The following is a 56,495-nucleotide window of genomic DNA, read 5'->3' on the forward strand; positions in this document are numbered from 1 at the left end:
AGGCGGACCGGCTGGACACGCTGATGGCGATGGTGGAAGGCAGCGAGAGCGAGGCGGCCTGAGGGGCCCGGCAACTCGGACGAGCGACAGCGTGCCTGCTCACGTTTCGGAATAAGCAACGACCTGGGCTAAGAGGAAACGGCTGTCAAATCAGCACGATTCGGGAACTTTCGCCTTGCGCCACGCGGCCCCACGTCACGCCTTCAGGTTCGTCTTTCCTTTGATCGCCGTCTTCGGCCTGGCTGCTTGCGCATCGCGTGTGCCGGTGGCCACGGTCGCCACCAAAGAAGTCGTCGCGACCGAAGGGCAGGCCGCCAACGTCACCCAGGCCGCGATGCTCGTGTTGCGCGATGCCTGCTTGGCTAACACGCTCAACAAGGAGGCCATGGATGCCTGGCTGGCGCTGCACCTGTTCCGGCCGGCGTCGCCTCTGGCCGCGGCACAGCTGACCATGGGTCGCCCAGGCTCGGTGTGGCTGAGCGGCGAGCCTGCCCTGCCCTTCGCGGTGATTACCCGCCCCAGTGGCATCAGCTGCCAGATCATGGCGCCGACCGCCGATCCGGAGCAGGCGGCCCGGTTGTTCCGCGAAACGGTGATGTCGCTAGCGCGGCCGAACGGCCTGCAGGTGCGCCAGGATGCCGACGGAACGGTTGATCTCGGCGATCAGCCAGGGCGACGCGTTGCCTTCCGCGTCGGTGCCAGGCCGATCGAGCGGGGCGGCTTCAACCTTGTGCTCTCGGCCACGAAGCCACGTCCGGGTGGCGTCGCCCTGTTGATCACCGCATCCGCGGCGCCGCCCGAAACGCCCTGAGCGCGACGCCTCAGCGCCGCCGCTCATCCTCCTCGTCGGTGACCAGCGGCACGCGGGTGCCGGTGATCGGATCGAGCGCCGCGGTGCCGTCCGCGTCGGGGTAGCCCAGCGGCGCGCCCGTGACGGCGATCGGATCGGGCGAGCCGGCGCTGGCGGCGGCGAGCGCCTGCATCTGCGCCGAGGCGAACGGGTCGCCGCCGGCCGGTTCCTCCCAGCCGGAGGAGCGCCATTCTTCCCGCCGGCTGTCGAGGTCCACCGCATTGTGCTCGCGGAACACGGTTTCGGCGTGATCGGCCTCGTGCTCCTCGAGCTCGGCGGTCAGCACGATGCCGCCGCGGCGGATGCCCTCGGAGTAGTGGTGCCGCTCCGTGTCGGAGGAGAAGAGCGCCTTCAGCGAAGCCCAGATGCCGGTGTGTTCCGCCGTCTGCCCGGTGGTGGTGGTGTCGTCGGCGGCGTGGACCTCGATGTTGCGGCGGTCCACGCCGTCCTGCTGCACGAGGTGCTCGATCACCAGGTCGACATCCTCGCGGCGGTCGAACAGGGCGCTCACGGTGCGGGTCATCTCGGGTGCTTCCTCCGGCGGTGTGGTCCGGGCGCCTGCGCACCCGCTGGACGGGAAACGGGCTGCCGGCCGGGGGAGTTGCCCCAGGGGTTTGTCCGGGGATTGCCCAAGGGTCGTCCAGGGAGTTGCCCCCGAGGCGAACCGCGCGATAACCGGCGACCCCTGCCCGGCTGGCGTGGCAGGGGTGGCGCGGATGGCGCCCTCTTCCGGCTGCCGCGGCACTTGCCGCCCAAGGGTGCGGGTGCGAATGTCCGGCCCGCTCCGCCGCCGGCCACCTCGAACCCCTGGGACTGGCGGCCCCGCAGATTTCCGCCGGAGAGGTTCCAGCATGGCCAAGATCAAGGTGAAGACCCCCGTCGTCGAGCTCGACGGCGACGAGATGACGCGGATCATCTGGGGGTTCATCAAGGACCGCCTGATCCTTCCCTACCTCGACGTGGACCTGAAGTACTACGACCTGGGCATCGAGTACCGTGACCAGACCGATGACCAGGTGACGGTGGATGCCGCCAACGCCATCAAGCAGTACGGCGTGGGCGTGAAGTGCGCGACCATCACCCCGGACGAGGCGCGGGTGAAGGAGTTCAACCTGAAGAAGATGTGGCGTTCGCCCAACGGGACGATCCGCAACATCCTCGACGGCACGATCTTCCGCGAACCGATCATCTGCCAGAACGTGCCCCGCCTGGTGCCGCATTGGAGCAAGCCGATCGTGGTCGGCCGCCATGCCTACGGCGACATCTACCGCGCGGTGGAGATGAAGGTCCCGGGTGCGGGCAAGGTCACCATGACCTACACGCCCGAGGGCGGCCAGCCGCAGGAGATCGGCGACTTCCCGTTCAAGGCCGGCGGCGTCGCGATGATGCAGCACAACCTGAACAGCTCGATCGAGGGCTTCGCCCGGGCCTCGTTCAACTACGGCCTGGCGCGTAACTTCCCGGTCTACCTGTCGACCAAGAACACGATCCTGAAGGCCTATGACGGCACCTTCAAGGACACGTTCCAGTCGATCTTCGACAACGAGTTCAAGGCCGAGTACGACAAGCGCGGCCTGACCTACGAGCACCGCCTGATCGACGACATGGTGGCGGCGGCGCTGAAGTGGGAAGGCGGCTACGTCTGGGCCTGCAAGAACTACGACGGCGACGTGCAGTCCGACATCGTGGCGCAGGGCTTCGGCTCGCTCGGCCTGATGACCTCGGTGCTGCTGGCGCCCGACGGCAACACCGTCGAGTCCGAAGCCGCCCACGGCACGGTGACGCGCCACTACCGCGAGCACCAGAAGGGCCGCGAGACCTCGACCAACCCGATCGCCTCGATCTTCGCCTGGACGCGCGGCATCGCCTATCGCGGCCGCTTCGACGGCACGCAGGACGTGGTGGACTTCGCCAACGCGCTGGAGCAGGTCTGCGTCGAGACGGTCGAGGCCGGCCACATGACCAAGGACCTCGCGATCCTGATCGGCCGCGACCAGCCCTGGCTGACCACCCAGAACTTCCTCGCCAAGCTGGACGAGAACCTAAAGAAGAAGATGGGCTGAAGAACCGCCGTCCGCCCCTTTTTCGGGACGGGCCGCACAAGGGAAAGGGCGCGAACCGCGAGGTCCGCGCCCTTTCTTTGTCAGGAACCGGGTGCTGCGCTCAGAACGGGGTGGAGCCGCCGGTGGCGCCGATCACCTCGCCGGTCATGAAGCTCGCCTCCTGCGAGGCCAGGAACACGTAGGCGCCCGCCAGTTCCGCCGGCTGGCCGGGACGGCCGAACACGGTCTGGCCGCCGAACTCCTCGATCTTTTCCTGCGGCTGGCCGCCGGAGGGCTGCAGCGGCGTCCAGAAGGGACCCGGTGCCACGGCGTTCACGCGGATGCCCTTCTCCGCCACCTGCTTCGCCAGCGCCTTGGTGAAGTTCATGATCGCGGCCTTGGTGGGCGCGTAGTCCAGCAGCGTCGGCGAAGGCTGCATCGCCTGGATCGAGGTGGTGTTGATAATGGCGGCGCCCGCCGGCATGTGCGGCAGCGCGGCCTTGGTGATCCAGAACATCGCGTAAACGTTGGTCCGGAAGGTCGCGTCGAACTGTTCCGTGGTCAGCTCCGTGATCGACTTTACCGCGGTCTGCTTGCCGGCATTGTTGACCAGGATGTCGAGGCCGCCGAGCTGCCGCACCGCATCGGCCACGAGCGTCTTGCAGAACGCCTCGTCCGACACGTCGCCCGGCAGCAGCACCGCCTTGCGCCCGGCCGCCTCGATCTGCCTGGCGACCTCGCGCGCGTCGGCTTCCTCATCGGGCAGAAAGCCGATCGCCACGTCGGCGCCCTCACGCGCGAAGGCGATGGCGGCGGCGCGGCCGATGCCACTATCCGCGCCCGTCACCAGCGCCTTGCGGTTGGGCAGCTTGCCGGCGCCGCGATAGCTGGTTTCGCCATGGTCGGGCATGGGGTCCATGCGGCGGACCTCGCCCGGCGCGTTCTGCGGCTGCCGGGGAAAGGGCGGCTGCGGGTACTGCGTGCGGGGGTCGCGCATGCGGTAGGGATCGTTGCCGTCGTGGCTGCTCATGAGAGATGCTTTCCTGCCTGGGATCGGCGCCCGGAACGGGGCGCGGCGGCGTCATGGGCCGGTGACCGCGCCGACGGGGGCGCGCCCGGATGAGACCGGCCCCGCCGTCAGGCCCGGCGCGGGGCACGGCGGCGGGGCTGCCTCATGCTGAACGGTTGAGCCGGCGCAGTGTTGCCGGGGCCGACGGCGACAGCTTCGTGACAGGCGGCCCAGCCTTCGTTTTCCGGGCCGCAGCGGCTGGGTTCGGCAGCCGACGGTCCCGCCGGGCAACCCCACCGCCCGGCGCCGCGTTTTCCCCTCCTCAGACCAGGACGGGACGTGCTCCGATGATCGACGAGACCTTTGCCAACCGAGAGGACCGCAACTTCCCCACCAAGGACCCGATCCAGCAGGACCCGACGGTTCGCCGCCAGGCGCATGGCCGCAAGGCCGAGGAGCGCGGCGACGACCCCGCGGCGGGCACGGCGGGCGAACCCGTTTCCCCCGGCGAGTTCCAGGCGGGCGACAGCAGCGAGCTGGCGCAGGCGCTGGGCGGGCCGGTGGACATCTCGCCGATCCGCGGCCGCCGCATGATCGAGCGTACCGAGGAGTAAGCGCCGGAACTGGCCCCAGACCGAGCGCCGGGCTGGGCTCCGGTCCGGCCGCCTCAGTTCGTCCGGGCGGCGTGCCAGACCAGCCAGGGCGTGAGGTCCGGCACCACGCGCGGCGCGGACCATGGTCCCGAAAGGCCCACGGCCAGGGCCGGGCCACCGGGTACGGGCAGCGTCAGCCGCAGGTCGTCGGCCCCGCGCGGCAGGTCCACGGTGCCGCCGAGCACCGCCCTCTGCCCGCCCGCTTCCAGCCAGCCGTCGTCCAGGCGCAGCTGCCCCGCCTCGACCGAGGCATCCAGGTGCATCCGGCCGAACGCCGTGCTGCCGCCGCCGAGCGCGGCGCGGAGCCGCTTCTCGGCCTCGTTGTCGGTGGCGGTGGCGGCGGCCACGGCCTGCGTGAGGTCGAGCCCCGACAGCGTGCCGTCGCGCAGGTCCGCCGACACGTCGCCGTCCAGGGTGGCCAGCATCGCGGCGGGGCTGCTGCCCTCGGCCGAGAGCGCCAGGTTGCCTTCGAGCCTGCTGGCGGCAACGTCGACGGGCGGGCCCGGCAGCGGCTCCGTCAGTGCCACGTCGCCGAGCGCGGCCTGAACCTGCAGCCGCGGCACGAGGCCGGAAGCATCCGCCACCAGCGAACCCCAGAGATTGCCGGTGCCGAGCTTGGCATGGCCGAGGTCGAGGCGTAGCACGCCGGCCTCCAGCCGGACGCGACCGTCGGCATCCGTGAGCACCGGCTGCGCGGCGGGCCAGAGCAGACGGTCGGCGGTGAAGCTCACATCGGCGTCGAAGCCCCGCAGCGGCTGCAGGGGCAGCGGCTCGGTGCTGCGGGCGCGCAGCGGCGGCAACGGCAGGTCCTCGGCATCGAGGCGGCCGGTCAGGCTTGGCCGCGCGCCGCCCAGCGCCAGCGAAAGCTGGCCGGAGGTCCGCAGCTGCCCGGCCACCAGGTCGAAGCGTTCGGCCGAGATGCCCTGCGGTCCGGCGCTGACGGTGCCCACGAGGGAAAGCGAGCCCTGACCCAGCCAGGGCGACAGGTCCTGCTCCAGCAGTTCCTGCGCCAGGCGCGGGGCGCCGGGGTGGCGCAGCGTGAGGTTGCCCGCGAGTTTGCGGGCCAGCGGATTGGCGGTGACGGTGGATTCCAGCCGCAGGTCGCCCCAGTCGCCTTCCAGCCGCAGCGCCAGCGCGTCGAGCGGCCCGCTGCCGCCCAGGCGCAGCGTCAGCGGCTGCTGCGCCATGCGCGTGGCATCGGGCCAGCCGCCGGGGATCGAGGCGAAGAGCGCCCGCGGGTCCGGCGCGGCCAAATCGAGGCGCAGCTCGCCCAGGCGCGGCTGGGCGGTGAGCTGCGCGGTGCCGGAGGCCGTGAGGTCGGCCCCCAGGACGCGGGCGGTGAGCTGTCGCAGCGTCAGCCGCCCGTTCTCCAGCGCCCCGTCGAGGCCGGCGCGTTCCGCCACCAGCCCGCCCAGCGTGGCGCGCGCCACCGACAGGCGCAGGTCGGCGTCGAAGCCGCCGAGCTCGCGCGACAGCGTCTGCCAGGAGCGGCCGGGCGCCAGCAGCCCGTCCAGCGCCAGCCGGTCCAGCGTCAGTCCCAGGCCGAAGGAGGGCCGCGCCCCGCCGGTGCGGAACACGCCGGCGCCGCTCACCTGCGCGCCGCCCACCGTGGCGGAAAGTTCGGGCAAGGAAAGCTGCCCGTCCTCGAACACCAGCCGCGCCCTGCCCTGCCCGCTGCGGAAGCGGTCGGGCGCGATGCTGGGCAGCGGCCAGCCCAGCGCCGCCAGCGTGGCGCGCAGGTCGCCGCCCGTGAAGCGCAGCAGCGCTTCCAGCCTTGCGCTGGCGGGCGGGCCGGCGGTGGCGCCGCTGACCTCCACCGTGGTTTCGCCCGGCAGGATGGCGGAAGCATCGTTGATCGCCAGCCGGTCGCCTTCGCGGAACACCGAGGCGCGGAGGCGCCGCAGCGAGGCGCCGCGGAAGGTGGCGGCCTCGGCCGACAGGTCGAGGCCGAAGGGCAGGCCGGTGCCGCCGCGCAGGCTGCCGGCCCAGCTGTCGAGGTCGAGCCGGCCCGCCGCCAGCGCCAGGTCCAGCCGCGGCTCGGGCCGCAGCCGCAGGGTCAACGCGCCGTGCGCCGGGCTGCCGTTGAAGTCGATCGCGAGGTCGTCGGCCACCACGGTTTCCGCCGATGCGGACAAGCGGCCCTGCGCCCGGAAGGGGCCGGGCGGGCCCGGCAGCAGCAGCGACAGGTCGGGGCCGTAGGCTTCGGCGCGGCCCTCCATCCCGCCCTCGGGCAGCAGCGTGCCGCGCGCCGACACCGTAGTGCCGCCGGAGCTCAGCGTCAGGTCGAGCGGCAGGGCGCCGTCGTAGCCGCCCCGCCCCAGCGTGGCCGCGAAGCGGACCTCGCGTCCCGCCCAGCCGCCCGCCCGGGGTGCGCTGGGCAGCGGGGCCGGCACGAAGCTGCCGCTCACCTCGAAGGCCTGGGACTCCGTTCCGGCCGAGAGCCGGGCGCGCACCTGCTGCAGCACCACGTTGCCGAGGTCCGGGCTGGCCAGCGTCAGGGTGCTGTCCTCGATCTCCGCCCGGAAGGAACTCAGCCCCGCCGAGAAGCGCAGCGAGGGCGCGGGCGGCCAGGGCAGGCGGATCGCGGCGCCCACCAGCGTCAGCTCGCGCGGGGCGAGCCGGCCCAGCAGCAGCCGCCAGCCGTCGAGCCGCAGGTGCAGCGCCCGCGCGCCGAAGCCCAGGGCCGCGTCCTCGCTGCCGACGGACACGCCCTCGGCCTCCAGCATCGGGCTGGGCAGCAGCGTCAGGTGGACGGGGCCCGATAGCGTCACCGGCACGCCGAGCTGTTCCGCCGCCAGCGCCGCCAGCTGGTCGCGCCGGGCGGTCCAGTCGGTGAGCCGCGGCGCCAGCCAAAGGCCGAGCACCGCCAGCAGCACCAGCGCCGCCAGCGCGAAGCCCAGGCGTCGCACCCAGCTCATGGGTCACCCTTCATGGGCTGTGCTTCACGGTGCCGGTCTCACCGGACGGGATTCATGCGGCGAATCTCATGCGCCCTCAATGACGTGCCGCCCCGGCCGGGTCCAGGGGGAATGGGCCCGGGCGGATGGACCGATGCGGCGCGGACCCGGCCGGGCAGGCGCGGGTTGGACGGTAGAAACAGGGCAGCCCGCCCCGCAGTCCGCTCAGGCCACGCCCCAGCCGCCGCCGCCCGGCGTTTCCAGCGCCAGGATATCGCCGGGCTGCAGCGCCACGCGGTCGCAGCCGCCCAGCGTTTCGCGCGTACCATCGGCGCGTTCGACCCATTGCCGGCCGGGCGCACCGGGGGCGCCGCCTTCCATCCCGTGCGGCGCGACCTCTCGCCGGGACGCGACGATCACCGCTTCCATCGGCTCCAGGAAGCGGATGCGGCGGCGCGCGCCGTCGCCGCCGTGCCAGCGCCCCGCCCCGCCCGAGCCGCGGCGGATCGAGAACTCCTCCAGCCGCACGGGGTAGCGCATCTCCAGGATCTCGGGATCGGTCATGCGGGTGTTGGTCATGTGCGTCTGCACCGCGGACTGCCCGTGGAAGCCCGGCCCCGCGCCGGTGCCACCGCAGACCGTCTCGTAATACTGCCGCGTGGCATCCCCGAAGAGCAGGTTGTTCATGGTCCCCTGCGCGCAGGCACAGGCGTGCAGCGCGCCCAGCAGCGCGTTGGCCACGGCCTGGCTGACCTCGGTGTTGCCGGCCACCACCGCCGCACCGGGCTGCGGCGACAGGAAGGTGCCGTCGGGGATCACGATGTGCAGCGGCACGAGGCAGCCGTCGTTGAGCGGGATGTCCTCGCCCACCAGGCAGCGGAAGGCATAAAGCACCGAGGCGCGGGTGACGGCGCGCGGGGCGTTGAAGTTGTCGGCGCGCTGCGGCCCGGTGCCGGAAAAGTCGATCGTGGCCGAGCGCCCTGCCCGGTCCACCCGCACCGCGACCCGCAGCGGCGATCCGTCGTCCATGGTGTAGTGGAATTCGCCGTCGGCCAGCCGGTCGAGGACGCGGCGCACGCTCTCCTCGGCATTGTTCATCACGTGGCGCATATAGGCGCGCACGGTGTCGAGCCCGTGCTCGCGCACCGCGCGGCGCAGCTCCTGCACCCCGGTCTCGTTGGCCGCGACCTGCGCCTTGATGTCGGCGACATTCACGTCGGGCGAGCGCGCAGGGTGCTTCGCACCGGCGAGGATGGCGCGGAAGCCGTCCTCCTGAAACGCGCCGCCATCCACCAGCAGGAAGTCGTCGATCACCACGCCCTCGTCTTCCAGCGTGCGGGAGTTCGGCGGCGTGGAGCCCGGCGTCAGGCCGCCGATATCGGCGTGGTGCCCGCGCGAGCCGACGAAGAACAGGATCTCACCCCCTTCCCCATTTGGGCCCGCCTCCTCGAAGACCGGCGTGATCACGGTCACGTCCGGCAGGTGCGTGCCGCCATTATAAGGATTGTTCAGCGCCACCACGTCGCCCGGCCGCAGCGGCCGCGCCGTGCCGGGGCCGCGGGATCGGATCACGGTGCGAACGCTCTCGCCCATGGCGCCCAGGTGCACCGGGACGTGCGGCGCGTTGGCGACCAGGCGGCCTTCGCTGTCGAAGATGGCGCAGGAGAAGTCGAGCCGCTCCTTGATGTTCACGCTCAGCGAGGTGTTCTGCAGCACCGTGCCGGTCTGCTCGGCGATGCTCATGAACAGCGCGCCGAACAGCTCCAGCATCACCGGATCGGGGCGCGAGGCGTCGGCCAGCACGGCATTCGCGCGGGGCTCGGTGCGGCGGATGATCATGTGGTTGAGCGCCGTGACCTCGGCGGTCCAGCCCGGCTCGATCACCGTGGTGGCGGTGGCCTCGCGCACCAGGGCGGGGCCTGCGATGCGGTCGCCGGCAAGCAGGGCGTCGCGGTCCAGCACCGGCGCCTCGTGCGCCTGCCCGCCGGTCCAGAGGGAAACGGTGTCCACCGGCTCCGGCGCCTCGCCCGCCAGGCGCGCGGGCAGTTCGGGCTCGCGCACCGCCTCGCCCGCGGCGATGGCCTCGGCGACGCAGGCCTCCACGGTCACGGCACGACCGGGCGAGGTGAAGCCGAAGCGGCGACGGTGCGCCGCCTCGAACGCCGCCAGCACCTCCGCGTGGGTGCCGAAGGGGATCGGCAGGAAGCTGTCGGTGCCGGCGTAGCGCAGGTGCAGGCGGCGCTGCACGTCCAGGCGCGCGGGGTCGTTGCCTTGCCGCAGCAGCTCCGCCGTACCGGCCTCGGCCAATGTTTCGAGCCGCGCCCGCAGCGCCGCCATGCCGTCGGCCGCCAGCGGCTGCTCCACCGGTGCCTCGCGGATCACGCTGGCATCGGCCAGGCCCATGCCGTAGGCCGAGAGCACGCCGGCGAAGGGATGCACGAACACGGTTTCCATGCCCAGCTCGTCGGCCACGAGGCAGGCGTGCTGCCCGCCGGCGCCGCCGAAGCACTGAAGGGCATAGCGCGCGGCGTCGTGGCCCTTCTGGATGCTCACCTGGCGGATGGCGTGCGCCATGTTGCTGACGGCGACCCGGAGAAAGCCTTCCGCCACGGCGCGCGGGTCCTGCGGCGGCTGCCCGGTGGCGGCGGCGATCTCGGCGGCCAGGGCGGCGAAGTTTTCCCGCACCACCGCGTCGTCGAGTGGTTGGTCGCCGTGGGGCCCGAAGATCGCCGGGAAGTGGCGCGGCTGCACCTTGCCCACCATGACGTTGGCATCCGTGACCGTCAGCGGTCCGCCGCGGCGATAGCAGGCCGGGCCCGGTACGGCGCCGGCGCTCTCCGGCCCGACCCGGAAGCGGGCGCCGTCGAAGGCGAGGCGCGAGCCGCCGCCGGCCGCCACGGTGTTGATCGCCATCATCGGCGCGCGCATCCGAACGCCCGCGACCTCGGTTTCGAAGGCGCGCTCGAACTGGCCGGAATACAGCGCCACGTCGGTGGAGGTGCCGCCCATGTCGAAGCCGATGATACGGTCGAACCCGGCCATGGCGGCGGTGCGCGCGGCGCCGACGATGCCGCCGGCGGGGCCGGAAAGGATCGCGTCCTTGCCCTCGAAGGCGGCCGCGTCGGCGAGGCCGCCGCTCGACTGCATGAAGCTCAGCCGCGTGCCGCCCTGCCCCGTCGGGTCAAGCTCGGCCGCCACCTGGGCCACGTAGCGGCGCAGGATCGGCGACAGGTAGGCATCCACCACCGCGGTGTCGGAGCGCGGCACCAGCCGCGGCAGCGGCGAGGCGCGGTGCGACAAGGAAACCTGCGTGAAGCCTTCTTCCCGCGCGAGGGCGCCGACCCGGTCCTCCTGCGCCGGGTTGGCCCAGCTGTGCAGCAGCGCCACGGCGACGGCGGCGATGCCCTCGGCGCGCGCGGCGCGCAGGGCGTCACGGATCTCGCGCTCGTCCAGCGGCGCGATCTCAGCCCCCGTGGCGTCGAGGCGGCCGCTGATCTCGGCCACGCGCTCGTGCAGCAGCGAGGGAAGCCGGATGTCGAGGTCGAAGAGGCGTGGCCTGGCCTGATTGCCGATGCGCGGCGCGTCCGCGAAGCCGCGGTTGAGCACCAGCAGCACGCGCTCACCCTTGCGTTCCAGCAGCGCGTTGGTGGCGACGGTGGTGCCCATCTTCACCGCCTCGACCGTGCCCGGCGGGATGGGCGCCCCGGGGGCCAGGCTTAGCGCGGCGCGGATCCCGGCCACCGCGGCGTCGCGATAGGCTTCCGGGTTCTCGCTCAACAGCTTGCGCGTGGTCAGCCGCCCTTCGGGGTCGCGCGCCACGATGTCGGTGAAGGTGCCGCCGCGATCCACCCAGAACTGCCAAGCCGCCATGCGCGTACACCCCGAAAGCACCGAATCCGGGGGCACGATGCGCAAGCGACCGGGATGCGGCAAGCAGCGCGGGCCGGTGCCTGGCATGCCGCGCGCCGCCCGGAGGCTGCGGGCGCAGGCGATCCGGCGCGTCGCGCGTCACCCGGGTGCCCAGGCACGCGGCAGAACCGCTGCGCAGCGGTGCCCGTCGCCGCGCCAGGGTACCGCGCCTGAGGATCGTCGTTGGTAAGGCGGTGCCGCTGCCGCGGTGCGGTGGTGCCTGCACCAGCGGTTGCCACCGCCTTTACGGGCCCCACCAACTCTGCACGCACAGGTTGTATGTTTCGTAATCCGCCCTGGATCATGTTATCCTTCGTGTCTCAGGTTGCAGATTTTTGGATGGAGGTTCCGATAAAACCCTCGGTGTTGAGCCTTCCCATGCCCCCGCCACCCGGTGACCATGCGCCGCGTTGCAGCCAACCGTGAGCAGATGACGTTGGACCGTTTTCCGTGCGCTTTCCGTCCTTGAGCAGCCGGCTTTGAGGACCTCTCGGTGAGCGTCTGGGGCAAGATCATCGGCAGCGCCCTCGGCTTCGCCGTGGGCGGGCCGTTCGGCGCCATGCTGGGGGCTTCGCTGGGCCATGCCGCGGACGAGGGCGCGCTGGGCGGCGCCGTGCGTGGTGCCCTGCCGGGCGGCGCCACGCTGGCCGGGATGCTGGGTTCGCGCGAAACGGTGTTCGCGGTGGCGGCGGTGGTGCTGTCGGCCAAGCTCGCGAAGTGCGACGGGCCGGTGCGGCGCGCCGAGATCGATGCTTTCAAGACGCAGTTCCGCATTCCGCCCGAGAACATGCGCGAGGTGGGGGAGCTGTTCGACCGCGCGCGCGACACGCCGGGTGGCTACCTGCCCTATGCTGCGAAGCTGGGGGAAGCCTTCGGCGACGATGCGGGCGTGCTGGAGGATGTTCTGGGGGCGCTGTTCCGCATCGCCGGCGCGGACGGGCCGGTGAACCGGGCCGAGCTCGCCTTTCTGCAGTCGGTGCACGGCGCTTTCGCGCTCGACACCGCGGCCTGGGAACGCGCGAGCCGCGGCCGGCCGCGCATGGGCCACCCGGCGGCGGTGCCGGAAGGGCCCGATCCCTACGCCACGCTGGGCCTGGCGCCGGGGGCCAGCGACGAGGCGGTGCGCGCCGCGTGGCGCAACCTGGTGCGCGAACACCACCCCGACAGCCTGACGGCCCGGGGCGTGTCGGCGGATCTGGTGCGCCGCGCCACGGGCAAGGTGGCCGAGATCAACGCCGCCTGGGACAGGATCAAGCGGGAGCGCGGGCTATGAGTGACCACCTGTTTATCCGGGACCTCCTCAGCCCGAATCAGGACGACCGTCCCGCCGATACGCCGGTGGACACGCTCATCCTTCATTATACTGACATGGAAAGCGGCGCCGCGGCGATCGAGCGGCTGCGCGACCCGGTGGCGCGCGTGTCCTCGCACTACGTGGTGGAGGAGGACGGCGCGATCTTCCGGCTGGTGCCCGAGCATCGCCGCGCCTTTCATGCCGGCGTCTCTCACTGGCGGGGTCACGAGACGCTGAACGGCCGCTCGATCGGGATCGAGGTGGTCAACCCGGGCCATTCCTGCGGCTATCGCCCCTTCCCCGCGCTGCAGATGGCGGCGCTGTGCGAGTTGTGCCTCGACATTCTCGGCCGCTGGCCGATTCCGGCGCGCAACGTGGTGGCCCATTCCGACGTGGCGCCGGACCGCAAGCGCGACCCGGGCGAGTTGTTCGACTGGGAAGGGCTGGCCGCGAACGGCGTCGGGCTGTGGCCCTTCGGCATCTCGGGCAACAGCCTGGCCGCCGTTCCCGGCGGGGCCGAGCAGGCGGTGCCGCTGCTGCGCGCCATCGGCTACCCGGTGGACGAGGCCCGTCCGGAGATCGCGGTGACGGCTTTTCAGCGCCACTGGCGGCAGGAAGCGGTGTCGGGCGAATCCGACGCGGGAACCCTGGCCCGGCTGCGCGCGGTGGCGACGCTGTGCCGGGAACTGACCAGCGACGCGCCGAACGGGCTGCCCGGCAGCGGTCCCGGCGGGGATCCCGACAGCAGTCAGGTGGCCTGACCGCCGCCACGGCGACCCGCCCGACGACGTGGGGTGCGGTCGCTGAACACGGCTTCCGCCGGGGGTGGTTACCGGGAGCGTCGCTTCCGCGGAGCGTGACATCCTCAAGGCGTAGCTTTCTCGGGGCGAAGCTTTCTCGGGGCGAAGCTTCCTCCGGGGTGTGGCTTCCTCAGGGCGCGGCCCCCTGGGGCGAAGCGTCTGCCAAGCACGCTCCCCGGCGGGAACTCGGCCCGCTCCGCTCCGCGCGACCGGCACTGCACAACGACTCGGGTCGCCGCTTCCCGCTTGCCCCCGGACGCCGCCGGCCCCATACCGCCCCCGCCAGACGGCTGGACGGCCGCGGGGCGGGGTGGCGACACCTCGACTCGAGGAAAGTCCGGGCTCCACGGGAAAACGGTGCCGGCTAACGGCCGGCGGGGGTCAAACCCCAGGGACAGTGCCACAGAGAACAGACCGCCCACCCAGGTTCCAGCAACCTCGGCGGGTAAGGGTGAAACGGTGCGGTAAGAGCGCACCGCGCCTCCGGCAACGGCGGCGGCACGGTAAACCCCACCGGGAGCAAGACCGAATAGGGGCAACCGGCGAGCCTTGATGCAACAGCATCTTGGCCGACGCGGAGGCTTTCCCGCCTCGTTGCCCGGGTTGGTCGCGTGAGGCGCGCCGCGAGGTGCGTCCCAGAGGAATGGTCGTCCGTTTCTATCAGGAAACGACAGAACCCGGCTTACAGGCCGTCTGGCACTTTATTCCACCGCAAGTTGTTGTTTCGTTGGCGATCGCTCTTAAGCTCGCCTTTTAACCCCCTGATTTTACAATGTGACAGCGAAGCAACACCAAAGCGCAACAAACCGCCTTTCTGCGCATCGCCCGTCTTCGTCCTTGGCGTGGGTCTCCGGCCCATGATATCCCACGTCATCCCGTGAGGCCCGAATCCTGAGGGGGGCGAGGGGCCCATGGGGTGGTCGGGCGAGCCGGTGGGATCGGGGGGTCCCGCCGGCCGCTGTCCCGACCGAACGGTGGAGTTTGCGGAGGGGGTCCGCAGGCTCCCGAGCCTTTGGGGAGGGCGTGCTGCATCATGACCCTCTTCCTGGGCACTTTCACCAACAAGCTCGACAAGAAGGGGCGCGTTTCCATCCCTGCCCCGTTCCGCGGCGTTCTGACCCGCCTGGGCGTCGAGGACATCGTCTTGCGTCCCTACGAGCTCGACCCCTGCGTTGAAGGCTGGCCGCAAAGCGCCTTCGAGCACCATTCCGCCGCGGCCGAGCCGGTTGATCCCTTCGAGGACCCGCAGGACGACCTGCTGCTCACGCTCTTCTCGCAGGCCGAGGGCATCCGCCCCGACGGCGAGGGCCGCGTGACCCTGCGCGAGGACCTGATCGCCCACGCCAACATCACCGACAGCGTCTGCTTCGCCGGCATGGGCAAGAAGTTCCAGATCTGGGAGCCCACGGCGCTGCGCCACCGCCTGGCCGAGGCCGCCAAGGCCCGCCAGGAAGCGCAGCGAATCCAGCGCGCCATGAAGCTGGCCAACGGCCCGCTGGGCACCGGCGCCGTGCGGGGCGAGGCATGAGCGCGGCCCTCGACTTCGCCTCCAAGCCCGGCCACGCCCCGGTGATGCTGCGCGAGGTGCTGCGCGCGCTCTCGCCGCGCGACGGCGGCCACTACGTGGACGGCACCTTCGGCGGCGGCGGCTACACCGGCGCGATCCTGAACGCCGCTGCCTGCGACGTCTGGGCCGTGGACCGCGACCCGGACGCGATCCGCCGCGGCGCCCCGCTGGCGGAGGCCTCGAACGGCCGGCTGCACCTGATCGAGGGGCGCTTCGGTGACCTCGGGACCCTGGCCGCCGAGCACGGCGTGCCGGCGGCGGATGGGGTGGTGTTCGACCTCGGCGTGTCGTCCTTTCAGCTCGACGAGGGCGAGCGCGGTTTCTCGTTCCGCACCGACGGGCCGCTCGACATGCGCATGGAGCGCGCGGGCGAGAGCGCGGCCGACCTGGTGAACAGGCTGGGCGAGCGCGAGCTAGCCGACATCATCTTCCAACTCGGCGAGGAACGCTTCGCCCGCCGCGTGGCGCGCGCGATCCTGGCCGCCCGTGCCGAAGCGCCAATCACCACCACCGCGCGGCTGGCCGAGATCGTGCGCGGCGCCGTGCCGCGCGACCCGTCGGGGATCGACGGCGCCACCCGCACCTTCCAGGCGCTGCGCCTGCACGTGAACGACGAGCTGGGCGAGGTCGAGCGCGGCCTCGAAGCCGCGGCCGCGCTGCTGGCGCCGGGCGGGCGGCTGGTGGTGGTGGCCTTCCACTCGCTGGAAGACCGCATCGTGAAGCGCTTCCTGCGCGACGCCACAGGCCGCACCCCGGCCGCGTCGCGCCACGACCCGGCGGCGCTGCGCCCGCGCGACGCCGCCGGCTTCCGCCTGTTAACCACCTCCGCCCAGCGCCCCGAGGCGGACGAGACCCGAGCGAATCCGCGTGCCCGCTCCGCGAGGCTGCGCGCCATGGAGAGACTTGCCGCATGATCCGGCCCCTGACGCTGCTCACCCTGATCGCGGCCTGCGGGGCGGGGCTGCACCTGTACCAGGTGAAGCACGAGGTTTCGCTGCTCGATAAGCAGCTGGCCGGCATCCAGGCGCAGACCGAGGCGGCGCGGGCGCGCACCGGCATCCTGCGGGCCGAGTGGCAGCTGCTGAACGAGCCGGAGCGCCTGCGCCGCAACGTCCAGCAGTACCTGCCGCTCGACACCATGCAGCCGTCGCAGTTCATCCGCGCGGCCGACCTCGACCGCCGCCTGCCGCAGGCGGTGGCCTTCAACGGCGCGCCCAACATCTTCGCCAACCTGCCCGGCACCGCGGTCGCGGAGAACAAGCCCGCGGAAGCGCCGGCCGAGGCCGTGGCAGCCGCGGCCCCCGCGCAGCCCGCGGCCGACGCGCCGTCGCTGGCCATCGCCTCGGCCGCGGTGGCGGCCCCGGCGCCGCGCCGCGCCGAGCCGGCGCACGCGGAACCCGCCCGGGCGGAGCCGGCGCGCACCGAGCCGAGCCGGACCGAGATCGCCCGGTCTGAAAATGCACGGGCCGAAAGCGCAAGGGCCGAGGCGGCGCGGGCCGAAGCGGCCGAGGCCGCCGAGCAGGCGGAGCGCCGCCGCGTCGAGCTCGCCGCCGCCCAGCGCCGCCGCGCCGACAACGAGCGCCGCCTGGCCGAGCGCGCCGAGCGCCGCCGGCAGGAGCTGGCGGCCGCCGATGCGGCGGAGCGCGCGGTTGAGCCGCCCCGCGCCACGCTGGCCTCCGCCCGTCCGCTTCCCGCCCCCCGCCCCTACACCGCCCCGGTGGCAGTGCCTCGCTCCGTGCCGCTGGCGCCGCCCGCCGCCGCGCAGGTGGCGCAGGCCGCGCCGCAGCCGCTCTACCGCCCGGCCATGTCGCCGCCCCAGGCCCCGGCCTCCGCGCTCGGCTCCTCGCTGGGCGCGGCCCGCGGCTTCCTGGCGCCGCCGGTGCCGGTGGCCTCGGCCGGCGGGTATAACGGCGGCTACGGTTACGGCGCGCGATGAGCGGCCCCCGCGCCCCGCAGCCGGACGCGCAGCCCGGCCGTCCCGCCGCCGCCCCGCCCCTGCCCCGCGCCCAGGCGCGGGTGGACGACAACGGCAGCCGCGCGCGGCAGTCGCAGCCCGACCTCGCCCGGCGCGCCGCGCTGGAACGTTCGCGCGGCCGGCTGGTGCTGACCGCGATGGGCTTCGGCGTGCTGTTCGCCGCGGTGGGCACTAAGCTCGCCATCGCCACGATGCTCGACCCGCGTGAGCCGCGGCGCATCGCGATGCAGGCCGCCACCGGCGCCCCGGTGGCCACGGCCGCCAGCCGCGCCCCGATCACCGACCGCAACGGCGAGATCCTGGCCGTGTCGCTGCCGGTGACGGAGCTGGTGGCCAACCCGCGCCAGATCGAGAACCCAGCACAGGTGGCCGACCAGCTCGCGCGCATCCTGCCGCAGATGGACCGCGCCAAGCTGGCCGCGCGGCTGTCGGGCGACAAGCAGTTCGCTTATATCGCGCGCGCCCTGACGCCGCGTCAGACGCAGGCGGTGAACGACCTCGGCGTGGCGGGGCTGGAGTTCCACACCTCCGAGCGGCGCTACTACCCGCAGGGGCGCGCGGCGGTGCACGTCTTGGGCAACGTCGACGTGGACAACGAGGGCGTGTCGGGCGTCGAGCGCTACTTCAACGAGCGCCTGCGGCAGGCGCCCGACCAGGAGCTGCGCCTGTCGATCGACGTGCGCGTGAACGTGGCGCTGCGCGACACGCTGACGCAGGCGATCAGCGACTTCAACGGCATCGGCGGCGCCGGCATGCTCGAGGACGTGCGCACCGGCGAGATCATCGGCATGGTGTCGCTGCCCGACTACGACGCGGGCGACATCGGTGGCGCCACGCCCGAGCAGCGCTTCAACCGCGCCACGGTCGGCACCTACGAGCCCGGCTCGACCTTCAAGTTGCTGACCACCTCGATGGCGCTCGATTACGGCACGGCCAATCTTTACAGCACCTTCGACGCCGGGCACCCGATCCGCATCGGCCGCTTCACCATCCGCGACTTCCAGGGCAAGAACCGCGTGCTGTCGCTGCCCGAGGTGATTCAGTTCTCCTCCAACATCGGCGCCGCGCGCATCGCCATCCAGGTCGGCGCGCAGCGGCAGCGCGAGTTCCTCGGGCGCATGAACATGCTGTCGCGCCTGCATCTCGAGCTGCCGGAGCTGGCGACGCCGCTGGCGCCCCCGGCCTCGCTGTGGCGGGATGCCAGCACCTACACCATCGGCTTCGGCCAGGGCATCAGCGTCACGCCGCTGCACGTCATCAACGCGGTGTCCACCATCGCCAACGGCGGCACGCTGCGCCAGCCGACGCTGCTGATGCAGCCGCCGGGCACGCAGCGCGACGGCGTGCGCGTCATCACCGAGAAGACCACGGAGCTGGTGCGCAAGCTGATGCGCGTGGTGGTGACCGACGGTTCGGGCAAGACCGCGGAGGTTCCGGGCTACTTCCTCGGCGGCAAGACCGGCACGGCGCAGAAGGCCGGGCCGAACGGCGGCTACGTGCAGGGCAAGCGCATTACCGCCTTTGCCGGCGCCTTCCCGATGCAGGCGCCGCGCTACGCCATCTACCTCATGATCGACGAGCCCAAGCCCAACGCGCACAGCTACGGCTACGCCACCGCGGGCTGGGTGGCGGCGCCCGCCGCCGCGCGCGCCGTGGCCCGCATCGCGCCGATCCTGGGCATGGTGCCCGACGACCCGAAGGACCCGGCGATCCTCCAGTCGCTCTACGTGCCGCTGCAGCCCGGCCGCGGGCCCGCCCCGCGCAACCCCGCCCCCACCGGCGCCGCCCAGGCGGCGGCCCAGCCTGCGAGCCAGCCCGGCGCCGCCGCCGCGCCCGCCACCACGCGCCCGGCCTCGACCCGCAACCTCGCCACGCCGCCCCGCCCGCTCGCGCCGCCGGCCACCACCACGCCGCCGGGTACGGCCGAGAACCCGACGCGCGGCCCGCTGCGCACCACCGAGGCCCTGCCCGCCGCCAGCGGCACGGGCGGGGGACGATGGGACAACACCTATGCCGCGGCTCGATGAGCTGCGGAGCGCCCTGACGGAAGCCTCGCTGCTGCCGGACGGGGCGGCTCCGCCCGCCGGTGCCGGTGAAGCAGGGACCGGCGACGTGGCCATCCTCGGCCTGACGGCCGACAGCCGCGCGGTGGAACCCGGCTGGCTGTTTGCCGCCCTGCCCGGCACCCGCCACGACGGGCGCGACCATATCGCGGGCGCGGTGGCGCGCGGCGCGGCGGCGGTGCTGGCGCCCGCGGGCACCACCTGGCCGGTGGGCGTGCCGGCGCGGCCGCTGATCCTGGCCACCGATGCGCGGGCGGCGCTGGCGCGCATGGCCGCGCGCTTCCACGCCGCGCAGCCCGAGGTGCTGGTGGCGGTCACCGGCACCAACGGCAAGACCAGCACGGCGGATTTCCTGCGCCAGATCTGGGGGTTGGCCGGTTTCCGCGCGGCCTCGCTCGGCACGCTGGGCCTCGTGGCGGAAGGGTTTCCGCCCGGCCCCTCGCTGACCACGCCCGAACCCGTGGCGTTGCACCGGGACCTCGCGGCGCTGGCGCGGGCGGGTGTGGCGCACGCGGTGATCGAGGCTTCCTCGCACGGGCTGGAACAGCGCCGCCTGGACGGCACGCGGCTGGCGGCGGCGGGGTTTTCCAACCTGACGCGCGACCACCTCGATTACCACGGCGGCATGGAGGGCTACCGCGCCGCCAAGCTGCGGCTGTTCGACGCGCTGCTGCCGGCGGGCGCCCCGGCCGTGGCGAACGCGGACATGGAGGCCGCGACGCTGGTGGCGCTGCGCGACGTCGCGGTGGCGCGGGGCCTGCGCCTGCTGACCGTGGGCGAGCGCGGCGAAACGATCCGCCTGCTGCGTCACGAGCCCTTGCCCGAAGGACAGGTGCTGGAGGTTGAGGCTTTCGGGCAGCGGGCCACGCTGCCGCTCACCCTGCCCGGCCGGTACCAGGCCGACAACGTGTTGATGGCGCTGGCGCTGGCCGTGGCGACGGGGCTGGAGCTCGATCGTGTGCTGCCGCTGCTGCCGTCGCTGCGCACCGTGCGCGGCCGGATGGAGCTGGCGGCGCGGCTCGACAACGGTGCCGCGGTCTACGTGGATTACGCGCATACGCCCGACGCGCTGGAACGGCTGTTGGCGGCGCTGCGTCCGCACGTCGCGCCGGGCGGGCGGCTGCACGTCGTGTTCGGCGCCGGCGGCGACCGCGACCCCGGCAAGCGCCCGCTGATGGGTGCGGCCGCGGCGGCGGGCGCCGACCGCTGCTGGGTCACCGACGACAACCCGCGCTCCGAAGACCCGGCCACCATCCGCCGCGCGGTGCTGGCGGGCTGCCCCGGCGGCATCGACGCCGGCGACCGCGAGGGCGCCATCGCCGCCGCGCTGGATGACCTCCGCCCGGGCGACGTGCTGGCGGTCGCCGGCAAGGGCCACGAGAGCGGCCAGACCGTGGGCGGCGTGACCACGCCCTTCGACGACGTGGCGGTGGTGCGGCGCCTCCTCGGGCTGGGGGTGGCGGCATGACGCTGTGGACGGCGGAGGCGCTGCGCGCGGCCACGGGCGGCACGCTGCCCGGCGAGGTGGCGGTGGACGGCCTGTCGATCGACACCCGCACGCTGCAGCCGGGCGACCTCTTCGTGGCGCTGCGCGACCAGCGCGACGGGCACGAGTTCGTGGCGCAGGCCCTGGCGGCCGGCGCGGCGGCGGTGCTGGTGGACCATGACCCGCCGGGCGTCGGGCCCGACGCGCCGCTGCTGCGCGTGGCGGATACGCTGGCGGGGCTCACGGCGCTGGGGGCGGCGGCGCGGGCGCGGTCGAGCGCGCGCTTCGTGGCGGTGACGGGAAGCGTCGGCAAGACCACCACCAAGGAGATGCTGCGCCACGGACTCTCGGCCGTGGCGCCGACGCACGCGGCGGTGGCCAGCTACAACAACCAGTGGGGCGTGCCGCTCACCCTGGCGCGGCAGCCGGCCGAGGCCCGCTTCGCCGTGATCGAGATCGGCATGAACAACCGGGGCGAGATCGCGCCGCTGTCGCGCTTGGCGCGCCCGGACGTGGCGGTGATCACCGTGGTGGCGCCGGCGCATGTCGGCCACCTGGGCTCGGAGGAGATCATCGCCGAGGAAAAGGCCGACGTCTTCGCGGGCCTGAAGCCCGGCGGCGTGGCGGTGATCCCGGCCGACGGCCCCCACGCGGCACGCCTGGCCGAGCGCGCGGCCGAGGCCGGGGCGCGGCTGGTCCGCTTCGGGCTGGACGAGGCGGCCGAGGCGCGCCTCCTGGGCTGGGACGGCGACGCGACCTCGTCGCGGGCCGAGGTGGTGCTGCACGGCCGCAGCCTCCGGCTGCACCTGCCCCTGCCCGGCCGGCACATGGCGCTCAACGCCACCGCCGCCCTGGCCGCGGCCGAAGCGCTGGGCGCCGATCCGGCCGTCGTGGCCGAGGCGCTGGGCGGCTTCACCGCCGGCGCCGGTCGCGGCGCACGGCAGCGCCTGCCCTTCCGGGGCGGCGAGATCCTGCTGCTGGACGAAAGCTACAACGCTTCCACCGTGTCGATCCGCGCGGCGCTGGGCGTGCTGGGCGCGCAGCCGGCGGCGCGGCGGGTGGCGGTGCTGGGCGACATGCTGGAACTCGGTGAGCACGGGCCAGGGCTGCATCTTTCGCTGGCGCCCGACGCCGCCGCGGCGGCCGATCTCGTGTATGCCTGCGGTCCGCTGATGCGCGGGATGTTCGAAGCGCTGCCGCCCGCGCGGCGCGGCGCCTGGGCCCCGGACTCCGCGGCGCTGGCGCCGGTGCTGGCGGGGGCGCTGCGGCCCGGCGACGCGGTGATGATCAAGGGTTCGCTCGGCATGCGCATGGCGGTGCTGGTCGCGGCGCTCCGGAACGGTGACAAGGAAATTTCGCGTTGATCTATAACCTCGTCACCTCTCTGGGCGAGCAGTTCTTCCTGTTCAATCTGGTTCGCTACGTCACCTTCCGCGCGGGCGCCGCCTGCCTGACGGCGCTGCTGGTGTCCATGATCTTCGGCCCCGCCGTGATCCGTTGGCTGCGCACCTTTCAGCGCGGCGGGCAGCCGATCCGCGCGGACGGGCCGGAGCGTCACCTGATCGAGAAGAAGGGCACGCCCACCATGGGCGGCGTGCTGATCCTGCTGGGGCTGTGCGGCTCGACGCTGCTCTGGGCGGACCTGCGTTCCGGCATCGTCTGGGCGGTGCTGATCGTGACGCTGGGCTACGGGCTGCTGGGCTTCTGGGACGACTGGCTGAAGGTCACCAAGCGCAACACCAAGGGCGTGTCGGGCAAGATGAAGCTCGTGGTGCAGGCGGGCCTCGGGCTGGTGGTCGCCGTGTGGCTGAGTTGGCTGATGCCCTACAACCTCCAGCACCAGCTGACGGTGCCGGTGTTCAAGGACCTGCTGATCCCGCTGGGGCTGCTGTTCCCCGTGGTGGCGATGCTGGTGATGATGGGTGCTTCCAACGCGGTGAACCTCACCGACGGGCTGGATGGTCTCGCCATCGTGCCGGTGATGATCGCGGCGGGCGTGTTCTCGCTGATCGCCTACCTGGTCGGCAACCGCATCTTCTCGGACTACCTGCAGCTGAACTTCGTGCCCGGCACGGGTGAGCTCGCGGTGTTCCTGAGCGCCCTGATCGGCGCGGGGCTCGGCTTCCTGTGGTACAACGCGCCGCCGGCCGCAGTGTTCATGGGCGACACCGGCTCGCTCTCGCTCGGCGGCGCGCTGGGCGCGGTGGCCGTCGCCACCAAGCACGAGATCGTGCTGGCCATTGTGGGCGGCGTCTTCGTGGTGGAAACCGTCAGCGTCATCGTTCAGGTCTTCTGGTACAAGCGCACCGGCCGCCGCGTCTTCCTGATGGCACCGTTGCACCACCACTTCGAGAAGAAGGGCTGGGCCGAGCCCACCATCGTGATCCGCTTCTGGATCGCGGCGATGATCCTGGCCCTGATCGGCCTTTCCACGCTGAAGATCCGCTAATGACCGCCGCCCCGAACCCCCACGCGGCGATCGACGAGGTGGGCTTCCGCCCCTTCGCCGGGCGGCGCTTCGTTGTGGTCGGGCTGGGCAAGGCCGGGCTGCCGGCGGCGCGCCGATTGCGCGGCTGGGGCGCGGAGATCACCGTCTGGGACGACAACGCCGCGAAGCGCGCAGAGGCCGCGGCGGAAGGCTTCACCCTGCGCGACGCGGGCGCGGAACCTTTCGCGGCCGAGGCGCTGCTGCTCTCGCCCGGCATCCCGCACCGCCTGCCGCGCGTCCACCCCGCCGCCGCCCGCGCCCTAAAGGCCGGCGCGCCGGTGCTGTGCGACGCGGAGTTCCTGTTCCTGGCCGCCAAGGCGGCGGGGTCCGCCGCGCGCTTCCTGGGCGTCACCGGCACCAACGGCAAGTCCACCACCACGGCGCTGCTGCACCACATGCTGCGCAGCGCCGGCATGGCGGCGGAGGCCGGCGCCAACCTCGGCCCGGCCGCGACCTCGCTGCCCCTGCTGCGCGAGGGCGCCTACGTGCTGGAGATGTCCTCCTACATGCTGGAGCGCCTCGACGCGCTGCGCTTCGACACCGGCGTGATGCTGAACCTCAGCCCGGACCATCTCGACCGGCACGGCGGCATGGCGGGCTATGCCGAAGCCAAGGCGCGGATTTTCCTGGGCAACACGGTGTCGGTGCTGGGCATGGACGACGTCCTGTCACGAGAACTGGCGGGGCGCGTCACCGGCCGCCTCGTGCCGGTCTCCGGCAGCACGCCGCAGCCCGGTGGCGTCTGGGCCGAGGGCACGATCCTGCGCGACGAGGCCGGCCCCCTCCTCGACCTGCGCGAGGCCCCGGCCCTGCCCGGCACCCACAACGCGCAGAACGCCGCCGCCGCCGCCGCCGTGGCGCTGCGGATCGGCCTTTCGCGCGATCAGGTGGCCGCGGGCTTGCGCAGCTACGGCGGGTTGCCGCACCGGCAGGAACGGGTGGCGGAACAGGACGGCATCCGCTTCGTCAACGACAGCAAGGCCACCAACGCCGACAGCACCGCCTGGGCGCTGGGCACCTACGACCGGGTGGTCTGGATCGCGGGCGGGGTGCCCAAGGAAGGCGGCATCGCGCCGCTGGCGCCCTTCTTCCCTCGGGTTGCGGAGGCCATCCTGATCGGCCAGTGCGCCCCCGACTTCGCCGAAACCCTGCGCGCGCACGGCGTGCCGCACGCGGTGGCCGGCACGCTGGAGCAGGCGGTGCCGGCGGCGCGCGAGGCCGCCCGGCGCACCGGCGCGCCGGTGGTGCTGCTGAGCCCGGCCGCCGCCTCCTTCGACCAGTTTTCCGGCTTCGAGGCGCGCGGCGAGCGCTTCCGCGAGCTGGTTCTCCACCCCGCCACTTCCTCCTGATCGGAGCAGCCTCCTCATGGCCCTCTCGCGCGCGGACTCCTCGGTGCTGGGACGCTGGTGGTGGACGATCGACCGCTGGACGCTGGCGGCACTGCTGACGCTGATGGGCTTCGGCTACGTCATGATGCTGGCGGCCTCGCCCGCGGTGGCCGAGCGCATCGGCGCTTCCTCGCGCAACTTCTTCATCATTCGCCAGGTAGGCTACCTCGCCCTTTCGGCGGCGGTGATGATGTGCGTCTCGATCCTTTCGCCCCGGCAGGTGTTGCGCCTGGCGCTCCTGGGCTTCGCGGCGGGGCTGGTGCTGACCGCCGCCACGCTGGTCGTCGGTGTTGAGATCAAGGGCGGCCGCCGCTGGCTGCCGATCCCGGGCATGTCGCTGCAGCCTTCCGAGTTCCTCAAGCCCTGCTTCGCCGTGGCGGCCGCCTGGCTGCTGTCGGAGGTGCGCGGCAGCGGCCCGATCTCCCGCTGGGCCGGTTGGGCCGCGGCGGTCGGCTGCTACGCCTTTATCGCGCTGATCCTGAAGAGCCAGCCCGACATCGGCATGCTGCTGGTGATCTCGGTGGTGTTCTTCACCCAGGCCTTCATCAACGGCTTGCCGGTTGTGGCGGTGGGCGGCGTCGCCGGGCTGGGCGCGCTGGCCGGCGTCGGCGCCTACCTGACGCTGCCCCACGTCCGCTCGCGCGTGGAGCGCTTCATGGACCCGGCGGCGGGCGACAACTACCAGGTGAACGTGGCGCTGGAAGCCTTCGGCAATGGCGGGCTGATGGGCGTGGGCCCGGGCGAGGGCCGCATCAAGAACGTCCTGCCCGACGCCCATGCCGACTTCGTCTTCGCCGTGATGGGCGAGGAGTTCGGCGCCATCGTCTGCGCCGCGATCATCGCGCTGTTCATCTTCATCGTGGTGCGCGGGCTGATCCGCCTCCTGGCCGAGACCGACATGTTCATCGTGCTGGCCGTCACCGGGCTGCTGACGCAGTTCGGGCTGCAGGCCTTCGTGAACATGGCCTCCACCCTGCACCTGATCCCGACCAAGGGCATGACGCTGCCCTTCGTGAGCTACGGCGGCTCCTCGGTCGTGGCGATCGCGCTGGGCATGGGCTTCCTGCTGGCGCTGACGCGCCGCCGCACCGGCCGCAATGCCGAGGGCCGTCACGCCGAGGTTGGGGCGTGAGGGGCCCGCGCGTGCGCCCCTACGTGATCGCGGCCGGCGGCACCGGCGGTCACGTCTTCCCGGCCGAGGCGCTGGCGGCGGAACTCGTCGCGCGCGGCGAGCGCGTGGCGCTGATGACCGACAGCCGCTCCGGCGCGCTGAAGAGCGCGGCCTTCGCGGGCGCCGAGCGCTTCGTGCTGCCGGGCTCGGGCCTGGCTGGCCACGGCGCGGCCAAGGCGGCGCTGGGCGCGCTGGCGCTGGCGCGCGGCACGATCGCGGCGCGGGTGCTGCTGAACCGGCTGGAGCCGGCGGCGGTGGTGGGCTTCGGCGGCTACCCCTCCGTGCCGCCGGTGCTGGCGGTGCGCACCCTGCCGGCTGCGAAGCGCCCGGCGGTGATCCTCCATGAGCAGAACGCGGTGCTCGGCCGCGCCAACCGCTTCCTCAGCCGCGGCGCCGACCTGCTGGCGCTGGTGTTCGAGGGCACCACCCGCGTGCCGGGGAATGTCCGGGCCGAGGTCGTGGGCAACCCCATCCGCCCGGCGCTGGCCGCCCTGGCGGGGGAAGGTTACGAGGCCCCGACCGAAGAGATCCGCCTGCTGGTGCTGGGCGGCAGCCTCGGCGCCCGGGTGTTCAGCGACGTGGTGCCGGCGGCCCTGGCCCTGATCCCCGCCCCGCTGCGCGCCCGCCTGCGGGTGACGCAGCAGTGCCGTGCGGAAGACCTCGACCGCGTCCGCGCCGCCTATGCCGATGCCGGGGTCCGGGCCGAGCTCGCGCCCTTCTTCGCCGACGTGGCGGCGCTGTATTCCGCAGCCCACCTCGTGGTTTCGCGCGCAGGTGCCTCCAGCGTCTGCGAGATCGCCTGCGCCGGCCGCCCCGCCATCCTGGTGCCGCTGCCCGGCGCCATCGACGACCACCAGGCCGGCAACGCCCGCGCCCTGGCCGAGGCCGGCGCGGCCGAGGTCATCGCGCAAAGCTCGTTCACGCCGGAAGCCCTGGCTTCCGCGTTGACCGCGCGGCTGGAACACCCTACCCGCCTCGCCGAGGCCGCCGCCGCCGCGGCACGCCTCGCCCGCCCCGACGCGGCGGCCCTGCTCGCGGACCGGGTGCAGGCGCTCGCCCGCTCCCACCACACCACCACTCGCTGACCCAGGGGAGGCTGCCAGCATGCGCGCCCTGCCGCTCAACATCGGCCCCATCCACTTCGTCGGCATCGGCGGCATCGGCATGTCCGGCATCGCGGAGGTCCTCCATAACCTGGGCTACCAGGTGCAGGGCTCCGACGTGTCGGAGGGCTACAACATCGACCGCCTGCGCAAGGCGGGCATGAAGATCACCATCGGCCACGACGCCGCCAACCTGGGCGACGCCGCCGTGGTGGTGGTGTCGTCGGCCATCAAGCGCGACAATCCGGAACTTTCCGCCGCGCGCGAACGCCTGCTGCCGGTGGTGCGCCGGGCCGAGATGCTGGCCGAGCTGATGCGCCTGCGCTGGGCCATCGCGGTGGGCGGCTCGCACGGCAAGACCACCACGACCTCGCTGATCGCGGCGGTACTGGAAGCGGCGAAGTTCGACCCGACGGTCATCAACGGCGGCATCATCAACGCCTACGGCACCAACACCCGCCTGGGCGAGGGCGACTGGATGGTGGTGGAAGCCGACGAGAGCGACGGTTCCTTCCTGAAGCTGCCGGCGGTGGTCTCCATCGTCACCAACATCGACCCGGAGCACCTCGACCACTGGGGCACGGCGGAAGCGATGAAGGAGGGCTTCGCGCAGTTCGTCGGCAACATCCCCTTCTACGGCTTCGCGGTGCTCTGCGCCGACCACCCCGAGGTGCAGGCGATGATCCCCCGCCTGAGCGACCGCCGCCTGATCACCTACGGCTTCTCGCCCCAGGCCGACGTGCGGGCCGAGCGCGTGATCACCGACCGCATGGGCGCCACCTTCGAGGTCGTGGTGCAGGACCGCCTGGCCAAGCGCACCCGCCACCTCAAGCCCTTCCGCCTGCCGATGCTGGGCCAGCACAACGTCCTCAACGCCCTGGCCGCCATCACCGTCGGCGTCGAGATGGACGTGCCGGAAGAGGTCATCCGCTCCGCCCTCGCCTCCTTCAAGGGCGTCAAGCGCCGCTTCACCCGCGTCGGCGAGGCCAGCGGCATCACGGTGATCGACGACTACGGCCACCACCCGGTGGAGATCGCGGCGGTGCTCAAGGCCGCGCGCCAGGCCGGCGCCCGCGACGTGGTCGCCGTGGTGCAGCCGCACCGCTATTCCCGCCTGCAATCGCTGTTCGAGGACTTCTGCAAGTGCATGAACGACGCGGGCACGGTGATCGTGGCCGACGTTTACGCGGCGGGTGAACAACCCATCGAGGGGATGGACAAGGACGGGCTGGTCGAGGGGCTGCGCGCCCATGGCCACCGCTCGGTGGTGCCGCTGCCGGGCCCGGACAGCCTGGCCGAGATGGTGCACGCCATCGCGCGGCCGGGCGACTACGTGGTCTGCCTCGGCGCCGGCTCCATCACCACCTGGGCGCACGCCCTGCCGGAACAGTTGCAGGCGCTGCAGGCCAAGTCCGGCCCGCGCGACGCCTTCGGCGCGCCCTCGCAGGCGCCGCGCCGCGTGGCCGCGCCCACCGCATGAGCGCCACGGCCGGGAGTGACGCCGCCATGGTGGACGGGGCCGGACCCGACGGCAGCGCCCCCGCTGCGGGTGCCGGCAACACGGCTCCGCCGGCGGGCGAGGCCGCGTCGCTGCCGCCCTTCCTCGCCGGGCTGCGCGGCCGCGTGGCCGCCGAGGCGGTGCTCGGGCCGCAGACCTGGTTCCGCACCGGCGGCCCGGCCGAGTGGCTGGTGCGCCCGGCCGACCTGGACGACCTGCTCGCCCTGCTGCGCGCCCTGCCGGCCGAGGTGCCGCTGACCGTGCTGGGTGCGGCCAGCAACCTGATCATCCGTGACGGCGGCCTGCGCGGCGTGGTGCTGCGCCTGGCGCGTGGCTTCAGCGAGATCACGCGCGATGGCGACGGCTTCGTGGCGGGCTCGGCCGTGCTGGACGCGACCCTGGCCGAGGTCGCGGCCGCTGCCTCGATGACCGGCCTCGAATTCTTCAGCGGCATCCCCGGCAGCATCGGCGGCGCGGTGGCGATGAACGCCGGCGCCTACGGACGGGAGGTCTGCGACGTGCTGGACTGGGCCGAAATCGCGACGCCCACGGGCCTGCGCCGCCTCGTGGCCGCCGAGTTCGCCTTCCGCTACCGCCACGCGACCCTGCCCGAACGGGGAATCGTCACGCGTGCACGATTCCGTGTGTCGCCCGGCGACGCCTCTGCTATTGCCTCCCGCATGGGGGAGATCCGTCAGAGCCGGGAAGCGACGCAGCCGGTTCGTGCACGGACGGGCGGCAGCACCTTCAAGAACCCGCCCGGCGACAAGGCCTGGCGGCTGATCGACGCGGCCGGCTGCCGGGGGCTGCAGATCGGCGGCGCGCAGGTCAGCGAGAAGCATTGCAACTTCCTGCTCAACCTCGGCGGTGCCACCGCGGCCGAGGTCGAGGAGCTGGGCGAGGTCGTTCGCGCCCGCGTGTTGTCCATGTCCGGCATCTCGCTGGAATGGGAAATCAAGCGTTTGGGGGAGAAGGCCCGATGATGCGCGTTGCCGTGCTGCTGGGGGGTATCTCGGCGGAGCGCGAGGTGTCGCTGTCGTCCGGCCGGCAATGCGCCGCCGCGCTGGAAAAGGCGGGCTTCGCGGTCACCCGCATCGAGGTGGGCGAGGACCCGGGCGCGCTGATCGCCGCCCTGCGCGAGGCCAAGCCGGACGTGGTGTTCAACGCCCTTCATGGCCGCTTCGGCGAGGACGGTTGCGTCCAGGGCATCCTGGACTGGCTGGGCATCCCCTACACGCATTCGGGCGTGCGCGCTTCCTCGGTCGCCATGAACAAGGCCGCCGCCAAGGCTGCCTTCGCCGCCGCCGGCCTGCCGGTGGTGCCGCACAAGGTGGTGGATGCCGCCGAGCTGGAGCGCGAGGACCCGCTGCCGCTTCCTTACGTCATCAAGCCGGTCGAGGAAGGCTCCTCGGTGGGCGTGCACATCCTCAAGGCCGGCGACAACCGCCGTGCCGAGATCGCGCGCAACTGGCGCTTCGGCGCCATCATGGCCGAGCCCTACGTCGCGGGGCGCGAGCTGACGGTGGCGGTGATGGGCGACCGCGCGCTGGAGGTCACCGAGATCAGCGCCGAGGCCGGCGAGTTCTACGACTACGAGAGCAAGTACGCCGATGGCGGCTCCCGCCACGTGCTGCCCGCACCGATCCATCCCGACGTGCGCGCGCAGGCGATGGCGGTCGCGGTGGCGGCGCACCTGGCGCTGGGCTGCCGCGGCGTGTCGCGCGCCGACTTCCGCTACGACGACACCGCCGGCGAGCCCGGGCGCCTCGTGCTGCTGGAGGTCAACACCCAGCCCGGCATGACGCAGACCTCGCTGGTGCCGGAACAGGCGGCGCACAACGGCATCGCCTTCCCGGACCTGTGCCGCTGGATCGTGGAACAGGCCCGGCACGACGGGGTGCAGCGCCATGCCGCGTGAGGCCGTCCGCCCTTCGGGCTTCCGCCTGTGGCTGCGGCGGCGCCGCAACCTCGTGCGGCCGGCCATCCGCATCGGCATCGCGTCCGCGCTGGTCGGCGTGGTGGCGCTGGGCGTCGCCGCCTTCAACCCGGCGGGACAGCTCTTCGCCCTGGGCTCGGGCCTCGCCTCCGCCACGGCCGAGGCGGGCCTGCGCATCCGCGACATCCAGATCGACGGTGCCGAGAACGCGCCGCGGGCGATGATCCGGCAGGCGCTCGGCGTGAAGGTCGGGGATCCGACGCTCAGCTTCTCGCCCGAGGAAGCACGCGAGCGGCTGCAGAACCTGGCCTGGGTCGAGAGCGCCGAGGTGGAGCGCCACCTTCCCGGAACCGTGGTGGTGCGGGTGACCGAACGCCGCCCTTTCGCGATCTGGCAGAACCAGGGCCGCTTCTCGGTGGTGGACCGGGAGGGTCGGGTGGTGGCGACGGACCGGCTGGACGCCTTCGGACCCCTGCCGCTGATCGTGGGAACGGGGGCGGAGAAGAGCGCAGCGGCACTCTACGACCTGCTGAAGACGGCACCCGACGTGCTGGCGCGGACGCAGGCGCTGGTGCGGGTGGGCGAGCGTCGGTGGAACCTCCATCTGCACAACGGCGCCGACATCCTGCTGCCCGAGGGCGAGGAGAAGCCCGCCATCCAGCGCCTCGCCGAGCTGCAGCAGCGAAACGCCCTGCTCGACCGGCCGCTCGCCAGCGTGGACATGCGCCTGCCCGACCGTCTCGTGGTGCGGCAGGTCAACGCGCCGCAGGCCCCAGCCGATCCGAAGCGCGGCAGCGCCAGAGGGTGAAGGCGCAGGTGGCGACCGGGGCAACCCACGGGGCAACCCACAAGGCGACCCACGAGGCGACGCGCCCGGAACGGCATCCGGCGCGCCCGGCCGCGCGCGGAACGACGCACGCAGCGAAGCGCGGAACGGACCGCGCAGCAGATCAAAGGGTGAGAGCGCCGTGAACCAGATCACCCGCCGTCGCCCGGTCGAGAACCTCGACGACGCACCGCCGCCGCCGCGCCGCCGGCTGCGCCGCGCGCGGCCCGGCATCTTCGGCGTGCTCGACCTCGGCAGCACCAAGGTCGCCTGCCTGATCGCGCGCATCGACAATGACGGGCTGCCGCGCGTGCTGGGCTACGGATGGAAGCGTTCCGCCGGCATCAAGGGCGGCAACGTGGTCGACCTCGTGGAAGCCGAGCACGCCGTGCGCGACGCCGTCGCCACCGCCGAGGAGATGGCGGACCACAAGCTGTCGGGCGTGATCTGCAACCTGTCCTGCGGACAGCCCGAGAGCCGCTTGCAGAACCTGCAATGGACCATCGGCGGCCGCGCGGTGACGGAAGCCGACCTGCGCGCGGTGCTGACCGACGGACGCCGCCGCGCGATGGAGGAAGGGCGCGAAAGCGTTCATGCCGTGCCGCTCGGCTTCACCATCGACGCGACGCCGGGCGTGGACGATCCGCGCTCGATGATCTGCGACACGCTGGGCGCGCAGCTGCACCTGGTGAATGCGTCCTCCGCATCGCTGCGCAATCTCGGCGCCTGCCTCGCGGGCTCGGATCTCGAGATCGAGGAGCTCGTGTCCGCGCCCTACGCCGCGGCGCTGGCGGTGCTGGTGGATGACGAGAAGGAACTCGGCGCCACGGTGGTGGACATGGGCGGCGGCTGCACCAGCCTCGCGGTGATTCACGAAGGCCACCTGATCCACACCGCGCAGGTTCCCGTCGGCGGCTGGCAGGTCACCAACGACCTCGCGCGCGGGCTGACCACGCCGATCGTGCAGGCGGAACGCATCAAGACGCTGCACGGCGGCGTCATGGGCACCGCCGAGGACGAGAAGGAGATGTTGCACTTCCCGCAGGTGGGCGAGGACGAGGACCACCTCGCGCGCGTGCCGCGGTCGATGGTGATGAACATCGTGCGCCCGCGGCTGGAAGAAACACTGGAACTCGTGCGCGACCGTCTTGAAGCCGCGGGGCTGGGCTCCGAAGTCGGCTCGCGCGTCGTGCTCACCGGCGGTGCGAGCCAGATGGTCGGCGTGCGCGAACTCGCGGCACGCGTGCTCGATCGCCAGGTGCGACTCGCACGCCCGCATCCGGTGCGCGGGTTGCCGGAGATCGCGCATGGCCCGGGCTTTGCTACGACATTGGGCTTGCTCGCCTGGGGGGCGGGTGAAGGTCGGCCGATCCTCGACCTCGATCCCGGAACAGTTGCGGCGCGCGGCAAATTTGCGCGCTTCGTGAACTGGCTAAAGGATCGGGTCTGAGGCAATGTGCCGGTGGGGATAGTTCTTTTCGCTTTGATTGCGTCGCCGATAGGGGGGCTACGCCGATGACACTCAATCTGACCATGCCGCGTCAGCAGCATACGGATTTCTCGCCGCGCATCACCGTGGTGGGCGTCGGCGGTGCCGGCTGCAACGCGGTCAACAACATGATCGCCATGGGGCTCGATGGGGTCGAGTTCCTGGTGAGCAACACCGACGCGCAGGCGCTGCTCAACAGCCGTGCGGAGCGTCGCGTGCAGCTCGGCCCGCACCTGACGCAGGGCCTGGGCGCCGGCGCCAAGCCCGAGATCGGCCGCGCCGCCGCCGAGGAAGCGACCGAGGACCTCGCGCGCCATCTCGAAGGCGTGCACATGGTGTTCATCACCGCCGGCATGGGCGGCGGCACCGGCACGGGTGCGGCCCCGGTGATCGCGCGCATGGCGCGTGAGCGCGGCGTGCTGACGGTCGGCGTGGTGACCAAGCCCTTCGACTTCGAAGGCCCGAAGCGCCGCCGCTCCGCCGAGCAAGGGCTCGAGGAGCTGCAGCAGTACGTCGACACGCTGATCGTCATCCCGAACCAGAATCTCTTCCGCAAGGCGAACGAGCGCACCACCTTCGCCGAGGCCTTCAAGATGGCCGACGACGTCCTCTACATGGGCGTGCGCGGCGTGACCGACCTGATGGTCAATCCGGGCCTGGTGAACCTCGACTTCGCCGACATCCGCACCGTCATGGCCGAGATGGGCAAGGCGATGATGGGCACGGGCGAGGCCGAGGGCGACGAGCGCGCCGTCAAGGCCGCCGAGGCCGCGATCAGCAACCCGCTGCTGGAGGACACCTCCATGCGCGGCGCCCGCGGCGTGCTGATCAACATCACCGGCGGCTGGGACATGACGCTGTTCGAGGTCGACGAGGCCGCGAACCGCATCCGTCGCGAGGTCGACGAGGAAGCCAACATCATCTTCGGCTCCTCCGTCGATGAGACGATGAACGGCCGCCTGCGCGTGTCGGTGGTCGCCACCGGCATCGACGCCCAGGACGCCGAGGCCATCACGCTCCAGCAGCAGCAGGCCGAGGCGCCGCGCCTCGTGGCGGTCGGCGGCGGCGCCCCGATCTCACCGATCGGTGCCCCCGTGGTGCCCGGCAGCGTGCCGGTGTCGCGCGCCGGCGGCGTGCAGCCCGCCGCCCGTTCCGGCCCGATCGGCGCGCCCACCATCGGCCCCGTGCCGATGACCGCGCCCTCGCCGATGGTGCAGAGCAGCGGCTCCAACGCGCCCGGCCCGGTGCGCCTCGCCGCGCGTCGTCCGGCCAACCTGGACCAGCCGCCGGTGGCCGAGGCGGCGCCCTCCGCGCCCGCCCCGGTGGCCGCCGAACCCGTCGAGGAAGAGGCGCCGCAGGGCCCGCTGCCCACCAACGAGCCCGTGCTGCGCGGCCCGCTGGCGGCGCCGCGCGCCCCCGCCCCGGTGGCGCCCGCGCCCACCGCCGCGCCGGGTGGCCTGAACCGCCTGTTCCGTCAGGCGACCGGGCTGATGCGCCGTCCGCCCGTGGACGAGCCGCAGCTGCAGGCCCCCGCCGTCCCGCAGGCGCCGCGGGCCGAGGCCGCGCCCCGCGCGCCGCAGGCCACCGAGACCGGGCTCGACATCCCGGCCTTCCTGCGCCGTCAGAAGAACTGACACGCCGCCGCGCCTTCGCGGGCGCAGCACGACTCGAACCCGCCCGGTTGTTTCCGGGCGGGTTTTTTCATGCCGAAATTCAGGCGAAATCAGTCACTTGCGGCGAAATATGGAGAAACAACGCTTGAATGGCGTTGTTCCCCGGAGGGTGCCAGTTTCCTTCTCGACGGAAGCATGTCCGTCGGCAGGAGTGGGTTCGTGGACGGCTACATCCCCAACGCTTCCGGTTTTCGCAGGACCCTGAAGGCGGCCATCGGCTGCGTCGGGACGGGCCTGCATACCGGCGCGCGCGTGTCCATGACGCTCCGCCCCGCGGCGGCCGGCTCGGGCATCGTGTTCCGCCGCACCGACCTCGGCCGCGACATCCCCGGCCGCTTCGACCGCGTGAACGACACCCGCCTTTGCACCGCGCTCGAGGCCGATGGCGCGCGCGTGGGCACGGTGGAGCACGTCCTGGCCGCGCTGGCGGCCTGCGGCGTGGACGACGCCGTGATCGAGGTGGATGCCCCCGAGATCCCCATTCTCGACGGTTCCGCCGCCCCCTTCGTGTTCCTGATCGACTGCGCCGGCACGGTCGCCTCCTTCACCCCCCGGGAGACGATCGAGGTTCTGAAGACCGTGCGCGTCGAGGAGGGCGAGGCCTGGGCGGAGCTGCACCCCTCGAAGCGCCCCGGCCTCGAGGCGGCGCTGTGCATCGACTTCCCCGGCACCGCGGTGGGCCGCCAGGCCCTGTCGCTGCGCGTGACGGCCGATGCCTTCCGCGAGGCGCTGGCCGATGCCCGCACCTTCACCATGGCCGAGGACGTGGCGCGACTCCGCGCCGCCGGTCTCGCCCGCGGCGGCTCGCTCGCCAACGCGGTGGTGGTGGACGGCCCGCTGGTGCTGAACCCCGGCGGGCTGCGCCACCCGGAGGAATTCGTGCGCCACAAGCTGCTCGACGTGGTGGGCGACCTGTCGCTGGCCGGCGCGCCGCTGCAGGCGCGCTTCGTCGGCCACCGCTCCGGCCACGGGCTGAACAACCGCCTGCTCCGCGCCCTCTTCGCGGACAACAAGGCCTGGCGGCTGGCGGCCCCGAGCTTCGCCACGGCCCCCGCCAATGCCCGCCTGCCGGCCGCCGCCGTGCCGGCCTGACCCTCCCCCCGCTTCCACCCCGCTCGCCCGACCTTTCCTTCCCCCCTCGTCCCCCCTCCCCCGCATCGCGCCCGCCTGCCGTCCTCCCCCCGGACGGAGATCGGCACTTCCACCCCTGCCGGCCGGGCGCGGCCGTGCTATAGGGCGCCCACCATGCGCATGTCCGCCGACCCCCGCCCCGCCAACCGCCGCCCCCGGCGCCTGCTGCCCTTGGCGGCGCTGGTGCTGGCACCGCTGATGCTGCCGGGCTGCGAAACGCTCGGGCTGAGTTCCTGGAACGGCAAGGCGGACTCGCTGGGCGCCAAGGAGCTGGCGGCGCGGGAGCACACGCCCGAGGGCCTCTACGCCGGCGGCATGGATGCGCTGAAGGCCGAGAAGCCGGCGCAGGCGGTGGAACTGTTTGAAACGGTGGAGCGCGAGTACCCCTATTCCAGCTGGGCCACCAATGCCCGGCTGATGGGCGCCTATGCCGAATACTCGCGCAACCGCTACACCGAGGCGCTGACCGCGCTGGACACTTTTATCCAGCTGCACCCGGCGCATCGCGACATCGCCTACGCCTACTACCTGCGCAGCCTGTGCTACTACGAGCAGATCAACGACGCCCAGCGCGACCAGTCCGGCACCTCCACCGCGATGGCGGCGCTGCAGGATGTGGTGAACCGCTTCCCCGACACGCCCTATGCCCGCGACGCGCGCCTCAAGATCGACCTGGCGCGCGACCACCTGGCCGGGCGCGAGATGGAGATCGGCCGCTTCTACCAGAAGCGCGGCCTCTACGCCGCGGCGATCGGCCGCTTCCGCGTGGTGGTGGACAACTACCAGACCACCAACCACGTGCCCGAGGCGCTGCACCGCCTGACCGAGATCTACCTCGCCATGGGCCTGCGCGACGAGGCGCGGCAGACCGCCAGCGTGCTGGGCCACAACTACCCGGGCAATCCCTGGTACCAGGACAGCTATGCTCTCCTGGTGGAGGGTGCCCCGCCCGCGCCGGATGAACGTCCGGGCTTCTTCCGGCGGGTCACCAACGCCATCTTCTGAACCGCAACCGCTGCGGGAGCCCGCGTGCTCGCCTCACTTTCCATTCGTGACGTGGTGCTGATCGAGCGCCTCGATCTGCGCTTCGGCGCCGGCCTGACAGTGCTGACCGGTGAGACCGGCGCCGGCAAGTCGATCCTGCTCGACAGCCTCGGGCTGGCGCTGGGCCAGCGTGCCGAGAGCGGCATGGTCCGCGCCGGCCAGTCGCAGGCCAGCGTCACCGCCGCCTTCGCCCCCACCCCCGACCACCCGGCCTTCGCGCTTCTCGCCGAGCAGGGCATGGAGCCCGAGGACGAGATCGTGGTCCGCCGCGTGGTCAATGCCGACGGCCGTTCCCGCGCCTTCGTCAACGGGGAGCCGGTGGGCGTGGGCCTCTTGCGCCGCCTCGGCGCCCTGCTGGTCGAGGTGCAGGGCCAGCACGACCAGGTGGGCCTGGCCGACGCCGCCACGCATGGTGGGCTGCTGGACGCGTTCGGGGCGCTGGAAACCCGGCGCAACGGCGTGGGCGAGTGCTTCCGCGCCTGGCGCAACGCCAACCGTGCCCTGCGCGAGGCGCAGGACGCCATCGCCGCCGCCCAGCGCGACGAGGAATGGCTGCGCCACGCGGTGGGCGAGCTCAGCGACCTGGCGCCCGAGGAGGGCGAGGAGGACGCGCTGTCGGCCGAGCGGCAGACGCTGCAACAGGGCGAGCGCCGGGCCGAGGCCATCGCCTCTGCACTCAGCGAGCTGCAGCCGCGCGACCGTCGCGGCGGCACCGGCCCGGCGGCGGCCCTTCGCAACGCCGCCCGTGCGCTGGAGCGCCTGCCGCCGCCCAACGAGGAAGCCGCCCCGGCCCTCGCCGCCCTCGCCGCGGCGCAGGACGCGCTGTCGGACGCGGAAGGTCTGCTGGAGCGGCTGAGCGCCGATATCGGCCCCGACCCGAAGCGGCTGGAGCAGCTGGAGGAACGCCTCTTCGCGCTGCGCGCGGCCGCCCGCAAGCACGCCGTGCCGGTGGTGGAACTGCCCGCGCTGCTCGCCAGCCTGCGCGAGCGCCTCGGCGCGCTGGACGCCGGCACCGGCCGCGTGGCCGCGCTGGAAACCGCCGCCAAGGCCGCGCGCGACAGCTTCCTCGGGGCCGCCAACGCCCTGACCGAGGCGCGCACCGCCGCCGCGCGCAAGCTGGAAACCGCGGTGGCGCGGGAACTGGCGCCGCTCAAGCTCGACCGCGCCCGGCTGCACATCGAGATCGCCCCGCGCGAGGAAGCCTCCTGGGCGGCCGACGGCGTGGACCGCGTGACCTTCCTGGTCAGCACCAACCCGGGCCAGACGCCGGGGCAGCTCGCCAAGATCGCCTCGGGCGGCGAGCTGTCGCGGCTGATGCTGGCGCTCAAGGTCGTGCTGGCGCGCGGCTCGCCGGTGCCGACGCTGGTGTTCGACGAGGTCGACAGCGGCATCGGCGGCGCCACGGCCGCCGCGGTGGGCGAGCGCCTCCAGCGCGTGGCGGACCGGCTGCAGGTGCTGGTGGTGACGCACAGCCCGCAGGTGGCGGCGCGCGGCGCCTCGCACCTGCGCGTGGCCAAGGGCGTGCGCGGCGACCGCGCCGAAACCCGCGTCGAGCCGCTGGACACCGGCGACCGGCGCGAGGAAATCGCCCGGATGCTGGCCGGCGAGCGCATCACCGAGGCCGCCCGCGCCGCGGCGGACGAGCTGCTGGCCGGCGCTGCTTGAACGTCTGCGCCGTGCACTGACGGGGTGAGGCCGGGGGAGAGAAGGAATTCTCTCCCCCTGGACCCCCTCTCATCTTTTCCTGGGACGCTGCCGCGCGGCGGGTGGAAGCCGGCCGCGTGATGGCGGCCGCTGCTCATCCTGAAAAGAGACAGCCTCCTGTCAGCGCTGGCTGACACGTTTCTCGCTCCGGGTCATGGACCCGGAGCGCGTAGGTCCGGCCAGGTTCCCGTGGCAGCGTCCCGAAAAGAAGATGAGGGCGGAGGGGTCGAGGGGAGGCGGGAGAATTCCTTCTCCCGCCTTCCCCGGAGAGTCCGGCACCGCGCCACCGCCATCTCTTTGCCGCGGAGGCGGGTGACATGTTCGCCCGGGGCGCTAGTGTCCGCGCCCTGCCCCGCGGCCGCCTGCCGGCCGGGGCCTGAGGCTGGTTCCGGCATCGCTCCGGCCAGCCGCTTGCCGGGAGAGGATGCGATGCACAGACGGACCCTGTTTCGCGGCGCGGCCGCCGCGCTGGCCCTGCCCCTGCTGAATGCCTGCGCCGTGCCGGGCGTGGGCGGCACGCCGGTGCCGGCCATCGCCTCCAACACCGTGGTCCAGGGCGTCACCACCAGTGCCGACGGGCGCGTCTTCCTGGTGCTGGCGCGCCTCGATGGCAGCGACGGGCCGCGCGTGGTGGAGTGGGTCAACGGCGAGCAGCGCGCCTATCCCGACGCCGCCTGGAACGGCTGGCGGCCGGGTGCCAGCGCGTCCAACAGCTTCGTGCGCGCCAATTCGCTGCGCATCGGGCCGGAAGGCGACCTCTGGGTGCTCGACGTGGGCGCGCCGGGGATCGGCAACCCGAAGCTGCCGGGCGGGCCGAAGCTGGTGCAGATCGACCTCAAGACCAACGCGGCCAGGCGCATCTACCGCCTGGATGAGCTGACGGGCGAAACGAGCTTCATCGACGACCTGCGCTTCAACGACCGGCGCGTCTACGTCACCGACGCGGGCAAGCCGGGGCTGATCGTGCTCGACCTCGACCGCGGCACCGGCTACCGCGCCCTGGACGGGCATCCGTCCATGACGGCGCAACGGCCGCTGACAGCCGAGGGGCAGGAGCTTCGCGGGCCGGACGGCAAGCCTGTCTTCGTCCATGCCGACCAGCTCGAGGTGTCGCCCGACGGGCAGTGGCTCTATTACCAGAGCGCCTCGGGGCCGATGTCGCGCATCGCTACGCGCTGGATCGAGGAGCGCGCGCTGACGGACGCGGTGCGCGGCCGCTACGTGGAACCCTGGGTCGAGACCGGCTCCACCGGCGGCACGGCGATCGACGCCGACGGCAACCTTTATGTCAGCGACACGGATAAGCAGCGGGTGGTGCGCATTGCGCCCGACCGGACCTCCACCGTGATCACCGAGGACCCGCGCCTGCTCTGGGTGGATGCGATGTGGATCGACGATGCGGGCGCGCTGTGGATGCCGGCGGCGCAGCTGAACCGCATGGCGCCCTTCAACGGCGGAACCTCGCGCGTGCAGTTCCCAGTGCAGGTCTACAAGCTCGCCCTCGGCGTGAAGCCGGTGCGGCGTTGAGCGGAAGGGTTACGCCGCGCCGGCCATCCCTGCGGCGTCACGTCCGCGCGGCCAGGCAAGTGTCGCGCCCGGAGTTGTCCCATCCGGGGCTGTCACGCCCAGCGATGTCACGCTCGGGAGTGTCACGCCCAGGGGTATCATCTCCGCGGTCCTGCGAGGCCGTCCTGCCATGGGTGACGGCACACGGTGCCGTGCCCTCCGCAACCGCCGCGCGATGCCTGGGTTGACCCGCACGATGACCGCATCCCCGCCCCCTTCCGTCCTGGCCGAGGCCGCGCACGAGGTCGAGGCGCTGACCGAGGAAGAGGCCGCGCGCGAGCTGGCCACCCTGGCCGAGCAGATCAACCGCGCCAGCCGCGCCTATCACGTCGAAGACGCGCCGGTGATGACGGATGCCGAGTACGACCGGCTGTTCCGCCGCAACCAGGCGATCGAGGCGCGCTTCCCGGAACTGGTGCGCGACGACAGCCCGTCGCGCAAGGTGGGCGAGGAAGCGGCCGCCGGCTTCGCCAAGTCGCGCCACGGCACGCCGATGCTGTCGCTCGACAACGCCTTCGCGCCGGAGGATTTCAGCGAGTTCGCGGCCCGCATCCGCCGCTTCCTGGGCCTGTCGGCGGAGGAAGTGCTGCGCTTCGTGGCCGAGCCCAAGATCGACGGGCTCTCGGTCAACCTCACCTACGAGGATGGCCGCTTCGTGCGCGGCGCCACGCGCGGCGACGGCACGGTGGGCGAGGACATCACCGAGAACCTGCTGACGCTGGCGGAACTGCCGCGCGAGCTCGTGGCCCCCTTCCCCGAGCGCATCGAGGTCCGCGGCGAGGTCTTCATCACCAAGCCGGACTTCCTCGCCTTCCATGCCGAGCAGACGCGGCTGTTCGAGGAGCGCGAAGCGCGGCGCTTGGCGGGCGAGAAGGTGGGCGAGGCCGTGCGCATCCCCGTCAACCCGCGCAACGCCGCCGCCGGCTCGCTGCGGCAGCTCGACCCCGCCGTCACCGCGAAGCGGCCGCTGAAGCTGTTCGCCTACGCTCAAGGGGTGTCCTCCGCGCCGGTGGCGGATACCCATTCCGGCTACCTCAAGGTGCTGGAAGGCTGGGGGTTCCGGGTGAACCCGCTCAGCACGCCGCTGGACGACGAGCACGCGGCCGCCGCCTTCCAGGCGCGCATGGGCGAGGAGCGGGCGGGGCTCGACTACGATATCGACGGCGTCGTCTACAAGCTGGACCGGCTGGACTGGCAGTCGCGGCTGGGCTTCGTGGGCCGGGCGCCGCGCTGGGCCATCGCCTGGAAGTTCCCGGCCGAGCGCGCCACCACGAAGCTGCTGGAGATCCAGATCCAGGTCGGCCGCACCGGCGCGCTGACGCCGCGCGCCATCATGCAGCCGGTGGGCGTCGGTGGCGTGATGGTGCAGCACGCGACGTTGCACAACGAGGACGAGGTCGCCCGCCGCGACGCCCGCCCCGGCGACACGGTGGAGCTGCAGCGCGCCGGCGACGTGATCCCGCAGATCATCCGCGTGGTCGATCCCGACCGCCCCGGCCGCGCCGCGCCCTGGCAGCCGCCGACCCACTGCCCCGACTGCGGCAGCCCGGCGATCCGCCCCGAGGGTGAGGTGGTGCGCCGCTGCACCGGCGGGCTGATCTGCCCGGCGCAGCAGGTGGAGCGGCTGATCCACTTCGCCTCGCGCAACGCCCTGGATATCGAGGGTCTGGGCATCGAGAACGTGGTGCTGCTCCATGAGGCGGGGCTGGTGAAGACGCCGGCCGACATCTTCCGCCTGCGCGAACACGTCGCGACCATGCGGGGCTGGAAGGGCTGGGGTGGCTCGGCCAAGGGCGAGTCCAGGAAGGTCACGAACCTCCTGGCCGCCATCGACGCGCGACGCAGTCCGAGCCTGGAGCGCTTCATCTTCGCGCTGGGCATCCGCCGCATCGGCGAGCAGAACGCCCGGCTGCTGGCGCGGCACTACCACACCGCCGCGGCCTGGCGGCAGGCGATGCTCGACGCCCGGATCGTGGGCAGCGAGGCGCGCGAGGACCTGGGCGGCATCCAGGGCATCGGCCCGGCCATCGCGCAGGAGCTGGTCACCTTCTTCTCCGAGGAGCGCAACGTCCGGGCGCTGGACGACCTGCTGCGCGAGGTCACGCCCGAGGAGGCCGAGGCGGTGGCCGAGGGCGCGCTGTCGGGCAAGAGCATCGTCTTCACCGGCACGCTGGAAACCATGACCCGGCAGGAGGCCGAGGCGCGGGCCGAGAACCTCGGCGCCAAGGTGGTCAAGAGCGTGTCGAAGAAGACCGACTTCGTGGTGGTGGGCGCCGACGCCGGCTCCAAGGCCAAGAAGGCGGCGGAGCTGGAACTGCGCGTGCTGACCGAGGCCGAGTGGCGGGATATGGCGGGGTTCGGCTGAGCCCCGCCGCCGGCAGCGCTTCCGCCTTACTTCCTTACCATCTTACCATCTTACTTTCCGCCGTCCCCTGCGCGGGGCGGCTGCGCAGAACGGGACAGCGACATGATCACCGTCCACCACCTGAACGACAGTCGGTCCCACCGCATCCTGTGGCTGCTGGAGGAACTCGGGCTTCCCTACGAGCTGCGGCACTACCAGCGCCTGCCGAACCGGCTGGCGCCGCCGGAGTTGCTGGCGGTCTCGCCGCTCGGCAAGTCGCCGGTGATCACCGATGACGGGCGGCTGGTGATCGAGTCCGGCGCGATCATCGACTACATCATCCGGCGACACGGCGGCGGGCGGCTGCAGCCCGACCCGGCGAGCGCCGCCTACGACGACTACGTGCAGTGGCTGCACTATGCCGAGGGCTCGGCGATCCTGCCGCTGATCCTGCATTTCTACGCGCTGAAGACCGGCGACGGCGCCGCGCCGATCCGGCCCAGGATCGCGGACGAGGTGCGGACCCATCTCGGCTACCTCGACCGCTCGTTGGAAGGACGCTCCTTCCTGCTGGGCGAGACGTTCAGCGGCGCCGACGTGCAGATGAGCTTCGTGGGCGGGTTCGCGGGCGTGCTGGGGCTGCGCGAACCCTATCCCGCGTTGACGGCCTGGGTGCAGCGGCTGCACGAGCGGCCGGCCTTTCAGCGGGCCGTGGAGCGGGGCGGTTCCTACAGCTTCGGGCGCTGAGAGGGCACGAACCGGCCGATTCAGGTAAATAATCCTATATCAACTCGCTTCCCGTTGCAAGCTCCGCGACGGGTCGCGCGGGGGTCCCCGCGGCTCATCCGCGTCCGCGAGGGGTGGAGAGTTGCCGTCCAGGTCTGCCGCTCGCGGCATGGTCCGGCCGGGAACGGACCGGCAGGTCTTGAGGGCTGACGCGGAGCGGAAACGTGGCTTCGGGCGCCCGGCCGCCGGAGCCAGCCCCGGGCGAACTCCGGCCCGGGTGGAGCCGAAGCCCGCGGCGGGGCCAGGGACCGCCGGAGCCGTGTCAGCGAACGGCCAGGGCCATGCCGCCGTCCACGGTGACCGTCGTGCCGGTGACGTAGCCGGCGCGGGCGGAGGCGAGGAACACGGCGACCGAGGCCAGTTCCTCCGGCTCGCCGAAGCGGCCGATCGGGATGTTGGCCGCGATGAAGCGGTCGCGCGCCGCTGCTTCCGGGTGCAGCCGCTCGCGGATCTGCTCGCTCCAGAGCCGGCCGGGCGCGATGCAGTTCACCGTCACGCCATCCGCCGCGACGAGGCTCGCCGCGCCCTTGGACCAGAAGGTCAGCGCGGCCTTGGCCGAGCCCGCCGTGTTCAGCGCGTGGGTCTCGCTGGTGCCGGTCAGGCTGATCACCCGGCCCCACCGTGCCGCGCGCATGGCCGGCAGCAGACGCTCCGCCAGCCGGCGCGGCGCGGTGAAGTTCAGCGCCAGGCTCCGCTCCCACGTCGCGTCTTCGGCGCCGAGTTCGACCGGGCCGGAGGCACCGGCCGCGTTGATCAGGATGTCGACGCCGCCCAGGGCCGCCACCGCCGCCTCCGCCCCCTGGTCGAGCGCGGCCGGATCGGTGATGTCGCAGGGGATCACCACCGCCCCGTGCTTGGCCGCGAGTGCGCGCAGCGGTTCCTCGCGCCGGGCGATCAGCGCCAGCCGGACCCCTTCGGCGGCGAGCGCCTCCGCGATGGCGGCACCGAGGCCGGCGCTGGCCCCGGTCACCAGGGCGCGCCGGCCGGTCAGTTCGAGATCCATGAGTGAGCCTCCTTCGTGGTCACCCCGATCTGGGCAGGCTTGCGGGGTGAGACGATATGCGGCCTCCTCACCGCACCGATGAGCCCGAACTCACCCCAGCATCCCGGCCTCGCCGCCCTGGAGGCGTTTCTCGCCGTGGCGCGCCTGGGCAGCTTCCGCGCCGCCGCCACGGCGCGCGGCGTCACGCCGTCTGCCTTCAGCCACGCGATGCGCGGCCTGGAAGCACGGTTGGGGACGCGGCTGTTCCACCGCACCAGCCGGAGCGTGCGGCTGACGGAAGCGGGCGAGCGGCTGGTGGCGCGGCTGGCGCCCGCGCTGGGCGAGATCGAGGATGCCGTGGCGGCGCTGGGCGCCGAGGCGGCGCAGCCGTCCGGCCGGCTCCGCCTCAACGTGCCGCACAGCGCGGTTCCGCTGATCATCGCGCCGCTGCTGCCGCGCTTCCTGGCCGACTACCCGGCCGTGACGCTCGAGGTGGTGGCCGAGGACGGGCTGGTGGACATCGTTGCCGCCGGCTTCGATGCGGGCATCCGGCCGGAATGGCGACTGACGCCCGGGATGACCGCCGTGCCGCTGCGACCGCGCCGCCGCTTCGCCGTGGTGGCGTCGCCGGCCTACCTCGCGCGGCGCGGCACGCCGGAAAGCCCGGCCGCGCTCGCCGGCCACGACTGCATCGTCCAGCGCTACCCTTCGGGCGGCCGCTATGCCTGGGAGTTCGCGCGCGACAGCGAAACGCTGCGGGTCGAGGTCGCCGGCCGCGTCGCCAGCAACGATCCCGCGCTGCGACGGGCCGCCGCCATCGCGGGAGCCGGGCTCGCGCACCTGTTCGAGCACGACGTCGCCGACGCCCTCGCCGCGGGAAGGCTGACGCGCGTGCTGACGGAGTGGTGCCCGCCGCTGCCGGGCTTCTCGCTCTACTACCCGGGCCGGCGCCAGCCGCCGCCAGCACTACGGGCCTTCATCGCCACGGCGCGGCAGGTGCTGGCGGTGGGTGACGAGAGTTCTTGAGACCTGCACGGGCTTCGGGCGCGACCACGCTGGCAAAGGGCCCGGCTTCAGCTGCCCGGGCTTCGACCCAGGTCACACTTCCAGCTCAGGGCTGACATCGAGGTGGGCAGCCGCTTTCCACCCGGCCCGGTCCACAGGCAGCCGGACGCCGACGCCTGCTTCGCGAAAGGCGGCTGGGCCACCTCGGGGGGCGCTCAGGCGCGAAGGGCCTGCGCGAGCGCCAGGCCGGCGAGGCGGGCGGTGGCGAGGACGCGCTCCGGGCCGTGGCCCTCGCGGGCCATGGTGGACAGGCCGGCCATGAGGGTGACGACGTAGTCGGCCAGCCGCCCGGCCGCCTCGGGGTGGGTCGTGGCGACGAAGCGACGGATCGTGTCCCCGGCGGCGACGGTGAGGGCGCGAGCGGCCTCACGCGCCTCGGGGTCGTTGCAGCGGGCGCCCTCGATCGCGAGGCAGCCGGCGGCGGCGGGGTCGGTGGCGTAGCGGCGGGCGGATTCCTCCAGCACCTCGGCGAGTGCTTCCGCCACGGGGCGTCCGGGGCGCAGGATCTCGGCCAGGGGCACGCCCTCCGCCGCGGTGTAGCGGTTGAGGATGCGGGCATAGAGGCCGGCCTTGCTGCCGAAGGCGGCGTAGAAGCTGGGCGGGTTGATGCCGAGCGCTTCGGTCAGGTCGGCGACGCTGACCGCGTCGTAGCCGCGGGCGTGGAACAGGCGCTGGGCGGTGGCGACGGCCTGCTCGGGGTCGAAGCGGCGGGGCCGGCCCCGGGGACGGGCGGCGGGAGGAGCATCGGGGCGACCCTCCGGACAGCCGCCGGAGCGCGGCAAATTTGTAGTCATCAGTACAGAATGCCTTGACGGGGCGATCGGAGCATTTATGTAGCGTTCACTAGGTTAAACCTCAAGGAGGACGTGATGACCGATTTCCAGGGTAAGTCCGTGCTCGTGCTCGGTGGCAGCCGGGGCATCGGGGCGGCGATCGTGCGGCGCTTCGCCGGTGACGGGGCGAAGGTGACCTTCACCTATGCCGGATCGCGCGAGGCGGCGGAGCGGCTGGCGGCGGAAACCGGCGCCAACGCGGTGGTGACCGACAGCGCCGACCGCGACGCGGTGATCGCGCGGGTGCGCGACAGCGGGCCGCTGGACGTGCTGGTGGTGAATGCGGGAGTGGCCATCGTCGGCGACCCGCTGGAACAGGACCCGGACGCGGTGGACCGGCTGATCCGCATCAACGTGGCCTCGCCCTGGCATGCTTCGGTGGAAGCGGCGCGCCGGATGCCCGATGGCGGGCGGATCATCGTGATCGGCTCGGTCAACGGCGACCGCATCCCCTTTCCCGGCATGTCGGCCTACGCCATGAGCAAGTCGGCGCTGCAAGGCATGGCGCGTGGCCTGGCGCGGGATTTCGGGCCGCGCGGGATCACGGTGAACGTGGTGCAGCCGGGCCCGATCGACACCGACCTGAATCCGGCGGACGGGCCCATGAAGGACATCCAGCACGCCGTGATGGCCATCAAGCGCCACGGGCCGGCAGAGGACGTGGCCGGGATGGTGGCCTGGCTGGCGGGGCCGGAGGCGGGCTTCGTGACCGGGGCGATGCACACCATCGACGGCGGCTTCGGCGCCTGACCGGGCGCGGCGGGGCGGTGGGCGGCGGCAGGGTCGGAAGCGCGCTGCCCCCCGCAGCCGCCGATCAGCTCCCTGAAGCGCCCGGTCCCCGATCGGGATGAGGTGGCGAGGCGACCTGCCCGGGTCACGGAGGCCCGCCCGCGGCGCGTGAGGTGGCGGAACAAAGGGCTTTGTCCGCGTCGCGGGGGTGGACCACTGGCGCTGCTTCGCGCCGCGGGAGGTGGCGGGACGGCGGCCACCGGTTCGCGCCGCGAAGGCGGGTGGCGGTTTGCTCAACCGCCGATATCGGGGCGCAGCGGCGCGAGGGGGAGGCGCAGGCACAGGCTGCGGGCCGGCAGCACCTCGCTCCACTGCGCGATGAGCCGCCGGAAGGCCCCGGCCACGCGCCTCGGCCTGCGGTCGAGGTCGAAGAGCCCGACCGGGTGCACGCGGCCGGCATTCTCCCGCAGGGCGGTGTCCCAGTCGACCTGGTCGGTCAGCGAGTACCAGGTGAAGCCCAGCACCGGGATCGGGGTTTCCCAGAGCAGCAGCAGGTTGGCCCACTGCTTCCAGAGCCATTCCGTGGAATCCGCCTCGGGCCTGTCCACGAGGTTGGTTTCCGTGTGCATCAGGGGCAGGTGGTAGCGGTTGTAGTACTGCTGGATGATCGTGGCGTAGCCGTAGACCTCGCCCGAGGCACGGGTGCTGCCGTCGTCCTCCACCAGGTGCTCGTTGGTCTGGTAGTAGTCGGTGCCCAGCACGCAGTGGCGCTTCAGGTCGGTGTTGCGGAAGCCCGCGTATTCCGCCCGCGTCATCCCGTTGTCCATCAGGTATTCGTACATCGCCGCGTCCACGGGGTGTCCGTAGTTCAGGTCGAGCGACAGGAAGCGCTCGGCATTGCGGCGGCGCGCCTCGGCCCAGGCCGCGGGCGAGGCAGCGTGGTACTGCTCGGCGGACTCGCTCTGGATAAAGATCGCGTCCGGGCGCACCCGCAGGATGGCCCGCATGGCCGCGAGGTTGGCGCCCACCAGGTGCTTCATGGCCGTGACGAAGCCGCGCTCGCTGCTCAGCTGCTCGTTCCACCAGCCGTAGCGACCGGAAAACAGCGCGCAGACGTACATCTCGTTGACCGGGGTGTAGAGCTGCACCCAGGGGAAGCGCCGCGCGAAGGCCTCCGCGTAGTTCGCGAAGAGCCGCGGGAAGTCGGGGTTCTGGAAGTCGCCGATCCAGTCCGGCACCCCGAAGTGGCAAAGGTCCACGATGGGATAGGTGCCCTGGGCGCGCAGGGCGGCCAGCGTCTCGTCGGCGAAGCCCCAGTCGTAGCGGCCTTCGCCCCGCCAGGTCGTGTGCAGCGGCGGTCCGTAGCGCAGGAAGCCGCAGCCGAGCTCCTTGGCTAACGCAAAGTCTTCCGCCCAGCGGTGCAGGTGGCCGCTGGCGGCCATCTGGTCGACCCGCCGCCCGTCGACCGTCGGATTGCTGTTCTCGATGCCGGTCGCGAACATGAACAGCGGCACCGAGGGGCCGAAGCAGGGCGAACCGGCAACCGTCGGAGGTATGGACATGGGCGTTCCCCGCGCGGCGCGGTGCCGGCGCGGGGAACAGGATTGCAGGTCGGGGGTGCCGAAGCCAGGCAAACGGCGGGCGGGTGAGTGGCCCGCCCCTCCTCGCGCCTGGCGACCGGGACGCGACCCGGTCCGCCGGCGGGGGTGGTGGAACGGGCGGCGGGGCGCCGCCCGTTTCCGGATCGCGGCTTACTCGGCCGCGAGCGGGGCGCTGACGCGGTTGGTGCCGCGCAGGGCGTTGGCGATCACCGCCAGCACGCCCACCACCGCGGTGAAGGCCACGTAGTGCACCGGGCCCAGCTTGTCGTAGCCCAGCATCTGCGTCACCGCGATGGGCGTCAGGCCGCCGAAGATGGCGTAGGCGACGTTGTAGCTGAAGCTCACGCCGGTGAAGCGCACCACGCCGGGGAAGGCGCGCACCATCACGAAGGGCACCACGGTGATCATGCCCACGGTGGCGCCGCACAGCGCCGACAGCGCCGCCATGTTGGCCGGGTTGGCGGCGGTGCCGATGTAGAGCCAGTAGGAGGAGGCGATCAGGGCGATGCCGCCGATCACCGCCACCACCACGGCGCCGAAGCGGTCCATCAGGGCACCGCAGACGATGGCCGAAACGGTCAGCGTCAGGGTGGCGCAGATGCTGGCGACCGAGGTCACGGTGGCCGGGATGCCGTTCAGGCGGCCCAGCAGGCCGGGGGTCAGCAGGATCATCACCACGATCGCCGCGGTCAGCAGCCAGGTCACCAGCATCGACACGATCACCGAGCCGCCATGGCTGTTCAGCACGTGCTTGAGCGGCAGCTCGGCGGTGGCCTTGCGGGCGCGCATCGCCTCGAAGACCGGGGTCTCGTGCAGCCAGCGGCGCAGGTACATGGCGATGAAGCCGAAGATGCCGCCCACCACGAAGGGGATGCGCCAGGCCCAATCCACAACCTCGGCCGGGGTGTAGCTGTAGTTGATCGCGGTGTTCATCAGCGAGCCCAGCAGGATGCCGCCTGTGAGGCCGCCGGTCAGCAGGCCGCAGGCCAGGCCCACGCGGTTGGCGGGGACGTGCTCGCTCACGAAGACCCAGGCGCCGGGCGCCTCGCCGCCGATCGCCGCACCCTGGAGCAGGCGCATCACCAGCAGCAGCACCGGCGCCGCGTAGCCGATGGTGGCGAAGGTCGGCATCAGGCCGATGATCAGCGTCGGCAGCGCCATCAGGAAGACCGACAGGGTGAACATGCGCTTGCGGCCGGACTTGTCACCGAAATGCGCCATGATCACGCCGCCGAGCGGGCGCGCAAGGTAGCCGGCGGCGAAGATGCCGTAGGTGTTCAGCTGTTCCAGCCAGCCGGGCATGTCGGCCGGGAAGAACACCTTGCCGATCGCGGCGGCGAAGAAGACGTAGATGATGAAGTCGTAGAACTCGAGCGCGCCGCCCAGCGAGGCGAGAACGAGGGTGCGCGTGTCGTTGCGCGTCAGGCTTCGGTGCTGCGCCGGGTTGGGGGCGGCTAGGGTCATCGCGTTTCAGTCCTGGTGGAGGCGACGGCGGCAACTTTCCTTCGGCCACCGGGTCACATCCCGCAATATTACATCTCGGTGCCGTGATGTCCAAGACCCGATCGCGCCCCCTGCCCCGCCCGGCGCGGGACAGGGTTGCGCCCAGGCGCCGGCGCGCGCCGGGTGTCGTGCCAGCGAAACAGCGGCTGAGCACGACCTGCCCGGACCCTGTCCGAGGTTGCGACCTGCCCGGGACCGCGGCTTGTCCGGGCACGGCGGGCGGGCGGCGGGCCGGCGGCCGCGCCACCCGCCCGGCGTCGGAGACAACACCCCTAGGTCGGTTCGGGCGGCGCCCTGTCAACGGCAGGAAAAGGTGATGCCGGGCAGGGGAAAATTCCTGGCTTTCCAGGGCGTTAAGCGGGTGTTCAGAACAAGGGACGATCCGCCATGACCGACGCTGCGCGCGACTACTACCTGTCCGGCCTGAGCAATCAGCACGCCGTGGAAAAGCAGGCCATCGAGACGATCGAGCGCGAGCTCGGCCGCATGTCCGACTACCCGGCGCTGCACAGCCGCATGCAGCAGGAGCTGCAGCGCTCGCAGACCCAGCTGGAGCGGCTGGAAACGCTGCTGAGCAAGCACGGCACGGGCGCGTCCACGCTGAAGGAGACCGTGACCGCCGCGGTGGGCAGCGTGTCCGGCGTGGTGCACATCGCGGCCCGGGACGAGGTCATCAAAAACGTCCTCGCGGCGATTGGCTTCAAGGCCTACGAAATCGGGTCCTACAAGGCGCTGATCGCCACCGCCAAGCTCGCCGGGGCGGGCGAGGACGAGACGGTGCTGAAGCAGTCGATGGCGGAAGAACAGGAGATGGGCGACTGGCTGGGTGAGAACCTGCCGTCGATCATCGAGCAGCACCTGAGCAAGCAGGCCGCCTGAGGCGGCGAGGCGCAAGCAGGCCGCCGAGATGGTGGGGGGCTCCGCGCGGCGCCCCCGCTCCGCTCGCCGGTGCAATCCGGCATGGAACGGGCGGGGACGCCGGGCGGTGAAGCAGGTTTCGGCCGGACCGCAGGCTGTTAACACGGCATGGGCGGGAGGTTTCCCGCCCCAAACCCGACGCGCTCAGCGCAACCCCTCAGTCGGCGAGCCGGGCGTCCAGCGTGATCTCGGCCTTGAGCAGCTTCGACACCGGGCAGCCGGCCTTGGCCTTGGCCGCGAGCTCCTGGAAGCGGGCATCGTCGAGGCCGGGCACGGCGGCGTCCAGCGTCAGGTGGACCTTGGTGATGCTGAAGCCGCCCTCGAGCTTTTCCAGCGTCACCACCGCCTTGGTGGCGAGGCGGTCGGCCACGACGTTGGCCTCGCCCAGGATGTTGCTCAGCGCCATGGAGAAGCAGGCGGCATGGGCGGCGCCGATCAGCTCCTCCGGATTGGTGCCGGGGGTGTCGCCGAAGCGCGTGTTGAAGCCGTAGGCGTTGTCCTTGAGCACCCCGCTCTCGGTCGAGATGGTGCCCTTGCCGTCCCGCAGCGTGCCGCTCCAAACGGCCGAACCGGATCTCTGCATCGCTCGTACTCCTTGCGTTGGGCGAGGACCTGCCTCGGGGGAAAGGTTCAGGAAGGGTCTCAGGGCGCCGCGGGGCGCGGCACGGCCTCGTGGTGGCGGATCACCTCGCGCACCACGAAGGCCAGGAACTTCTCGGCGAATTCCGGGTCGAGGTTGGCGGCATCGGCGAGCTGGCGCAGGCGGGCGACCTGGCGTGCCTCGCGCGCCGGGTCGGCGGGCGGCAGGTGGTGCTCGGCCTTCAGGGCGCCGACCCGCTGGGTGCAACGGAAGCGCTCGGCCAGCATGTAGATGATCGCGGCATCGATGTTGTCGATGCTGTCGCGGAGGCTTCGCAGCTCGGGAAGGATGGGGGCGTCGGTCGTGGACATGGTGTGCCCCATGCAGCCCCCGCGGAGGCCACTTGTCCAGGGGTGCCGCGATGAAGCGTGCGGGAAGGCGCCGGCGGCGGGGGTGCCGGATAGGGTATCGGAGGCCGCAGGGAGCACTGCCGGACGAACGCCGGAGCCCCCGGTTGCCGCCTCCGGGAACCGCCCGGTATCCTCCGGGGATGGAACACCCTATCGACGTGGCGATCATCGGCGGAGGCTTCACCGGGGCCGTGCTGGCCATCCTCCTGCAACGCCGCCTCGACCCGTCGCGCCGGGTCTGCTTCTTCGAGCCGCGGCCCGAGGGCGGACAGGGCGTGGCCTACGGCACGGATGACCCCTGGTACCTGCTGAACGCCCCGGCCTCGGGAATGAGCGCGCTGTCCGACACGCCCGAGGGCTTCCGCGACTTCCTCCTGGCGCAGGATGCCAGCGGCGCGGAGGGTACCGACCTGCCCGGCCCCGTGGCGGAGGAACGCGCGATGCCGGCGGGCCGGCGCTTCGCACAGCGCCGCCTTTACGGCCGCTACGTCGCGGAGCTGCTGGACGGGGCACTGCGGGCACCGGGCGCGAGGCTGGAGCACCGGCGGGTGGCAGTGTCGGACCTCCGGCGCGATCCGGCTGGCGGCTGGCGGATCGAGGCGGGCGAGGCAGGGGCGCGGGCAAGGCTCTGCATCCTGGCGCTGGGCAACGCGCCGGCGCCGCGCGTGCCCGAGGGCTGCGAACCGGCCGGCGCGGCAACGACGGAGGACGCGGTGCTGCTGGTGGGCAGCGGGCTGACCATGGCGGACAACGTGCTGTCGCTGCTGGCGGAAGGGCATCGCGGGCCGATCCGGGTGGTGTCGCGGCACGGCTGGCTGCCGCTGCCGCATCCCGACGTGCCGGCCGCGGAGCCCTGGCAGCTGCAGCCGCCACCGGGCGCCACGGCCGTTGCGGGCACAATGGATGGGGCGGCAGATGGGAATGGTGCGACCCTGCTGGCGTTGATGCGCTGGCTGCGGGCCGAGGCCCGCCGGGCCGAGGCGGCGGGCGTCCCCTGGCAGGCGGTGATGGACGCCGCCCGCGGCGCGGCGCCGGGGCTCTGGCGGGGACTGTCCCTGGCGGAGCGGCGGCGCTTCCTGCGCCACGGGCGCTCGCCCTGGGGGCAGCACCGGCACCGCGTCGCCCCCTCGGTGAGCCGGGCGCTGGCCCGCGCCGCGGCGGAAGAACAGCTCACGATCCAGGCCGGGCGTTTCCGGGGCTGCGAGCGCGGTGCCGGCGGGCTGATCGCCCGCGTGGTCCGGCGCGGCGACGGAGCCGAGGAGCAGCTGCCGGTGCGCGAGGTGCGGCTCTGCACCGGCGTGGGCCAGGGCCGCTCCTGGGAGGCGCAGGCGCCCACGGCGGCGATGCTGGAGCGCGGCAGCATCCGGCTCGACCCGCTGGGCTTCGGGCTCGATGCCGATCCGGACAGCTGCGCCATGCCCGACCGCGAAGGCCGGCTGACGGCGGACCTCTTCGCCGTCGGTCCCTGCGCGGCGGGCGGGTGGTGGGAGATCACCGCCGTGCCGGAAATCCGCCGGCAGGCCGAGGCGCTGGTGGAGCGCCTCGTCGCCGGGAACGGCCCGCTGGCGGGACCGGCGGACTGAGGCGCGGGGCGGGCGGCGGACCGGCCCCCCCACGCCCGGCCCCCCGCCCGTCAACTCCCCTCGCCGCCCTGCGGATCGGCCCGCAGCAGCACCCGGCAGCCCGGGCGGCCCTCCCGGTAGCCCTCTTCCCGGCGGGTCGGCCCCGTGGCGGCGCCGGGCGAGGCGACCGGGCCGCTCCCCCTTCCCGGCCGGTTACTCCGCCGCGATGCCCCGCGCGGCCTGGCCCTCGCGCTCGGCCACCAGCGCGCGCACGCGAGGGATCAGCTCCCGCCCGTACTGGATGGAGTCCGGCAGCGGGTCGAAACCGCGGATCAGGAAGGTCGAGATGCCGAGGTCGTAGTAGTCGAGCATCGCTTCCGCCACCTGGTCCGGCGTGCCCACCAGCGCGGTGGAGTTGCCGGCCGCACCGGTCAGCGCGGCGATCCCGGTCCAGAGCCGCTTGTCGAGGCGCGTGCCCTGCGCCGCGGCCGCGAGCAGGCGGCGAGAGCCCTCGTTGGCGGGTGCCGCCTGCGGCTTGCCGTGGCGGTTGTTGTGGGGCGCGCGGTTGTCGCCGCCCTGGGCCCGCAGCGCCTTGGCCTGTTCCAGGATGCGGTCGGCCTTGCGCCAGGCCTCCTCCTCGGTGTCGGCCAGGATCGGGCGCAGCGAGAGCGAGAAGCGCGGGTCGCGGCCGTGCGGCGCGGCGGCGGCGCGGATGCGGGCGATGATCTCGCGCACCTGGGCCTGGGTTTCGCCCCACAGCGCGTAGATGTCGGCGTGCTTGCCGGCCACCGCGACCGCCGCGTCGGAAGCGCCGCCGAAGTAGACCGGGATGCCTTCGGGACGCAGCGGCTTCACGTCGGCGTAGCCGCGCTCCACCTCGTAGTAGCGGCCGCTGTAGTGGAAGGGCGCCGTGGCGGTCCATTCCTCCCGCAGGATGTCGAGGTACTCGCTGGCGCGGGCGTAGCGCTCATCCTTGGTGAGGTGGTCGCCGTCCTGCGCCAGCTCCGCGTCGTTGCCGCCGGTGATGATGTGCACCGCGGCCCGGCCGCCGGAGACCTGGTCCAGCGTCGCGAACTGCCGCGCCGCCACCGTGGGCGCGGTGAAGCCCGGGCGGTGCGCCACCATCAGCCCGAGGCGCGTCGTGTGGTTCGCGATGTGCTGCCCGAGCAGGATGCTTTCGGCCGAGTTGGAGTGGAAGGCGATCAGCACGCGGTCGAAGCCCGCATGTTCCTGCGCCTTGGCGGAGGCTTCGACGAAGCCGAGATCCAGTGCCGGGCCGGAGCGGCGGATAATCTCGGACGAGTTGAAGCTGCCGACGTAGCCGATGAATTCGACGCTCATGGCGGGTCTCCGATGATGGCGCCCGTGGCGGGTCCCTGGACGGGACGCGCCGGGCGGGGTTGCTGTGCTGTCGGGGGGATCAGGCCGAGAAGCCGGGATCGAAGCTGCTGCCCACGTCGTAGCGGGCGCGCAGGATGCGCTCGCGGGCGTAGAGATCGACGGTGCGTTGCTGCGCCGCGATCACCGAGGCATCGATCGGCGCGGGCGTGAAGCCGCGCGCGTCGAGCGTGGCGCGCGCCACGGCGGCTGACACGCCGGTCTCGCGCGCCCAGGCGGCGGCGTAGAGGTCGAGGTTGCTGTTGCCCCAGCGTAGCGCCTCGCTCCAGAGCGCGATGAACCGGCGCAGCTCGCGCGGCTTCGCGGCGATGGCGCTCTCGGTGGCGACCTGGAAGCTCAGCCCGCTCATCAGCCCCTGCCCGTCGAGGAGGATGCGCGCACCGTCCTCGGCCACGGCGAGGTGGACGTACTGGCTCCAGGTGCTCCAGGCGTCGATCTGGCCCGAGGCGAAGGCGGCCTTGGCCTCGGAGGGCGACAGGAAGGCGATGCGGATGTCGGAGGCCGCCAGCCCCGCCTTCTCGCGCGCGGCGAGAATGAGGAAATGCCCGACCGAGCCCTTGCCGGTGCCGATCGTGCGGCCCTTGAGGTCGGCGAAGCTGCGATATGGGGCGTCGCGCCGCACCACCAGCGCGGTGCTGCCGCCGCTGGAACGCGTGGCGCCAACCGCGCGGATCGGTGCGCCGGCCGCGCGGGCGAAAGCGAAGGGCGCGTCGCCGATCCCGCCCACGTCGATGGCGCCGGCGTTCAGCGCCTCGGCGAGTGGGGCGGCGGCGGCGAACTGCGACCATTCGATGCGCAGGTCGCTTTTCTCGAGCAGGCCGGAGGCGGCGATCAGCGACTGCGCGCCGCCCTTCTGGTCGCCCACGCGCAGCACGGTGGTGCCCGGTGAGGATGTGCCCTGGGCGCGGGCGCGACCGGAGAGCAGGACCGGTGCGGCGAGCAGCGCGGCGGCGACCGAGCGTCGGTGGAGGTTTGTCATGCTGCGCGCCTCAGTCCAGCAGGTCCGGTTCCTGCGCGAGGATCCAGTCGCGCATGGGCTGGAAGCTCAGCATCCCGCCGGTGGCGGAGCCGACCTGCCGCGCGGTGTGGCGCGCGACCTCGTCCGGGATCGGGCGCGGCGTGCCGGCGGCCTCGGCCAGGAGTTGCGTGCGGGCGGCGTTGTCCATGGCGATGAACCACCAGGCGGCGGCTTCCACCGTGGGCCCTGCGGTGAGGATGCCGTGGTTGAGCAGGATCACCGCCTTGTGGGGGCCGAGCGCGTCGGCGATGCGGTCGCCCTCGGAACGGTCGAGCACGACGCCGGTGAAGTCGTCGAACAGCGCGTGATCCTCGAAGAAGGAGCAGCTGTCCTGCGTCAGCGGGTCGAGCTTGCGGCCGAGCGAGGCCCAGGCTTTGCCGTGCGTGGAATGCGTGTGCGCGGCGGCCACCACGTCGGGGCGTGCGGCGTGGATCGAGGCGTGGATGGCGAAGGCCGCGCGGTTCACCGGCTGGTGGCCGTGCACGACCTCGCCCTCATGGTTGACGCGGATCAGGTCGGACACGCGGATGCGGCCGAAGTGCTGGCCCAGCGGGTTCACCCAGAACTCGTCGGGGAATTCCGGGTCGCGCGCGGTGACGTGGCCGGCGAGGCCCTGGTCGAAGCCCAGACGCGCGAAGAGGCGAAAGGTGATGGCGAGCGACTGCTGGCGATGGAGGCGCTCGGCCGCGAGGTCGCGCGGCGGCGGGCCTTCACGCAGGAGCTTGCCGAAGTCGTGACGATCGAGGATCGCGGGCTGCGCGAGGGGCTGCGCCTCTGCGGGTCGGGTGATCTGGTTCATGCGGGCGTGCTTTCCGGTTCACCGCCGCGTTGCCGCCGCGGTGTTTCTGTTCGGGATGGAGGATGGGCGGCGCTGCCGCGGCCTGTTTCGTGACGCGCTGCGGCGCGCGTCAGCCGGTGGTACAGCGCGGCGGATCGGCGGGGCGGCGCATCGGTGCGACGCGCCGCGGGGCATAGGACGCGCTACGCCGTGGGGCGTTCAGCGCGACAGGCCGTGAGATCGCCGAAGCGGAGCGCCGCAGATCGCCTGGCGCACCGCGCCGGGGGTCGTGCAGCCTGGGTCGGGCGGACATCGCGTCGTGCTCACTCATGTGAAAAATCCTACGGCGATGCGGCGTGCGTCCCAATGACCGTGTTTACCGAAGATTCCCCGGCTTCCGGCATAAGCCTTCTGCCATTCGCGGAA

At 72.6% G+C, this 56,495-nt stretch carries 45 protein-coding genes and 1 other RNA gene (1 of these 46 cut by a window edge); 33 read left to right on the top strand and 13 right to left on the bottom strand.

Annotation, left to right across the window (positions count from 1 at the left end; all coding sequences use genetic code 11):
- Together ACFFGY_RS13025 and ACFFGY_RS13030 are read left to right on the top strand one after the other, a co-directional pair.
- A protein-coding gene (locus ACFFGY_RS13025; protein WP_377044923.1) for a cisplatin damage response ATP-dependent DNA ligase crosses the window boundary here: on the top strand, positions 1–62 show its 3' portion. 1,570 nt of this gene lie to the left of the window's left edge; the window shows 62 of its 1,632 coding nt (coding positions 1,571–1,632); the start codon falls outside the window, past its left edge; the stop codon is at positions 60–62.
- Positions 63–220: 158 nt separating this feature from the next.
- Complete coding sequence (locus ACFFGY_RS13030; RefSeq protein WP_377044924.1) at positions 221–811, top strand: NMCC_0638 family (lipo)protein; 591 nt, start codon at positions 221–223, stop codon at positions 809–811.
- 10 nt (positions 812–821) lie between these two features.
- Here the strand turns inward: ACFFGY_RS13030 and ACFFGY_RS13035 are convergent, their stop codons facing one another.
- Positions 822–1,373: a hypothetical protein gene (locus ACFFGY_RS13035; protein WP_377044925.1), complete on the bottom strand. Its 552-nt coding sequence runs from the start codon at positions 1,371–1,373 to the stop codon at positions 822–824.
- A gap of 328 nt (positions 1,374–1,701) precedes the next feature.
- On the opposite strand from ACFFGY_RS13035, the gene ACFFGY_RS13040 reads away from it, so the two are divergent.
- Complete coding sequence (locus tag ACFFGY_RS13040; RefSeq protein ID WP_377044926.1) at positions 1,702–2,913, top strand: NADP-dependent isocitrate dehydrogenase; 1,212 nt, start codon at positions 1,702–1,704, stop codon at positions 2,911–2,913.
- Positions 2,914–3,013: 100 nt separating this feature from the next.
- Here the strand turns inward: ACFFGY_RS13040 and ACFFGY_RS13045 are convergent, their stop codons facing one another.
- Positions 3,014–3,922 carry an SDR family oxidoreductase gene (locus tag ACFFGY_RS13045; protein WP_377044927.1) on the bottom strand — a complete coding sequence of 303 codons (909 nt, stop codon included), beginning with the start codon at positions 3,920–3,922 and terminating at the stop codon, positions 3,014–3,016.
- A 326-nt stretch (positions 3,923–4,248) separates the two neighbouring features.
- On the opposite strand from ACFFGY_RS13045, the gene ACFFGY_RS13050 reads away from it, so the two are divergent.
- Positions 4,249–4,515 (top strand): hypothetical protein, encoded by a 267-nt coding sequence (locus tag ACFFGY_RS13050; protein ID WP_377044928.1) that lies wholly within the window; start codon positions 4,249–4,251, stop codon positions 4,513–4,515.
- Between the two features lie 53 nt (positions 4,516–4,568).
- On the opposite strand, the gene ACFFGY_RS13055 is transcribed toward ACFFGY_RS13050, so the two are convergent.
- Both ACFFGY_RS13055 and ACFFGY_RS13060 read right to left on the bottom strand, forming a co-directional pair.
- A complete protein-coding gene (locus ACFFGY_RS13055) occupies positions 4,569–7,472 on the bottom strand; it encodes an AsmA family protein (protein ID WP_377044929.1) in 2,904 nt (967 codons plus the stop codon).
- Positions 7,473–7,676: 204 nt separating this feature from the next.
- Positions 7,677–11,321, bottom strand: coding sequence for a hydantoinase B/oxoprolinase family protein (locus ACFFGY_RS13060; protein WP_377044930.1), 3,645 nt, complete (start codon positions 11,319–11,321; stop codon positions 7,677–7,679).
- 532 nt (positions 11,322–11,853) lie between these two features.
- Between ACFFGY_RS13060 and ACFFGY_RS13065 the strand changes: the two genes are divergently transcribed.
- The 25 genes from ACFFGY_RS13065 to ACFFGY_RS13185 all read left to right on the top strand — a co-directional run bounded on the left by ACFFGY_RS13065 (position 11,854) and on the right by ACFFGY_RS13185 (position 42,653).
- A complete protein-coding gene (locus tag ACFFGY_RS13065; RefSeq protein ID WP_377044931.1) occupies positions 11,854–12,633 on the top strand; it encodes a TerB family tellurite resistance protein in 780 nt (259 codons plus the stop codon).
- Positions 12,630–13,415: an N-acetylmuramoyl-L-alanine amidase gene (locus ACFFGY_RS13070; protein ID WP_377044932.1), complete on the top strand. Its 786-nt coding sequence runs from the start codon at positions 12,630–12,632 to the stop codon at positions 13,413–13,415. Before ACFFGY_RS13065 ends, ACFFGY_RS13070 begins: the two co-directional genes overlap by 4 nt.
- Before the next feature lie 321 nt (positions 13,416–13,736).
- An RNA gene (gene rnpB / locus ACFFGY_RS13075) (RNase P RNA component class A) lies at positions 13,737–14,155 on the top strand.
- Positions 14,156–14,487: 332 nt separating this feature from the next.
- Entirely contained in the window at positions 14,488–14,982 is a 495-nt protein-coding gene (locus tag ACFFGY_RS13080) for a division/cell wall cluster transcriptional repressor MraZ (protein WP_377044933.1), read from the top strand.
- The gene (rsmH, locus tag ACFFGY_RS13085; protein WP_377044934.1) at positions 14,979–15,935 is read left to right on the top strand and encodes a 16S rRNA (cytosine(1402)-N(4))-methyltransferase RsmH; all 957 of its coding nucleotides are present in this window, start codon (positions 14,979–14,981) and stop codon (positions 15,933–15,935) included. Before ACFFGY_RS13080 ends, rsmH begins: the two co-directional genes overlap by 4 nt.
- The gene (ftsL, locus tag ACFFGY_RS13090; protein WP_377044935.1) at positions 15,932–16,957 is read left to right on the top strand and encodes a cell division protein FtsL; all 1,026 of its coding nucleotides are present in this window, start codon (positions 15,932–15,934) and stop codon (positions 16,955–16,957) included. The genes rsmH and ftsL overlap by 4 nt, the downstream gene beginning before the upstream one ends.
- On the top strand, positions 16,954–19,023 hold the full coding sequence (locus tag ACFFGY_RS13095; protein ID WP_377044936.1) for a peptidoglycan D,D-transpeptidase FtsI family protein: 2,070 nt from the start codon (positions 16,954–16,956) through the stop codon (positions 19,021–19,023). The genes ftsL and ACFFGY_RS13095 overlap by 4 nt, the downstream gene beginning before the upstream one ends.
- The gene (locus ACFFGY_RS13100) at positions 19,007–20,527 is read left to right on the top strand and encodes a UDP-N-acetylmuramoyl-L-alanyl-D-glutamate--2,6-diaminopimelate ligase (protein ID WP_377044937.1); all 1,521 of its coding nucleotides are present in this window, start codon (positions 19,007–19,009) and stop codon (positions 20,525–20,527) included. The genes ACFFGY_RS13095 and ACFFGY_RS13100 overlap by 17 nt, the downstream gene beginning before the upstream one ends.
- Positions 20,524–21,909: a UDP-N-acetylmuramoyl-tripeptide--D-alanyl-D-alanine ligase gene (locus ACFFGY_RS13105; protein WP_377044938.1), complete on the top strand. Its 1,386-nt coding sequence runs from the start codon at positions 20,524–20,526 to the stop codon at positions 21,907–21,909. The genes ACFFGY_RS13100 and ACFFGY_RS13105 overlap by 4 nt, the downstream gene beginning before the upstream one ends.
- Positions 21,906–22,994, top strand: coding sequence for a phospho-N-acetylmuramoyl-pentapeptide-transferase (mraY, locus tag ACFFGY_RS13110; RefSeq protein ID WP_377044939.1), 1,089 nt, complete (start codon positions 21,906–21,908; stop codon positions 22,992–22,994). The genes ACFFGY_RS13105 and mraY overlap by 4 nt, the downstream gene beginning before the upstream one ends.
- Positions 22,994–24,382 carry a UDP-N-acetylmuramoyl-L-alanine--D-glutamate ligase gene (murD, locus tag ACFFGY_RS13115; protein ID WP_377044940.1) on the top strand — a complete coding sequence of 463 codons (1,389 nt, stop codon included), beginning with the start codon at positions 22,994–22,996 and terminating at the stop codon, positions 24,380–24,382. The genes mraY and murD overlap by 1 nt, the downstream gene beginning before the upstream one ends.
- Positions 24,383–24,398: 16 nt before the next feature.
- Positions 24,399–25,553 carry an FtsW/RodA/SpoVE family cell cycle protein gene (locus ACFFGY_RS13120; protein ID WP_377044941.1) on the top strand — a complete coding sequence of 385 codons (1,155 nt, stop codon included), beginning with the start codon at positions 24,399–24,401 and terminating at the stop codon, positions 25,551–25,553.
- Positions 25,550–26,677 carry an undecaprenyldiphospho-muramoylpentapeptide beta-N-acetylglucosaminyltransferase gene (murG, locus tag ACFFGY_RS13125; protein WP_377044942.1) on the top strand — a complete coding sequence of 376 codons (1,128 nt, stop codon included), beginning with the start codon at positions 25,550–25,552 and terminating at the stop codon, positions 26,675–26,677. Before ACFFGY_RS13120 ends, murG begins: the two co-directional genes overlap by 4 nt.
- A 19-nt stretch (positions 26,678–26,696) precedes the next feature.
- Positions 26,697–28,175, top strand: a complete 1,479-nt coding sequence (gene murC / locus ACFFGY_RS13130) for a UDP-N-acetylmuramate--L-alanine ligase (RefSeq protein WP_377044943.1) — start codon at positions 26,697–26,699, stop codon at positions 28,173–28,175.
- Between the two features lie 26 nt (positions 28,176–28,201).
- Positions 28,202–29,176 (top strand): UDP-N-acetylmuramate dehydrogenase, encoded by a 975-nt coding sequence (gene murB, locus ACFFGY_RS13135; RefSeq protein ID WP_377045050.1) that lies wholly within the window; start codon positions 28,202–28,204, stop codon positions 29,174–29,176.
- The gene (locus tag ACFFGY_RS13140; RefSeq protein ID WP_377044944.1) at positions 29,173–30,111 is read left to right on the top strand and encodes a D-alanine--D-alanine ligase; all 939 of its coding nucleotides are present in this window, start codon (positions 29,173–29,175) and stop codon (positions 30,109–30,111) included. The genes murB and ACFFGY_RS13140 overlap by 4 nt, the downstream gene beginning before the upstream one ends.
- The gene (locus tag ACFFGY_RS13145) at positions 30,101–30,937 is read left to right on the top strand and encodes a cell division protein FtsQ/DivIB (protein ID WP_377044945.1); all 837 of its coding nucleotides are present in this window, start codon (positions 30,101–30,103) and stop codon (positions 30,935–30,937) included. The genes ACFFGY_RS13140 and ACFFGY_RS13145 overlap by 11 nt, the downstream gene beginning before the upstream one ends.
- 160 nt (positions 30,938–31,097) lie before the next feature.
- The gene (ftsA, locus tag ACFFGY_RS13150; protein WP_377044946.1) at positions 31,098–32,405 is read left to right on the top strand and encodes a cell division protein FtsA; all 1,308 of its coding nucleotides are present in this window, start codon (positions 31,098–31,100) and stop codon (positions 32,403–32,405) included.
- Between the two features lie 65 nt (positions 32,406–32,470).
- A complete protein-coding gene (gene ftsZ, locus ACFFGY_RS13155) occupies positions 32,471–34,078 on the top strand; it encodes a cell division protein FtsZ (RefSeq protein WP_377044947.1) in 1,608 nt (535 codons plus the stop codon).
- 174 nt (positions 34,079–34,252) lie between these two features.
- Positions 34,253–35,209: a UDP-3-O-acyl-N-acetylglucosamine deacetylase gene (lpxC, locus tag ACFFGY_RS13160; protein ID WP_377044948.1), complete on the top strand. Its 957-nt coding sequence runs from the start codon at positions 34,253–34,255 to the stop codon at positions 35,207–35,209.
- Between the two features lie 159 nt (positions 35,210–35,368).
- Positions 35,369–36,253 carry an outer membrane protein assembly factor BamD gene (locus ACFFGY_RS13165; RefSeq protein ID WP_377044949.1) on the top strand — a complete coding sequence of 295 codons (885 nt, stop codon included), beginning with the start codon at positions 35,369–35,371 and terminating at the stop codon, positions 36,251–36,253.
- 24 nt (positions 36,254–36,277) lie between these two features.
- Positions 36,278–37,957: a DNA repair protein RecN gene (gene recN, locus ACFFGY_RS13170; RefSeq protein ID WP_377044950.1), complete on the top strand. Its 1,680-nt coding sequence runs from the start codon at positions 36,278–36,280 to the stop codon at positions 37,955–37,957.
- A gap of 468 nt (positions 37,958–38,425) precedes the next feature.
- Complete coding sequence (locus ACFFGY_RS13175) at positions 38,426–39,523, top strand: L-dopachrome tautomerase-related protein (protein ID WP_377044951.1); 1,098 nt, start codon at positions 38,426–38,428, stop codon at positions 39,521–39,523.
- Positions 39,524–39,758: 235 nt separating this feature from the next.
- Positions 39,759–41,927, top strand: a complete 2,169-nt coding sequence (ligA, locus tag ACFFGY_RS13180; RefSeq protein WP_377044952.1) for an NAD-dependent DNA ligase LigA — start codon at positions 39,759–39,761, stop codon at positions 41,925–41,927.
- Positions 41,928–42,029: 102 nt separating this feature from the next.
- Positions 42,030–42,653 carry a glutathione S-transferase family protein gene (locus ACFFGY_RS13185; RefSeq protein WP_377044953.1) on the top strand — a complete coding sequence of 208 codons (624 nt, stop codon included), beginning with the start codon at positions 42,030–42,032 and terminating at the stop codon, positions 42,651–42,653.
- Between the two features lie 301 nt (positions 42,654–42,954).
- On the opposite strand, the gene ACFFGY_RS13190 is transcribed toward ACFFGY_RS13185, so the two are convergent.
- Positions 42,955–43,695, bottom strand: coding sequence for an SDR family NAD(P)-dependent oxidoreductase (locus ACFFGY_RS13190; protein WP_377044954.1), 741 nt, complete (start codon positions 43,693–43,695; stop codon positions 42,955–42,957).
- 78 nt (positions 43,696–43,773) lie between these two features.
- Here ACFFGY_RS13190 and ACFFGY_RS13195 point away from each other — a divergent pair, with 78 nt between their 5' ends.
- On the top strand, positions 43,774–44,700 hold the full coding sequence (locus tag ACFFGY_RS13195; RefSeq protein ID WP_377044955.1) for a LysR family transcriptional regulator: 927 nt from the start codon (positions 43,774–43,776) through the stop codon (positions 44,698–44,700).
- A gap of 194 nt (positions 44,701–44,894) precedes the next feature.
- Here the strand turns inward: ACFFGY_RS13195 and ACFFGY_RS13200 are convergent, their stop codons facing one another.
- Positions 44,895–45,533 (bottom strand): TetR/AcrR family transcriptional regulator, encoded by a 639-nt coding sequence (locus ACFFGY_RS13200; protein ID WP_377044956.1) that lies wholly within the window; start codon positions 45,531–45,533, stop codon positions 44,895–44,897.
- A gap of 75 nt (positions 45,534–45,608) precedes the next feature.
- Here ACFFGY_RS13200 and bdcA point away from each other — a divergent pair, with 75 nt between their 5' ends.
- Complete coding sequence (bdcA, locus tag ACFFGY_RS13205; RefSeq protein WP_377044957.1) at positions 45,609–46,322, top strand: SDR family oxidoreductase; 714 nt, start codon at positions 45,609–45,611, stop codon at positions 46,320–46,322.
- A gap of 272 nt (positions 46,323–46,594) precedes the next feature.
- Here bdcA and ACFFGY_RS13210 read toward each other — a convergent pair whose 3' ends face one another.
- A complete protein-coding gene (locus ACFFGY_RS13210; RefSeq protein WP_377044958.1) occupies positions 46,595–47,863 on the bottom strand; it encodes a family 1 glycosylhydrolase in 1,269 nt (422 codons plus the stop codon).
- A 189-nt stretch (positions 47,864–48,052) separates the two neighbouring features.
- Positions 48,053–49,366 (bottom strand): MFS transporter, encoded by a 1,314-nt coding sequence (locus ACFFGY_RS13215; RefSeq protein ID WP_377044959.1) that lies wholly within the window; start codon positions 49,364–49,366, stop codon positions 48,053–48,055.
- Positions 49,367–49,792: 426 nt separating this feature from the next.
- Between ACFFGY_RS13215 and ACFFGY_RS13220 the strand changes: the two genes are divergently transcribed.
- Entirely contained in the window at positions 49,793–50,284 is a 492-nt protein-coding gene (locus tag ACFFGY_RS13220) for a DUF892 family protein (RefSeq protein WP_377044960.1), read from the top strand.
- Between the two features lie 196 nt (positions 50,285–50,480).
- On the opposite strand, the gene ACFFGY_RS13225 is transcribed toward ACFFGY_RS13220, so the two are convergent.
- On the bottom strand, positions 50,481–50,906 hold the full coding sequence (locus ACFFGY_RS13225) for an OsmC family protein (protein WP_377044961.1): 426 nt from the start codon (positions 50,904–50,906) through the stop codon (positions 50,481–50,483).
- 59 nt (positions 50,907–50,965) lie between these two features.
- Positions 50,966–51,274, bottom strand: a complete 309-nt coding sequence (locus ACFFGY_RS13230) for a chorismate mutase (RefSeq protein ID WP_377044962.1) — start codon at positions 51,272–51,274, stop codon at positions 50,966–50,968.
- 179 nt (positions 51,275–51,453) lie between these two features.
- Here ACFFGY_RS13230 and ACFFGY_RS13235 point away from each other — a divergent pair, with 179 nt between their 5' ends.
- On the top strand, positions 51,454–52,896 hold the full coding sequence (locus ACFFGY_RS13235; protein ID WP_377044963.1) for an FAD/NAD(P)-binding protein: 1,443 nt from the start codon (positions 51,454–51,456) through the stop codon (positions 52,894–52,896).
- 192 nt (positions 52,897–53,088) lie between these two features.
- Here ACFFGY_RS13235 and ACFFGY_RS13240 read toward each other — a convergent pair whose 3' ends face one another.
- The 3 genes from ACFFGY_RS13240 to ACFFGY_RS13250 all read right to left on the bottom strand — a co-directional run bounded on the left by ACFFGY_RS13240 (position 53,089) and on the right by ACFFGY_RS13250 (position 56,090).
- Positions 53,089–54,216 carry an LLM class flavin-dependent oxidoreductase gene (locus ACFFGY_RS13240; RefSeq protein WP_377044964.1) on the bottom strand — a complete coding sequence of 376 codons (1,128 nt, stop codon included), beginning with the start codon at positions 54,214–54,216 and terminating at the stop codon, positions 53,089–53,091.
- Between the two features lie 79 nt (positions 54,217–54,295).
- Positions 54,296–55,252, bottom strand: a complete 957-nt coding sequence (locus ACFFGY_RS13245) for an ABC transporter substrate-binding protein (RefSeq protein WP_377044965.1) — start codon at positions 55,250–55,252, stop codon at positions 54,296–54,298.
- Positions 55,253–55,262: 10 nt separating this feature from the next.
- The gene (locus tag ACFFGY_RS13250; protein ID WP_377044966.1) at positions 55,263–56,090 is read right to left on the bottom strand and encodes a class II aldolase/adducin family protein; all 828 of its coding nucleotides are present in this window, start codon (positions 56,088–56,090) and stop codon (positions 55,263–55,265) included.
- Positions 56,091–56,495 lie beyond the last annotated feature (405 nt).

It is taken from the genome of Roseomonas elaeocarpi (genome assembly GCF_042433915.1).
GTDB classification, from domain to species: domain Bacteria; phylum Pseudomonadota; class Alphaproteobacteria; order Acetobacterales; family Acetobacteraceae; genus Roseomonas; species Roseomonas elaeocarpi.

Bases quoted from the DNA above. Each gene is read 5' to 3' on its own strand.
- ACFFGY_RS13035 (WP_377044925.1), bottom strand. From the start codon at position 1,373: ATGACCCGCACCGTGAGCGCCCTGTTCGACCGCCGCGAGGATGTCGAC.
- ACFFGY_RS13040 (WP_377044926.1), top strand. From the start codon at position 1,702: ATGGCCAAGATCAAGGTGAAGACCCCCGTCGTCGAGCTCGACGGCGAC.
- ACFFGY_RS13045 (WP_377044927.1), bottom strand. From the start codon at position 3,922: ATGAGCAGCCACGACGGCAACGATCCCTACCGCATGCGCGACCCCCGC.
- ACFFGY_RS13050 (WP_377044928.1), top strand. From the start codon at position 4,249: ATGATCGACGAGACCTTTGCCAACCGAGAGGACCGCAACTTCCCCACC.
- ACFFGY_RS13055 (WP_377044929.1), bottom strand. From the start codon at position 7,472: ATGAGCTGGGTGCGACGCCTGGGCTTCGCGCTGGCGGCGCTGGTGCTG.
- ACFFGY_RS13060 (WP_377044930.1), bottom strand. From the start codon at position 11,321: ATGGCGGCTTGGCAGTTCTGGGTGGATCGCGGCGGCACCTTCACCGAC.
- ACFFGY_RS13070 (WP_377044932.1), top strand. From the start codon at position 12,630: ATGAGTGACCACCTGTTTATCCGGGACCTCCTCAGCCCGAATCAGGAC.
- ACFFGY_RS13080 (WP_377044933.1), top strand. From the start codon at position 14,488: ATGACCCTCTTCCTGGGCACTTTCACCAACAAGCTCGACAAGAAGGGG.
- rsmH (WP_377044934.1), top strand. From the start codon at position 14,979: ATGAGCGCGGCCCTCGACTTCGCCTCCAAGCCCGGCCACGCCCCGGTG.
- ftsL (WP_377044935.1), top strand. From the start codon at position 15,932: ATGATCCGGCCCCTGACGCTGCTCACCCTGATCGCGGCCTGCGGGGCG.
- ACFFGY_RS13095 (WP_377044936.1), top strand. From the start codon at position 16,954: ATGAGCGGCCCCCGCGCCCCGCAGCCGGACGCGCAGCCCGGCCGTCCC.
- ACFFGY_RS13100 (WP_377044937.1), top strand. From the start codon at position 19,007: ATGCCGCGGCTCGATGAGCTGCGGAGCGCCCTGACGGAAGCCTCGCTG.
- ACFFGY_RS13105 (WP_377044938.1), top strand. From the start codon at position 20,524: ATGACGCTGTGGACGGCGGAGGCGCTGCGCGCGGCCACGGGCGGCACG.
- murD (WP_377044940.1), top strand. From the start codon at position 22,994: ATGACCGCCGCCCCGAACCCCCACGCGGCGATCGACGAGGTGGGCTTC.
- ACFFGY_RS13120 (WP_377044941.1), top strand. From the start codon at position 24,399: ATGGCCCTCTCGCGCGCGGACTCCTCGGTGCTGGGACGCTGGTGGTGG.
- murC (WP_377044943.1), top strand. From the start codon at position 26,697: ATGCGCGCCCTGCCGCTCAACATCGGCCCCATCCACTTCGTCGGCATC.
- murB (WP_377045050.1), top strand. From the start codon at position 28,202: ATGGTGGACGGGGCCGGACCCGACGGCAGCGCCCCCGCTGCGGGTGCC.
- ACFFGY_RS13140 (WP_377044944.1), top strand. From the start codon at position 29,173: ATGATGCGCGTTGCCGTGCTGCTGGGGGGTATCTCGGCGGAGCGCGAG.
- ACFFGY_RS13145 (WP_377044945.1), top strand. From the start codon at position 30,101: ATGCCGCGTGAGGCCGTCCGCCCTTCGGGCTTCCGCCTGTGGCTGCGG.
- ftsZ (WP_377044947.1), top strand. From the start codon at position 32,471: ATGACACTCAATCTGACCATGCCGCGTCAGCAGCATACGGATTTCTCG.
- lpxC (WP_377044948.1), top strand. From the start codon at position 34,253: ATGTCCGTCGGCAGGAGTGGGTTCGTGGACGGCTACATCCCCAACGCT.
- ACFFGY_RS13165 (WP_377044949.1), top strand. From the start codon at position 35,369: ATGTCCGCCGACCCCCGCCCCGCCAACCGCCGCCCCCGGCGCCTGCTG.
- ACFFGY_RS13175 (WP_377044951.1), top strand. From the start codon at position 38,426: ATGCACAGACGGACCCTGTTTCGCGGCGCGGCCGCCGCGCTGGCCCTG.
- ligA (WP_377044952.1), top strand. From the start codon at position 39,759: ATGACCGCATCCCCGCCCCCTTCCGTCCTGGCCGAGGCCGCGCACGAG.
- ACFFGY_RS13185 (WP_377044953.1), top strand. From the start codon at position 42,030: ATGATCACCGTCCACCACCTGAACGACAGTCGGTCCCACCGCATCCTG.
- ACFFGY_RS13190 (WP_377044954.1), bottom strand. From the start codon at position 43,695: ATGGATCTCGAACTGACCGGCCGGCGCGCCCTGGTGACCGGGGCCAGC.
- ACFFGY_RS13195 (WP_377044955.1), top strand. From the start codon at position 43,774: ATGAGCCCGAACTCACCCCAGCATCCCGGCCTCGCCGCCCTGGAGGCG.
- ACFFGY_RS13200 (WP_377044956.1), bottom strand. From the start codon at position 45,533: ATGACTACAAATTTGCCGCGCTCCGGCGGCTGTCCGGAGGGTCGCCCC.
- bdcA (WP_377044957.1), top strand. From the start codon at position 45,609: ATGACCGATTTCCAGGGTAAGTCCGTGCTCGTGCTCGGTGGCAGCCGG.
- ACFFGY_RS13210 (WP_377044958.1), bottom strand. From the start codon at position 47,863: ATGTCCATACCTCCGACGGTTGCCGGTTCGCCCTGCTTCGGCCCCTCG.
- ACFFGY_RS13215 (WP_377044959.1), bottom strand. From the start codon at position 49,366: ATGACCCTAGCCGCCCCCAACCCGGCGCAGCACCGAAGCCTGACGCGC.
- ACFFGY_RS13220 (WP_377044960.1), top strand. From the start codon at position 49,793: ATGACCGACGCTGCGCGCGACTACTACCTGTCCGGCCTGAGCAATCAG.
- ACFFGY_RS13225 (WP_377044961.1), bottom strand. From the start codon at position 50,906: ATGCAGAGATCCGGTTCGGCCGTTTGGAGCGGCACGCTGCGGGACGGC.
- ACFFGY_RS13230 (WP_377044962.1), bottom strand. From the start codon at position 51,274: ATGTCCACGACCGACGCCCCCATCCTTCCCGAGCTGCGAAGCCTCCGC.
- ACFFGY_RS13235 (WP_377044963.1), top strand. From the start codon at position 51,454: ATGGAACACCCTATCGACGTGGCGATCATCGGCGGAGGCTTCACCGGG.
- ACFFGY_RS13240 (WP_377044964.1), bottom strand. From the start codon at position 54,216: ATGAGCGTCGAATTCATCGGCTACGTCGGCAGCTTCAACTCGTCCGAG.
- ACFFGY_RS13245 (WP_377044965.1), bottom strand. From the start codon at position 55,252: ATGACAAACCTCCACCGACGCTCGGTCGCCGCCGCGCTGCTCGCCGCA.
- ACFFGY_RS13250 (WP_377044966.1), bottom strand. From the start codon at position 56,090: ATGAACCAGATCACCCGACCCGCAGAGGCGCAGCCCCTCGCGCAGCCC.